This window comes from Pseudomonas sp. TWI923 (assembly GCF_039673365.1).
Classification (GTDB): domain Bacteria; phylum Pseudomonadota; class Gammaproteobacteria; order Pseudomonadales; family Pseudomonadaceae; genus Aquipseudomonas; species Aquipseudomonas sichuanensis.
This window is the reverse complement of sequence record NZ_JBDJLM010000014.1, coordinates 1-55,625: the sequence shown is the minus strand read 5'-3', so window position 1 is coordinate 55,625 and position 55,625 is coordinate 1. Positions and strand designations below refer to the sequence as shown.

Annotated in this window: 57 protein-coding genes (1 of these 57 running past the window's edge); 27 read left to right on the top strand and 30 right to left on the bottom strand. The window is 62.1% G+C overall.

Features of this window, described 5'->3' with window-relative positions; translation table 11 throughout:
- Positions 1-197, bottom strand: the 5' portion of a protein-coding gene (locus ABE459_RS08845; protein ID WP_323831253.1) for an SDR family oxidoreductase. The gene continues 868 nt to the left of window position 1, outside the view; the window shows 197 of its 1,065 coding nt (coding positions 1-197); the start codon lies at positions 195-197; the stop codon falls past the left edge of the window.
- Positions 198-270: 73 nt separating this feature from the next.
- Here ABE459_RS08845 and ABE459_RS08840 point away from each other — a divergent pair, with 73 nt between their 5' ends.
- Entirely contained in the window at positions 271-675 is a 405-nt protein-coding gene (locus ABE459_RS08840; RefSeq protein ID WP_125463605.1) for a MerR family transcriptional regulator, read from the top strand.
- Positions 676-803: 128 nt separating this feature from the next.
- Here ABE459_RS08840 and ABE459_RS08835 read toward each other — a convergent pair whose 3' ends face one another.
- The 4 genes from ABE459_RS08835 to ABE459_RS08820 form a co-directional block, all read right to left on the bottom strand.
- Positions 804-2,027: an amidohydrolase family protein gene (locus ABE459_RS08835; RefSeq protein ID WP_258706232.1), complete on the bottom strand. Its 1,224-nt coding sequence runs from the start codon at positions 2,025-2,027 to the stop codon at positions 804-806.
- Positions 2,028-2,074: 47 nt separating this feature from the next.
- The gene (locus tag ABE459_RS08830; RefSeq protein WP_125463603.1) at positions 2,075-2,332 is read right to left on the bottom strand and encodes a DUF2790 domain-containing protein; all 258 of its coding nucleotides are present in this window, start codon (positions 2,330-2,332) and stop codon (positions 2,075-2,077) included.
- A gap of 66 nt (positions 2,333-2,398) precedes the next feature.
- Positions 2,399-2,869, bottom strand: coding sequence for a cyanase (gene cynS / locus ABE459_RS08825; RefSeq protein WP_323831254.1), 471 nt, complete (start codon positions 2,867-2,869; stop codon positions 2,399-2,401).
- A gap of 26 nt (positions 2,870-2,895) precedes the next feature.
- Positions 2,896-3,555, bottom strand: a complete 660-nt coding sequence (locus tag ABE459_RS08820; protein ID WP_110993676.1) for a carbonic anhydrase — start codon at positions 3,553-3,555, stop codon at positions 2,896-2,898.
- A 112-nt stretch (positions 3,556-3,667) separates the two neighbouring features.
- Between ABE459_RS08820 and cynR the strand changes: the two genes are divergently transcribed.
- Positions 3,668-4,579, top strand: coding sequence for a transcriptional regulator CynR (gene cynR / locus ABE459_RS08815; RefSeq protein ID WP_323831255.1), 912 nt, complete (start codon positions 3,668-3,670; stop codon positions 4,577-4,579).
- A gap of 112 nt (positions 4,580-4,691) precedes the next feature.
- Here cynR and ABE459_RS08810 read toward each other — a convergent pair whose 3' ends face one another.
- Positions 4,692-5,051 (bottom strand): cupin domain-containing protein, encoded by a 360-nt coding sequence (locus ABE459_RS08810; protein WP_323831256.1) that lies wholly within the window; start codon positions 5,049-5,051, stop codon positions 4,692-4,694.
- Positions 5,041-5,640 (bottom strand): GNAT family N-acetyltransferase, encoded by a 600-nt coding sequence (locus ABE459_RS08805; protein WP_223277193.1) that lies wholly within the window; start codon positions 5,638-5,640, stop codon positions 5,041-5,043. The genes ABE459_RS08810 and ABE459_RS08805 overlap by 11 nt, the downstream gene beginning before the upstream one ends.
- 663 nt (positions 5,641-6,303) lie before the next feature.
- On the opposite strand from ABE459_RS08805, the gene ABE459_RS08800 reads away from it, so the two are divergent.
- Positions 6,304-6,711, top strand: a complete 408-nt coding sequence (locus ABE459_RS08800) for an ACT domain-containing protein (RefSeq protein WP_323831257.1) — start codon at positions 6,304-6,306, stop codon at positions 6,709-6,711.
- Between the two features lie 43 nt (positions 6,712-6,754).
- Here the strand turns inward: ABE459_RS08800 and ABE459_RS08795 are convergent, their stop codons facing one another.
- Genes ABE459_RS08795 through ABE459_RS08765 form a run of 7 tightly spaced genes read right to left on the bottom strand, consistent with a single transcriptional unit; the run spans position 6,755 to position 13,037 of the window.
- Positions 6,755-8,119: an ATP-binding protein gene (locus tag ABE459_RS08795; protein WP_323831258.1), complete on the bottom strand. Its 1,365-nt coding sequence runs from the start codon at positions 8,117-8,119 to the stop codon at positions 6,755-6,757.
- A complete protein-coding gene (locus ABE459_RS08790) occupies positions 8,116-8,778 on the bottom strand; it encodes a response regulator (protein ID WP_258706226.1) in 663 nt (220 codons plus the stop codon). Before ABE459_RS08790 ends, ABE459_RS08795 begins: the two co-directional genes overlap by 4 nt.
- A gap of 2 nt (positions 8,779-8,780) precedes the next feature.
- Positions 8,781-9,422 carry a hypothetical protein gene (locus tag ABE459_RS08785; protein WP_125463593.1) on the bottom strand — a complete coding sequence of 214 codons (642 nt, stop codon included), beginning with the start codon at positions 9,420-9,422 and terminating at the stop codon, positions 8,781-8,783.
- A complete protein-coding gene (locus ABE459_RS08780; protein ID WP_323831259.1) occupies positions 9,419-10,225 on the bottom strand; it encodes an SDR family oxidoreductase in 807 nt (268 codons plus the stop codon). Before ABE459_RS08780 ends, ABE459_RS08785 begins: the two co-directional genes overlap by 4 nt.
- Entirely contained in the window at positions 10,212-10,892 is a 681-nt protein-coding gene (locus tag ABE459_RS08775) for an iron-containing redox enzyme family protein (protein ID WP_125463591.1), read from the bottom strand. Before ABE459_RS08775 ends, ABE459_RS08780 begins: the two co-directional genes overlap by 14 nt.
- Before the next feature lie 8 nt (positions 10,893-10,900).
- Positions 10,901-12,370 (bottom strand): AMP-binding protein, encoded by a 1,470-nt coding sequence (locus ABE459_RS08770; protein ID WP_323831260.1) that lies wholly within the window; start codon positions 12,368-12,370, stop codon positions 10,901-10,903.
- Positions 12,360-13,037: a thermostable hemolysin gene (locus ABE459_RS08765; RefSeq protein ID WP_323831261.1), complete on the bottom strand. Its 678-nt coding sequence runs from the start codon at positions 13,035-13,037 to the stop codon at positions 12,360-12,362. Before ABE459_RS08765 ends, ABE459_RS08770 begins: the two co-directional genes overlap by 11 nt.
- A gap of 246 nt (positions 13,038-13,283) precedes the next feature.
- On the opposite strand from ABE459_RS08765, the gene ABE459_RS08760 reads away from it, so the two are divergent.
- On the top strand, positions 13,284-13,778 hold the full coding sequence (locus tag ABE459_RS08760; RefSeq protein WP_323831262.1) for a GNAT family N-acetyltransferase: 495 nt from the start codon (positions 13,284-13,286) through the stop codon (positions 13,776-13,778).
- A gap of 45 nt (positions 13,779-13,823) precedes the next feature.
- On the opposite strand, the gene hutH is transcribed toward ABE459_RS08760, so the two are convergent.
- From hutH to ABE459_RS08740, 4 genes are all read right to left on the bottom strand, one after another.
- A complete protein-coding gene (hutH, locus tag ABE459_RS08755; RefSeq protein ID WP_323831263.1) occupies positions 13,824-15,347 on the bottom strand; it encodes a histidine ammonia-lyase in 1,524 nt (507 codons plus the stop codon).
- 12 nt (positions 15,348-15,359) lie between these two features.
- On the bottom strand, positions 15,360-16,193 hold the full coding sequence (locus tag ABE459_RS08750) for a glycine betaine/L-proline ABC transporter ATP-binding protein (protein WP_125858216.1): 834 nt from the start codon (positions 16,191-16,193) through the stop codon (positions 15,360-15,362).
- A complete protein-coding gene (locus ABE459_RS08745; protein WP_125463585.1) occupies positions 16,190-17,041 on the bottom strand; it encodes a proline/glycine betaine ABC transporter permease in 852 nt (283 codons plus the stop codon). Before ABE459_RS08745 ends, ABE459_RS08750 begins: the two co-directional genes overlap by 4 nt.
- Before the next feature lie 75 nt (positions 17,042-17,116).
- A complete protein-coding gene (locus tag ABE459_RS08740; protein ID WP_258646096.1) occupies positions 17,117-18,085 on the bottom strand; it encodes an ABC transporter substrate-binding protein in 969 nt (322 codons plus the stop codon).
- 102 nt (positions 18,086-18,187) lie between these two features.
- Between ABE459_RS08740 and ABE459_RS08735 the strand changes: the two genes are divergently transcribed.
- The 3 genes from ABE459_RS08735 (at position 18,188) to ABE459_RS08725 (ending at position 21,140) form a co-directional block, all read left to right on the top strand.
- Complete coding sequence (locus ABE459_RS08735) at positions 18,188-19,102, top strand: LysR family transcriptional regulator (protein WP_323831264.1); 915 nt, start codon at positions 18,188-18,190, stop codon at positions 19,100-19,102.
- 465 nt (positions 19,103-19,567) lie between these two features.
- Positions 19,568-20,173 carry a hypothetical protein gene (locus tag ABE459_RS08730; protein ID WP_323831265.1) on the top strand — a complete coding sequence of 202 codons (606 nt, stop codon included), beginning with the start codon at positions 19,568-19,570 and terminating at the stop codon, positions 20,171-20,173.
- 304 nt (positions 20,174-20,477) lie between these two features.
- Positions 20,478-21,140: a hypothetical protein gene (locus tag ABE459_RS08725; RefSeq protein ID WP_125463581.1), complete on the top strand. Its 663-nt coding sequence runs from the start codon at positions 20,478-20,480 to the stop codon at positions 21,138-21,140.
- A 498-nt stretch (positions 21,141-21,638) separates the two neighbouring features.
- Here the strand turns inward: ABE459_RS08725 and ABE459_RS08720 are convergent, their stop codons facing one another.
- The 4 genes from ABE459_RS08720 to ABE459_RS08705 all read right to left on the bottom strand — a co-directional run bounded on the left by ABE459_RS08720 (position 21,639) and on the right by ABE459_RS08705 (position 26,616).
- Complete coding sequence (locus tag ABE459_RS08720; RefSeq protein WP_323831266.1) at positions 21,639-23,126, bottom strand: DUF1254 domain-containing protein; 1,488 nt, start codon at positions 23,124-23,126, stop codon at positions 21,639-21,641.
- A 71-nt stretch (positions 23,127-23,197) separates the two neighbouring features.
- Positions 23,198-24,502, bottom strand: coding sequence for a DUF1254 domain-containing protein (locus tag ABE459_RS08715; RefSeq protein WP_323831267.1), 1,305 nt, complete (start codon positions 24,500-24,502; stop codon positions 23,198-23,200).
- A 773-nt stretch (positions 24,503-25,275) separates the two neighbouring features.
- Positions 25,276-25,605 carry a DHCW motif cupin fold protein gene (locus ABE459_RS08710; RefSeq protein WP_323831268.1) on the bottom strand — a complete coding sequence of 110 codons (330 nt, stop codon included), beginning with the start codon at positions 25,603-25,605 and terminating at the stop codon, positions 25,276-25,278.
- 105 nt (positions 25,606-25,710) lie between these two features.
- A complete protein-coding gene (locus ABE459_RS08705; protein WP_125858208.1) occupies positions 25,711-26,616 on the bottom strand; it encodes a LysR substrate-binding domain-containing protein in 906 nt (301 codons plus the stop codon).
- A 437-nt stretch (positions 26,617-27,053) separates the two neighbouring features.
- On the opposite strand from ABE459_RS08705, the gene ABE459_RS08700 reads away from it, so the two are divergent.
- Together ABE459_RS08700 and ABE459_RS08695 are read left to right on the top strand one after the other, a co-directional pair.
- On the top strand, positions 27,054-28,334 hold the full coding sequence (locus tag ABE459_RS08700; RefSeq protein WP_323831269.1) for a dicarboxylate/amino acid:cation symporter: 1,281 nt from the start codon (positions 27,054-27,056) through the stop codon (positions 28,332-28,334).
- A gap of 44 nt (positions 28,335-28,378) precedes the next feature.
- The gene (locus ABE459_RS08695; RefSeq protein ID WP_323831270.1) at positions 28,379-29,851 is read left to right on the top strand and encodes an amino acid racemase; all 1,473 of its coding nucleotides are present in this window, start codon (positions 28,379-28,381) and stop codon (positions 29,849-29,851) included.
- Positions 29,852-29,940: 89 nt separating this feature from the next.
- On the opposite strand, the gene ABE459_RS08690 is transcribed toward ABE459_RS08695, so the two are convergent.
- On the bottom strand, positions 29,941-30,834 hold the full coding sequence (locus tag ABE459_RS08690; RefSeq protein WP_323831271.1) for a LysR substrate-binding domain-containing protein: 894 nt from the start codon (positions 30,832-30,834) through the stop codon (positions 29,941-29,943).
- 124 nt (positions 30,835-30,958) lie between these two features.
- On the opposite strand from ABE459_RS08690, the gene ABE459_RS08685 reads away from it, so the two are divergent.
- The 6 genes from ABE459_RS08685 (at position 30,959) to ABE459_RS08660 (ending at position 35,660) form a co-directional block, all read left to right on the top strand.
- A complete protein-coding gene (locus ABE459_RS08685) occupies positions 30,959-31,474 on the top strand; it encodes a glutathione S-transferase C-terminal domain-containing protein (RefSeq protein ID WP_346648014.1) in 516 nt (171 codons plus the stop codon).
- Between the two features lie 26 nt (positions 31,475-31,500).
- Positions 31,501-32,523, top strand: a complete 1,023-nt coding sequence (locus ABE459_RS08680) for an LLM class oxidoreductase (RefSeq protein ID WP_323831274.1) — start codon at positions 31,501-31,503, stop codon at positions 32,521-32,523.
- 72 nt (positions 32,524-32,595) lie between these two features.
- A complete protein-coding gene (locus tag ABE459_RS08675) occupies positions 32,596-33,243 on the top strand; it encodes a hypothetical protein (RefSeq protein ID WP_258706205.1) in 648 nt (215 codons plus the stop codon).
- A complete protein-coding gene (locus ABE459_RS08670; protein WP_125463572.1) occupies positions 33,240-33,719 on the top strand; it encodes a surface-adhesin E family protein in 480 nt (159 codons plus the stop codon). The genes ABE459_RS08675 and ABE459_RS08670 overlap by 4 nt, the downstream gene beginning before the upstream one ends.
- 102 nt (positions 33,720-33,821) lie before the next feature.
- Complete coding sequence (locus tag ABE459_RS08665; protein ID WP_323831277.1) at positions 33,822-35,093, top strand: diguanylate cyclase; 1,272 nt, start codon at positions 33,822-33,824, stop codon at positions 35,091-35,093.
- Between the two features lie 69 nt (positions 35,094-35,162).
- On the top strand, positions 35,163-35,660 hold the full coding sequence (locus ABE459_RS08660) for a GNAT family N-acetyltransferase (protein WP_323831279.1): 498 nt from the start codon (positions 35,163-35,165) through the stop codon (positions 35,658-35,660).
- A gap of 65 nt (positions 35,661-35,725) precedes the next feature.
- On the opposite strand, the gene ABE459_RS08655 is transcribed toward ABE459_RS08660, so the two are convergent.
- On the bottom strand, positions 35,726-35,884 hold the full coding sequence (locus tag ABE459_RS08655; protein WP_125858199.1) for a DUF2986 domain-containing protein: 159 nt from the start codon (positions 35,882-35,884) through the stop codon (positions 35,726-35,728).
- Positions 35,885-36,049: 165 nt separating this feature from the next.
- On the opposite strand from ABE459_RS08655, the gene ABE459_RS08650 reads away from it, so the two are divergent.
- Both ABE459_RS08650 and ABE459_RS08645 read left to right on the top strand, forming a co-directional pair.
- Positions 36,050-36,229, top strand: a complete 180-nt coding sequence (locus tag ABE459_RS08650; RefSeq protein ID WP_125463569.1) for a hypothetical protein — start codon at positions 36,050-36,052, stop codon at positions 36,227-36,229.
- A 210-nt stretch (positions 36,230-36,439) separates the two neighbouring features.
- Positions 36,440-37,147: a tellurite resistance TerB family protein gene (locus tag ABE459_RS08645; protein ID WP_125463568.1), complete on the top strand. Its 708-nt coding sequence runs from the start codon at positions 36,440-36,442 to the stop codon at positions 37,145-37,147.
- A 24-nt stretch (positions 37,148-37,171) separates the two neighbouring features.
- Here ABE459_RS08645 and ABE459_RS08640 read toward each other — a convergent pair whose 3' ends face one another.
- A complete protein-coding gene (locus ABE459_RS08640; protein WP_323831281.1) occupies positions 37,172-38,101 on the bottom strand; it encodes a malate dehydrogenase in 930 nt (309 codons plus the stop codon).
- Between the two features lie 286 nt (positions 38,102-38,387).
- Between ABE459_RS08640 and ABE459_RS08635 the strand changes: the two genes are divergently transcribed.
- From ABE459_RS08635 to ABE459_RS08620, 4 genes are read left to right on the top strand one after another with little or no spacing between them, the layout of a single operon-like run.
- Positions 38,388-39,371, top strand: a complete 984-nt coding sequence (locus ABE459_RS08635) for a DUF1852 domain-containing protein (RefSeq protein WP_323831339.1) — start codon at positions 38,388-38,390, stop codon at positions 39,369-39,371.
- A 26-nt stretch (positions 39,372-39,397) separates the two neighbouring features.
- A complete protein-coding gene (locus ABE459_RS08630) occupies positions 39,398-40,429 on the top strand; it encodes a methionine synthase (RefSeq protein ID WP_323831283.1) in 1,032 nt (343 codons plus the stop codon).
- 25 nt (positions 40,430-40,454) lie between these two features.
- Positions 40,455-40,964 carry a flavin reductase family protein gene (locus ABE459_RS08625; protein WP_323831285.1) on the top strand — a complete coding sequence of 170 codons (510 nt, stop codon included), beginning with the start codon at positions 40,455-40,457 and terminating at the stop codon, positions 40,962-40,964.
- A 17-nt stretch (positions 40,965-40,981) separates the two neighbouring features.
- A complete protein-coding gene (locus tag ABE459_RS08620) occupies positions 40,982-41,911 on the top strand; it encodes a LysR substrate-binding domain-containing protein (protein WP_323831287.1) in 930 nt (309 codons plus the stop codon).
- A gap of 20 nt (positions 41,912-41,931) precedes the next feature.
- Here ABE459_RS08620 and ABE459_RS08615 read toward each other — a convergent pair whose 3' ends face one another.
- The 4 genes from ABE459_RS08615 to ABE459_RS08600 form a co-directional block, all read right to left on the bottom strand.
- Positions 41,932-42,573: a LysE family translocator gene (locus ABE459_RS08615; protein WP_125463564.1), complete on the bottom strand. Its 642-nt coding sequence runs from the start codon at positions 42,571-42,573 to the stop codon at positions 41,932-41,934.
- 154 nt (positions 42,574-42,727) lie between these two features.
- The gene (locus tag ABE459_RS08610; protein WP_323831289.1) at positions 42,728-43,684 is read right to left on the bottom strand and encodes a helix-turn-helix domain-containing GNAT family N-acetyltransferase; all 957 of its coding nucleotides are present in this window, start codon (positions 43,682-43,684) and stop codon (positions 42,728-42,730) included.
- A 70-nt stretch (positions 43,685-43,754) separates the two neighbouring features.
- The gene (locus ABE459_RS08605; protein ID WP_322359179.1) at positions 43,755-45,254 is read right to left on the bottom strand and encodes a sensor domain-containing diguanylate cyclase; all 1,500 of its coding nucleotides are present in this window, start codon (positions 45,252-45,254) and stop codon (positions 43,755-43,757) included.
- A gap of 221 nt (positions 45,255-45,475) precedes the next feature.
- Entirely contained in the window at positions 45,476-46,705 is a 1,230-nt protein-coding gene (locus ABE459_RS08600) for a DUF1835 domain-containing protein (RefSeq protein WP_323831292.1), read from the bottom strand.
- A 225-nt stretch (positions 46,706-46,930) separates the two neighbouring features.
- On the opposite strand from ABE459_RS08600, the gene glsB reads away from it, so the two are divergent.
- On the top strand, positions 46,931-47,851 hold the full coding sequence (gene glsB / locus ABE459_RS08595) for a glutaminase B (protein WP_279847011.1): 921 nt from the start codon (positions 46,931-46,933) through the stop codon (positions 47,849-47,851).
- On the opposite strand, the gene ABE459_RS08590 is transcribed toward glsB, so the two are convergent.
- Positions 47,820-48,314 carry an NUDIX domain-containing protein gene (locus ABE459_RS08590; RefSeq protein ID WP_323831295.1) on the bottom strand — a complete coding sequence of 165 codons (495 nt, stop codon included), beginning with the start codon at positions 48,312-48,314 and terminating at the stop codon, positions 47,820-47,822. The genes glsB and ABE459_RS08590 overlap by 32 nt on opposite strands.
- 132 nt (positions 48,315-48,446) lie before the next feature.
- Here ABE459_RS08590 and ABE459_RS08585 point away from each other — a divergent pair, with 132 nt between their 5' ends.
- The 5 genes from ABE459_RS08585 to ABE459_RS08565 all read left to right on the top strand — a co-directional run bounded on the left by ABE459_RS08585 (position 48,447) and on the right by ABE459_RS08565 (position 55,505).
- The gene (locus tag ABE459_RS08585) at positions 48,447-48,908 is read left to right on the top strand and encodes a GNAT family N-acetyltransferase (RefSeq protein ID WP_125463557.1); all 462 of its coding nucleotides are present in this window, start codon (positions 48,447-48,449) and stop codon (positions 48,906-48,908) included.
- A gap of 204 nt (positions 48,909-49,112) precedes the next feature.
- Positions 49,113-51,077 (top strand): PAS domain-containing protein, encoded by a 1,965-nt coding sequence (locus ABE459_RS08580; protein ID WP_323831297.1) that lies wholly within the window; start codon positions 49,113-49,115, stop codon positions 51,075-51,077.
- A gap of 369 nt (positions 51,078-51,446) precedes the next feature.
- Entirely contained in the window at positions 51,447-51,902 is a 456-nt protein-coding gene (locus ABE459_RS08575) for a (2Fe-2S)-binding protein (protein WP_110993707.1), read from the top strand.
- Positions 51,902-54,148: a molybdopterin cofactor-binding domain-containing protein gene (locus ABE459_RS08570; protein ID WP_323831299.1), complete on the top strand. Its 2,247-nt coding sequence runs from the start codon at positions 51,902-51,904 to the stop codon at positions 54,146-54,148. The genes ABE459_RS08575 and ABE459_RS08570 overlap by 1 nt, the downstream gene beginning before the upstream one ends.
- Positions 54,149-54,164: 16 nt before the next feature.
- Entirely contained in the window at positions 54,165-55,505 is a 1,341-nt protein-coding gene (locus ABE459_RS08565) for a cytochrome c (RefSeq protein ID WP_323831301.1), read from the top strand.
- The last annotated feature ends 120 nt before the right edge of the window (positions 55,506-55,625 follow it).

Below are 55,625 nucleotides of genomic sequence, written 5' to 3'. Positions count from 1 at the left end.
TCTCTGCTGATATCGCCCTCAACGGCATGGATATACGCAGAATTACCGCCCAGTTGACCGACCTGTTTTCTGAGACGCTCAATGTTGCCCGGGGTACGCATAAGCACCCAGGTCTTGTACCCTTTCGCAGTAAGACGGGCCAGTAAGTGTTGGCCCACAAATCCACTGCCGCCGGTGACGAAGCATTCCACGCTCATGCCTGATTCCTGGTTTGGATAATGGGTGCAGGCTAAGGTGTAGAGTGCGCTCTACAGTCAAGGAGTTTTTAGTGTGAACGTTGGAGAGTTGGAGCGCCGCAGTGGCGTCGGCCGGCATGCATTGCGCTATTACGAACAGCTCGGGCTTATCGTGGCACAACGACAAGCCAACAATTACCGCAGTTACAGCGATCAAACGGTTGTTGACCTGGCCTTTATTCAGAGCGCCCAGAGCGGCGGTTTTTCCCTCGCTGAGATTGGAGAAATTCTTGCAGCCAAGCGAGGCAACAAGATCGATTGCGCGCAAGGCGCGGCCTTGGTCGCCAGCAAGATGGCCGAAATTCAAGCGAAGATCACCACGCTGCAAGCTGCTTATGTCCTGCTGAGCACGGAGCATGCGAAGCTTGAAGCCAGTGCCATTGCCAACGGCCTGATCACTCCCCACTTACCTGCCCATCTGCGTGCCTCGACACCATAGCCTCCCTGCAAGGCCCTTCGCGTGGCCGAGTTAACAGGGCCGAAGTCGAAGGGTTGGTTCGAGTAGCCCTCTCACGAGCGACCTTCCCGTAAACGGGCTTGCTTGATTACGAAATCTTCAAGATGGCCTCAAAACGCGACTGACCTACGATGCTCAGCCGTTGCCACCACCTTGCCGCGCTTGAGCACCATCAACCGTGTCGGCAGGTCGAGAATGACATCGGCCACGGCACGGCAATCGACCAGCACCAGGTCGGCATCATTGCCCACCGCCAAACCGTGGTGTTTCAACCCCAAGGCTTTGGCTGGGTTTGTCGTGAGCATCGACAACACGGTGGCCTGATCATCCGCGCCGCCCAGGTGGCACGCAGGAATGGCCAGTTGTGCAATGTGCAACAGGTCGCCAGTGCCATAGGGTGTGAATGCGTTTCGAATGTTGTTGGTGGCCAGGCAAACCGTGACACCGCCGTCGCGCAGCGCACGCACAGGTGTCAGGGTGCGTCTTACATTATGACTGTCACCCCGAGCCCCCAGGTGCAGGTCGGTGGCGGGCAGGCACATCACGCTGATGTCGGCCTCACGTAGCAACGCGATGACCTGTGCCTGCCGCGCTGGCGAGACGGCCGCCAGGCTGGTCAGGTGCCCAACGCAGACCCGCCCTTGGTAGCCTTCGGCAATGGTTCGACGTGCCACGTACTCGATGGTCATGTGCTCGGCGTCATCGGCGAAGTCCTGGTGCAAGTCGATGTCTTTGCCATAGCGCTTGGCCAAGTCAAAGACGAAATCAATGTGCTCCAACGGCGACACGTCGTTGTAGGGAATGCCGCCCACCACATCAGCCCCCATCTCCATTGCCTGGGCCATCATGGCCTGCATGCCAGGCAGCTTGAGAATGCCTTCTTGCGGAAAGGCCACGACCTGGATGTCGATCACCTCACGGAACTGCTCGCGCAACTCCAGCACCACTTCAAGCCCGGTGAAGCCTTGGGCGGGGTCGAACTCGGCATGGGCGCGCACATGCGTGGTACCGGCTTGTACCAATGCACGCAGCACCTGGATCGAACGTTCGCGGATATCCTCACGGGTCAGTGTGGGCTTCAGTTCGGCGGTGACGGCGATCGCTTCCTTCAAGGTGCCGGAACGATTGGCCTTGCGCTGCATGACGTTGGCTTTTTCCAGGTGCAGGTGGCCTTCGACAAACCCAGCGACAAGCACATTGCCGTCGCCTTGGATTTCGCGCCCTGCCGTGGTGGCGATGTGTGGCGCGATCTCGGCGATTTTGCCTGCTCGCACAGCCACATCTACCAGTGGCTGGGCATCGTCAATGCGTACATTTCGAAAGATAAGGTCCATCAACTTCAGTCCTCATAAAGAGTGCTGTAGCGCTGCGAAGGCCGGGCTCAGTTATTCGAGCAACCATTGCCCATCACGCGGTACTCAAGCACATGCTTATTGCCTTGGGAGTCTTCGTACGTCATGCGAGCGGGCACGACCTGACAGACATCGGGGACCTCGCTCATGGAAATGACGCGAGCAATATCGAGGCGCTGGGAGTAGCTGTACTGTTCAACCGGTGTCTGCTCGACCTGTTGCTCAACGTCAGCAGCCATCGCCACGTTGCACAGCGCGCCGAGTATCAATGCGAACAACGCTTTCAATTTTGATCACCTTCAGGTTGTGGCTGGGCCGCGAGGTTGCGGCCCAGCCCATGTGTTGCAGCCAAATCAGAACGGTTTGGTGGGCAGGTATTTGCCATCCAGGGTGATCACTGCGCGCGAGCCGCCCTCGGGGTCTTCGACTTTCTTGATGTCCAGCTTGAAATTGATGGCACTGATGATGCCGTCGCCGAACTTTTCATGAACCAGCGCCTTCAAGGTGGTGCCGTACACCTGCAACATCTCGTAAAAGCGGTAGATGGTCGGGTCGGTCGGGATACCATTTTGAATGCTGCCGCGCAGTGGCACGGTCTGCAGCAGTGCGATGCCGTCCGCGTCGAGGCCAAGCTTGTCACCCACCACCCGGGCGGCGCTCGCCGGCAACGGGTGCTGGCCCAACAGTGCCGCGGTGACGAAGGCTTCGGACAAGCCGGTGCCTTCGGTGATCTGGGAGAACGAGAGGTCTTTGCGGGCTTTGGCCAGAAGGATGACTTCGCTCAGGGCAAGGCGGGCGTTCTGGCTGATTTGCGATTGGATCATGGTGTTTCTCCTTGGTTGAAAGATGTTCAGGCAACGCGTTTGGGTTGATGGGAAACGGCGTGCACTTCGGGGTTGTCAGCGAGGGATACGAATGTGCCGGTGCTGCCATCGAAGGCTTCGATCAGCCCGCTTTCGATGTCGTAGATCCAGCCATGCAAGGTCACGCGGCCCTCTTCCAGGGCCAGGCGCACCGAGGGGTGGGTCTGGATGTTGGCAAGCTGGGCGATCACGTTTTCGCGCACCATGGCTTCGACCTTGGCCTGCGGGCCGAAATGGTTGCGGGCTTCGTTAACCACTCGGGCGGAATCGGCGTAGCGCAGCCAGCCGGCCACTGCGGGCATGTGGTCCAGGCATTTGCAGGTGGCGATGGCCGTCATGGCGCCGCAATCGGAGTGGCCGCAGATGACGATGTCGGAAACCTGCAAGGCCGCCACGGCGTATTCGACCGAGGCCGATACGCCTCCAGGCTCGGGCCCGTAGGACGGCACGATGTTGCCTGCATTGCGAATGACGAACAGGTCTCCGGGTTCGCGCTGGGTGACCAGCTCCGGCACCAGGCGGCTGTCGGAGCATGAGATGAACAGGGCACGTGGGCTCTGCTGGCTGGCCAGATCCTTGAACAGTTTGACGCGCTCGGGATAGGCGTCTTTCTGGAACTTCAGAAACCCGTCGATGATGTCTTTCATGGCTGACTCCTTGAGTGACGCGATGTGTTGAAGCAAAGGTTACGTAGCGCCTTCAATAAGGTAAAAGTCTGATTTATGATCAAGCGGATCAGATAATCTTATAGGTGCACCCATGCTTGCCCGGCACATCCAGTACTTCATCGCAGTGGCAAACCACCTCAGTTTCACGCGCGCCGCAGCGGCCTTGCATGTGTCTCAACCGGCCTTGTCGCAGCAGGTCCGCCAACTGGAAGAGAGTCTCGGTACTCCGTTGTTCGATCGTTCCGGCCGGACCACGCGATTGACCGATGCCGGCGAGGTGTACCTGCGCTATGCCAAGCGAGCCGCGCAGGAACTGCAGGAGGCAAAACGAGCCATTGATGACCTCGGCGATCTGAGCCGCGGATCACTTCGGGTGGGGGTAACACCGACATTCACCAGCTACCTCGTCGGCCCGCTGGTTGAGGCGTTCCATAGCCGCTACCCGAACATCACGCTGGTGCTGCGAGAGATCGCTCAAGAGGCGCTGGAAGAGCTGTTGTTGGGCGACGAGGTGGATGTGGGCATTGCGTTCGACAACGGCCATCATCTGGACCTTGAGGCCCAGGCGCTGCTGGTCGAAACCCTCGCGCTGGTGGTGGGCAAGCATCATCCTCTCGCCACCACGGGCAGTATTGGCCTGGAGGCGTTGAACTCAGAATCGTTGATACTCTTGAGCGCCGAATTCGCCACGCGGGAGCAAATCGACAGCTACTGCCGCCAACACAACATTCGCCCTCACGTTCAAGTGGAGGCCAATACCATCAGTGCGCTTATCGAGGTGGTCAGCAGGACCATGCTCGCGACCTTGTTGCCGGCCAACATCGCCCTGGCTCACGAGCAGTTGGTTGCTATCGAGTTGGATCAGCAGCGCTTGCAACGCACTGCTGTTCTGATGCAACGGAAAGGGGTTTACCAAACGGCTGCAGCGAGGGCCTTCGTCGAATTGGCGATGAAAGTGGCCAAGCAACTTGAGGAGCCAGGCTGCTCCGATCGACTGATTTAGAAGGGGGCCAAAATCATCAGGCCAGTTCAGTTGTGACCTGCCGAAGAACATTCGAGCGCCGCCAGCAGGCAAACTGTCCTTGCGCTGCGCTCGATGAAACGCGACCCAGCGCCTAGTTCACGGGCAAGAGGATCACAAAGTTCTTTTTCATGTCTTCCAGCACGGTCCATTTGCCCTTGGCGCCCGGTTCGATAATGAAGGTGTCGCCAGCGGCCAGTGTGATGGGGGCGCAACCCTCAAGTTCGATGACGCAGCATCCACTCAGGACATGGCAGAACTCCCAAACTTTGTAGTCGATGCGCCACGCTCCGGTGCTGGCTTGCCATTCTCCGGAAATGCGACCTTGCTGTTCATCGTGATAGTACTTGGACGTCAGCGTATGGGGGGTGCCTTGCAAGACCTCTTCAAAAAATGGAAGGTCGCGCACCGGTTGGATATCCAGTTCGCGGAACACGGTCAGTTTATTGTTCATGGCTTTTCTCGAGCACGTTGTGGGTAGGGCGATACATCAAATAGGCTTCACCGGTCACGCCCAGCATCGGGTGCGGAACGATCTGGCAGGCTTTAACAATTTGAAAACCGTGACGTTCGTAGAAGCGGCGTGCACCGTGGTTTTCTGCATAATCGATCAGGCATAGCCCATCCAGGCCAGAGTCCTCAGCGCGCTGCTGGGCGTGGCGAAGAAACTCGACACCCAGCCCCTGACTGCGCCAGGCCTCATCCAGGGCCAGGCTGGATATGTACAAGGTGTCGGGTATTTCCATGTCGGCGTAAGGCGCGAGGACCGGGTCTGTCTCGACAGGCCTGTCAGGGGCCTCGCGCAAGGCATAGCTATGCATCATGCCGATGACGCGCCCTTCGAAAGTGGCCATAAGGCAGTTCTTGTAGGAGAAGTCGCCCTGCTCCCTGGCATAGCGAGACGCACCGACACTCAGCAACGCTTCTCCAGGTGCGGCAAGCTTGCTCCATATGTAATCGGCCATGCCCTCCGATGTCAGTTGAAAGAAGCGCGCAATATCATGCGCGTCCGAGGCTTGGGCGGGTCTGAAGTCGATAGACATGAACAGTGTTCCCATGGGATCGGGTGGTTGGCTTTCAAGGATTACGCCCTTGGCATGGTGGCAGGGTAGGCAGGTTGAACGGTTCCCATCATGCTCTGGGCGAACACCGTCAGCACGGCGTGCGACGCGGCCCCATGCTCAAAGGCGCGTGGCCGTCCAATGGCTCAGGCCTGGGGAGTCGATCGTGCAACTGCCGGAGGTAGTGAGACGAGAAGCGGAGCGACCTGTACTTCCATGGCGAGATGGCCGGAATCAGAGCAGGGTTACCTGCGTAGGGAATCGTATTTCACGAAAGGCAGCTACCGCCCCATAGCTGAGAGTCATGCCAGAGGTGATCTCTGTGGGAGCGGGTTTATCGAGGCGTCGAACCGCCGCGAACACGGGCGAAGCCCGTGCCACCCTCCGCGTCGCCTGCTTCGCGGGTAAACCCGCTCCCACAAGGTTCGCGCCAGCCTCGAAAAATGAGCAAGAGCAGCACCATCGCAATGGCAGCTATGGGTCGAAAGCTGCCATTCGAGCCATTCAGACCTGGTCTAGCCTGGCTGGCGTAAGGTGAATTGGGCGGGGAATCGCATAAGCGACACTAATCGGTAATGAGCAGTATTGATTAAACTAATGCCCCACTGAAATGCACACTGCCGTCTTTCAAACGGGAGTAACCCTATGTCAGGTGAAAAATCGATCTCAGCTCTGCTCCGCGGCATGAGCCCAATCCTCAATGAAGGCGACTTTGTGTTCTGCACAGTGGCGCACGCTACCGCGCTCCAGGGTACCGATGTGCTGGGTACATTCCGCGAAAAAGAAGGCCTCACTGCAATCATTGAGCGCGAACGCGCTGATGCACTGGGCCTTGAGTACAGTTTTGTGGCAGCTTGGATCACACTCACAATCCACTCCGCTCTTGATGCAGTGGGTTTGACGGCCGCATTCGCGACCGCGCTCGGCAAGGCTGGCATCAGTTGCAACGTGATCGCAGCCTTCTACCATGACCACATTTTCGTAGCCAAGGATGATGCCGCTAAAGCAATGGATGTCCTTCGAACCTTATCTCGCTCAAGTGAATCCAGTTAGACGCCAGCTGTAAGGTTGCCAGCAAGTAGGCTGCGGGGCTTCATCAACCCACTGGGAACAACAAAGTGGCGGCTAGCCCGCCGCCTGCTCGATTACGCAAACGCACCTGCCCACCCATCCGGTCAACGATGGTCGCCACGATTGAAAGCCCAAGGCCTGCACCATTGGGACTGTTACGGCTGTAGAAACGCTCGAATACGCGCGACAGACTCGCCTCATCGATACCCGGCCCCTCGTCTTCGACGACCAGTTCGAAGTGATTGTCCAGGCGCCTGAGTGACACCGTGATGCGGCCAGCGCGCGGTGAGTGCTCCACCGCGTTGGACACCAGGTTCTGCAGCGCGATGCCCAGGGCGCCGGCATCGATTGCCAGGTGGTGGTCGCCTTCGCCGATGTCCAACGAGGGCTCCAGGCCGCGGTCCAGTATCCACGGGGTCAGGTCAGCCAAGGTCTCGGTGACCACTTCGGCCAGGTCGATCCGAGTGCTGGCTCGCTGCCCCAGCCTTGGCTCGACACGGGCCAGGGTGAGTAACTGGTTGACAACCCGGGTGAGTCGATCGACCCCACCCATCAGAAAGCCCAGCGCTTTGTGCCGCTCGGCCTCGTTGCTGGCCTCCAGCGCGTTCTGCGCGTGCAGGCGGAGAACGGCCAAGGGGGTGCGCATTTCGTGGGCGGCATCGGCAATGAACCGATGCTCACGCCGCAGCAGGTCCTCGATCTGCGCCAACAGGCGGTTGATGGCGGCCTGCATGGGCTCCAGCTCCAAGGGCAGCGGCACCAACTGCAGCGGCTCCAGCGAATCGGCGTGACGCCCACGGATGATGTTGGCCATGTTCTGCAACGGCCGCAGTCCCCAGCCGATAGCGGCCCAAACCAACAGTGCCAACACCAGGCTGCCGAGCAGGAACGGGAACAGGGTGTGGCGAACGATGCGGTCGATCAAGTCGTAGCGCACATCGTCACGCTCGCCCACCCAGATCACCCAGTGTCGTTCCGGCACCGACAGCACGAAACCGCGCCATTGCTCGCCACCACTGGAAAAGTCGTAGAAACCGGGGACCGTCGGTGGCGGGTCGATGGTCGGCGCACTGGGTGTGTGCACCAGCAGGCCGGCGCCGTCCTGCCAGACCTGGAATGCCAGCTTGCTCTCGTAGGGGTGGCCTACCCGATGGTGACCCGCCTGGGCCAATGCCTCGTTGAATGCCTGGTACATCGCTTCACGCGAGCCACTTTGCACCGGCAGGCTCATGACGCCCTGCAGCAAGCGAGCGTTCTGGGCCAGGTGCGCGTCGTACACCTCGTTAATCTCATGGCGGCTGTCGTGATAGTTATAGAGCGCCAGCAGGCCGGTCCCCAGCAACAGCAACAACATCACCCGCCACAGGGTGCGTTGGCGCAACGAACTCATGCCTTGGCCTCGACCAGATAGCCAATGCCGCGCACCGTACGGATCAGCCCGTTGAACAGCTTCTTGCGAAGGTGGTAGATGTTCACCTCCAGCGTATTGCTCTCCGGCTCCTCATCCCAGCCATACAGCAACTGGGTCAGGCGTTCGCGGGTGAAGACCTTGCCTGGCTGGGCCAGCAACTCGTGCAGCAGCATGTACTCCTTGGGGGTCAGCACCACTTCGACGCCGTTGTAATGAACTTGCTGGGTAGCGGGGTCGAGGCTGACTCCGGCATGCTCGATCATGACCTTGGCGCGTCCGGCGCTGCGCCTGAGCAACGCGCGCAAGCGTGCCTTCAGTTCGTTGAGGTCGAACGGCTTGATCAGGTAATCGTCGGCGCCGGCATCGAGGCCGGTGATGCGATCATCGAGGGCATCCCGTGCGGTAAGGATCAGCACCGGCAGGCTGTCGCCGCCGGCACGTACCCGCCGCAGGAGTTCAATGCCATCCAGGCGGGGCAATCCAAGGTCCAGGATCACCAGGTCGAAGGTCTCGTGCTGCAACGCATGCAAGCCACTGACACCGTCACGCAACCAGTCGAGGGTGTAGCCCTCCTGGCGCAAACCGTCGCAGATCCCCTCTCCCAGCGCGATGTCGTCCTCAACCAGCAAAAGCCGCATGTTCAGTCCTGTTTGTCCTTGATCGCCTTGAGTAAAGCATCGATATCCGCGCGACGGCCCTGATCAGCTAGCTCACGCCCCGGCCGGGGCGGTGCCTGCAAGGCTTTGTGCAGGGCTGCGGTGGCCTCCGGGTAGCGCTTTTGCCGATACAGATGGTCAGCCCAGAAATAGTTGCTGTCGATACCGCCGGGGTTGATCTGCAGGGCTTTGCGCAGCATCTTGTCGGCCATCTCGGCATCACCGAAACCAATCGGCCATCCGGGCACTTGATCGTACAGCGTGCCCAGGCTGGTATAGGCCGAGCCCTGCAGGGCGTTGGGGTCCAGTTTCATGGCCTGTTCAAGGCTAGCTTTCGCCGCCTTGACCTTGCCTAGTGCGCCAAGGCCACCGATGGCCCCCGCCCAGCTGCTGTTGATGATGCCCTCCCAGATCAATGGCTCTGGTGTACCGGGGTACTGATGAACGAAGGCCGTCGCGTCACCCGCCAGCTTTTCGAAGGCGTCAGCACGTTTGTCTTTGGGTAACTGGTACTGGATCTGTGCCCAGCGCTGCTGCAGGTCACTCAGGTGCTGTGTACCTGTCTGATCCAGTGCCCAGATGGAGGGTGCGAATGCCAGCAAGCTGGCGATGAACAGTCGCTTCATTTGATCGACTCCTTGGAGTGGCTACCGAGGTAGCGGCGAATGACAGGCAATTGCTTGCGTAACGCGCGGTCGACTATTCCCGGCAACATGCCGTTAATGCGCACGAAGAGCTTTTCCGGCCAGCCCAGGTAAAGCTCGCTGCGTTCAGACTGCACCGCCTCAAGCACTGCACGGGCGACATCCGCCGGGTCATCCATGCCGACTTTCAACGCCTGATTGAGCGCTGTCGCAGCACTGCTGTTCATCGCCGTGCGGGTCGCGCGGGGCGCGGCATAGAGCACATTCACCGTGGTGTCGGCCAACTCGCGCCGCAGCGCTTGCGAAAAGCCACGCAGGGCGAATTTGCTGGCGCAGTAGGTGGCATAGCCGGGATAGCCAATCGAACCATAGGTTGACCCGACATTGACCACCAAGGCCTTGGGCTGAGCTCGCAGAAATGGCAGGCAGCCACGTGTCAGTTGCAACGGGGCATTCAGATTGATGTCCAGCAGCTCATCGAGCTCGTGCTCGTCCAACTGATCGAGCAAGGCGAAGCGGTTCACCCCGGCAGCGTTGATCAGAACGTTGACATTGCCCATCTTGCGGGCTCGGTCGACCACTTGTTCGCGCCCTGCGTGGCTGCGTAGGTCAGCTTCTTGCCAACGCAAGCGGTCCGGGTACCGATTCATCAGGCCAGCCAGCTTGCCCATGTGCCGGCTGACCGCCAGCACCTGGGCACCGGCAGCGCACAGCTGCTCGGCCAGCTCCAGGCCGATACCCCCACTGGCGCCGGTGAGGACCACCACGGATTCAGACAAGCGCATGACGCACCTCGTGCTGCCCGGCGCGCGGCAAACCCTGGAACATCTCGGTATACAAGCGGTAGACGACCGTTGCAGCGTGGGTCACAGCCTGCTGATCGCCCTCGTCATCGAGGCGGTCCATCAATTGCTTGTAGGTCACCATGTGGTCCTGGTCGAGCGCACCATGAGAGCTGAGATAGCTGAACGCCTGGCCAGGCAAACCCAACGTGCTCTGGATGGTGCCCGCCGCCTGCGTGGCCAGGGCGATGCTGGTGCCTTCGAGCACATTGACCATGCCGAACAGCCCGACAGGGTTGCCGCGTGCAATCAGGTCGTAGAGGTAGGCGACCATCAGCTCGATTGGCAGCGCTGGCCGACCATCACGCACGGCCTCCCAGTCGCCACCGCAGGCTTTGATGTCGTTGAGGATCCACTGTTCGTGGCCGTACTCCTCTTCGATGTATTCGCACACCGCACCGCGCAGCCATTCCAGGCGAGACGGCAAACGCGCGCCACAAGCCATCATCAGTGGCACCGTATGGCGGACATGGTGGTAGGCCTGGGTCAAGAAGGCGACGTAACTGTCCAGGCTGACCTGCCCGGCCAACGCGTCCCGGATTACCGGCACTGCGAACAACACCTGACGCTCCTCGGCAGTTTGTGTTTGCAAAGTATCGAAAAAAGACATGGTTAACCTCACAACGAGATGTCGGGTAACAGGGCGTGGTAACGCTGCAAGATCGCCTCGCGCCGTGGGCGGCCGTTGGCAGTCAGGGTTTCATCAATGGGGCTTAGCGGGGCCGGCAAACGGCGCCAGGCATGCACCTGGGCGTAATCGGGCAGTTGCGCGTTGCAGTGCCGTACGGCCTGCTCGATAGCCTCGTCGCTGGCGGCGGGGTCCAGCGGCCAGAGCAGCGCCAGGTTGTGCGGCAAGGCTTCGCCATGCACGAATGCCTGTGCAATCACGCCGCCCTGAGTCAGCTCCGACTCCACCCACTCCGGGTTGACGTTACGACCGAAGCTGGTGATGAACTGGTGCTTTCTGCGCCCGTCAAGGTACAGGTAGCCCTCTTCGTCGAGGTGGCCGAGGTCGCCCGTCGCCCACCACTCGCCGGTGACCGGCGTCTCTTCCAGGTAGCCCAGCAAGGTCGAGCCAGCCACCAGCACCTCACCATCCTCAGCAATGCGCACCTGAACATGGGGCAAGGGCTTACCGACGCTGCCAGGGCGAACGGCCCCCGGTCGGTTCAGCGCTACCACCGAGGCACATTCGGACAAGCCATAGCCTTCGAACACCGGCAAGCCGACCGCATCGGCCCGAGCCAACAGCTTCGCTGATACCCGGGCGCCGCCCACTGCCACGAAGCGCAGTGGGCCAACGCGCATGAGCCCGCGCTCGATGGCGGTGACCAGCCCCATCAGCAGTTGCGGCACGAGGATCAGGCTGTGTGCACCGCTCAGGGCAATCGCAGCGAGCAAGCGCTTGAAATCCACCTGGCTTGCGCCGCCCATGCCCAACTGCTGCTGTGGGTAGAGTTGGACACAGGCGCCTGCCATGAGCGCGGCATATACGCCGAGGTTCTCCAGCAATACACCCAGTGGCAGTACCGCCAAGTATCGCTGCGGCTCGGTTGGTCGGCTTGCAGCCTCCAGCTCCCGCGCAACACGCAGCATGGCTTCGGCGCCCAGGCATACGCCCTTGGGCCTCCCGGTACTGCCGGAGGTATAGGTGATCTTTGCGGTGCCCGTCGGCAATTCAGGCGCGACAACGCCGCCACGCGCCAGGAAACCTTCTGCCGGCTGCTGGGTAAAACCTTGCTCAAGGAGTTGGGCGGTCCACTGCGTCTCGCACAGCACGCTCGTGGCACCGCTCTGCCGCAGACAGTGTCGCAACTGAGCCGCGCTGAAGAACGGCGGTACGATCACACAAGTGCGCTCGGCGAAAAGAGCCGCCAGGTCCCAGAAAAGCAATTCGGGCCCGTTATCCAGCACCATGACGAACGTGCCCGCTGGTTGGCTCAGCAAGCGGGCTACGCGCAATTCGACCTCGTCGAGCAATTGCCGGTAGGTGAAACGCCGGACCGGGCCCTGAACAGCTACAGCATCAGATTTTTGCTGGGCATGCTGGCGCAACAACGCCTGAAAGAGCTGCAGTTCATGCGGCATGACCGGTCTCCTGGGCCAGCTTGGGAAATCCAAGGCGCTGGAACACCCCCGCCCGGCTCAGGGCATCGAAGCCATAGCCGATGTTGCCGGCGAACACCTGTGGCCGTTGGTCGTAATACGTCCCCCAATGATTCGCCAGCCCCTGCAAGCGCCCAGGATCGGCGGCAGCCAAAACGGTAGGCATCAGGCCCAGCCGTTGAAAACTGTTGATCAGCGTCGCCGCGCCGGTGAATGCCACCCACTCCAGGCCACGCGAGGCCAACAACCAGGTCACGGCAATGATCATGATTCGGCCGCTGCCAGCGCTGAGTGAAGCCAGGTTGCCCACTTCGACCAGGCAGGTACGGTCAAGGTCAATGCCAGCAACTTGGGAAACGGCGGCCTCCAATGGCGCGTCCAGATATCGCTCGAGAAACAGAGGTCCGTCGCTGGCTGGTCGCATGCCGGCCGCTGCGATCAACCGTCCATGGCTGTCATGCAATGCCAGCAGCTCTGGCAGGTAATGCTGCACATCCGCCTGGTGCACGGTGGCAAAGCACTGGTGGATGAAGTGCTCCAGATCCCCGCGTGAAGCGTCGCCTGCCAGATGAAGCGACAGCCGCGCGTGATGGTCGGCATGACTGCCTATAGGAAGCGGGAGCAGACTGCTCCATTGAGATTCGTTCATGAAACTCCCCCGATTGGGTTCGGCTCAGGGAATTATCAGGGTCGAATCTGAATGGAATCTGAAGTCAAACAGCACAAAGCGTCCGAGCGCATGCCAAGTCGCAGGAGCTCGAGCACTCGGCCACAGCAAGGTCAGCGCCCTCGCCCTCTCATGTTTCCCACCTTCCCCGCCGTGCCATTGCATACACGCCGGGAGATGCCATAGGCTGCCACTTCATCAATCAATGCCACTGACACTGGATAAACGATGATCGAACTACAAGGATGTACAGCGTTTTCCGGTCTGGAGTGCCGGCCCGTCGGCCCCTCTGACGCAGAAATGATCTGCGCCCATCGCCAGGACATGTTCCTTGAGGCAGGCGGGGATCCTGAACAACTACGGATCATGACCCAGCACTTTCGCCCCTGGCTGGAAGAGCGGCTCGGTGACGGTCGGTATTACGGGTTCAAACTCCTGGATGGCGAGCAGCCGGTCGCAGCCATTGGCCTGATGAGCATCGATTGGCCGCCGCATCCCTCCCACCCAACCCTGGATAAGCGTGGCTACGTGCTGAATGTGTACGTCCAGCCGGCCTACCGCCGCCGAGGCCTGGCTTTGGCCTTGATGCAAGCTGCCGACGCCGAGTTCGCTCGCCGAGGCATCAGCTTCGCAGTCCTGCACGCCACCGCGACGGGCAAACCGGTCTATGAGCAGATCGGTTGGGCTGGCACGTCGGAAATGGCCAAAGCCATTACTGGGTAGTGATTGCCCTCGACCCAATCCCGCCCTTGGCGGCACCTGCACCTGTCACAACAGCTCGGGGAAGGCAGCGCCAAGCAGGCCGGGGTCCTTCAGGATCGATGCACTGCTGGCGATATCCGGGGCCAGCCAACGGTCCTGGGCATAGGCCGGGACCCGTTCGCGCAGCAACCGCCAGGCAACCTGGGTACCTGCGCCAAAGCGCTGCTCCTTGAGGAACTCGAATGCCTGGGCCGCCAACAGGTATTCGATGGCAAGGATCTGCGTACAGTTCTCCAGGGCGCGGTGCAGCTTCAACCCGGCATTGGTGCCCATGCTCAGATGATCCTCCTGCAGGCCGGAGGTGACGTAGTTGTCGATGACGGCCGGTTGGGCCAACTGACGGTTTTCGGCACAAAGTGAAGCGGCCACGTACTGGACAATCATCATGCCCGAGTTCACACCCGGTTGGCTGACCAGGAAGGCCGGCAAGCCGCTGACCAACGGGTTGATCAGGCGATCGAGACGGCGCTCGGCAATCGCCCCGATCTCGGCCACCGCGATGGCCAGCAAGTCGGCCGCCATGGCCACGGACTGGCCGTGGGGATTGGCCTGGGAAACCACCCGATAGGACTCGGGTGTACCCAGCAACATCGGGTTGTCGGTCGTTGAGTTGAGTTCGGTTTCGATCTGCCTTGCGGCGTGTTCCAACTGATCGCGCGCGGCGCCATGAACCTGCGGGATCGAGCGAATGCTCAAGGCGTCCTGGGTGCGAATGCCATGGCTGCTGGCAATGATTTCGCTACCCTCGAGCAGGCGCCGCAAATTGCGGCCCACGCGCTGCATCCCGGGGTGGGGTTTGAGCGCGATGATTTCAGGGTCGAAGGCATCGAGTTGGCCGCGCAGGGCTTCGAAACTCATGGCGCCGATAACGTCCGCCCATTGGCTCAAGCGCGTGGCGTCATCCAGAGACAGGCAGCTCAGGCCGGTCATGCACGGGGTACCGTTGACCAGGCACAGACCATCCTTGGCCCCCAGTTTGACCGGTGCCAGGCCGACCTCGGCCAAGGCCTGCTGCGCCGGCACGATCTGGCCGCGATAGCTGACCTGGCCGACGCCCAGCAAGCTGATGCTGATATGGGCCATGTGGGTCAGGTACCCCACCGACCCCTGCTTCGGCACCTGCGGGGTGATGTGCTGGTTGAGCAAGGTCAGCAGCGCCTCGACCACCTTGCGCTGCAGGCCGGAACGGCCCTGGCAGAAGTTGATGATCGCCGCGCACATGATCGCCCGGGTCTGTTCGTCCGACAGCGCGCTACCCACGCCACAGGCATGGCTGAGCAAGGTGTTGTGCGACAGCTGGCTGAGTTGTTCGTCCTGCAACGAGACATTGCACAGGGCGCCAAGCCCGGTGTTGACGCCATAGGCGCGGTCACCGCTGGAAACGATGCGCTGGACAATCGCCTGGGCGTTGTCGATCCGCGCCCAGGCCGATGGGGCCAGCTCAAGCTGCGCTCCATGCCGGGCCACAGCCACCACGTCCTGCCAGCAAACGGGCGCCTCGGCGATGATGATTTTTTTGGCAAACGACATACACGCGGTTCCTTAAAGCGAAGCTACGCGACGCTGCACGAAACGATCTACGTATTCGTCCGCAGGCTGGTAGAGGATTTCCTTCGGCGTGCCGACCTGGATCAGGCGACCGTCCTTGAGAATGGCAATTCGGTTGCCGATGCGCACCGCTTCGTCCAGGTCATGGGTGATGAAGACGATGGTCTTGTGCAGGGTCTTTTGCAGCTCCAGCAACTGATCCTGCATTTCGGCGCGAATCAGCGGGTCGAGCGCACTGAAGGCTTCGTCCATCAGGATGATGTCGGTGTCGGCAGCCAACGCACGGGCCAGGCCCACGCGCTGGCGCATGCCGCCCGACAACTGGTGCGGGTACGAGCGTTCGTAACCCTTGAGACCCACGGTGTTGATCCAGTGCAGGGCACGCTCTGTGCACAGGGCTTTGCTCTCGCCACGGACCTTCAGGCCGTAGGCGACGTTGTCCAGCACGGTGCGGTGCGGCAACAGGCCGAAGCTCTGGAACACCATGCTGATCTTGCGCCGGCGGAATTCGCGCAGGGCCTGCATGTCGTACTGCAGAATGTCCTCGCCATCGACCAGGATCTGGCCGCTGGTGGGGTCGATCAGGCGGTTGAAGTGACGCACCAGGGTCGACTTGCCCGAGCCCGACAGCCCCATGATCACGAAGATCTCACCGCTGCCGATGGACAAAGACAGATCGTTGACCCCGACCACGCAACCGGTATCGGCCAGCACCTGTTCTTTGCTCTTGTTCTGGCGGATCAGTTTCAGCGCATCTTCGGCACGCGCACCGAAGATCTTGAAGACCTGTTTGACTTCGATCTTGTTCATCGTCTGCTTGGCGCTCATTTGCCCACCCCATGCCGTGGCCGGCCATAGGCCTGAGTAATGCGGTCGATCACAACCGCCAGGATCACAATGGCCAGGCCCGCTTCGAGGCCGCGGCCCACATTGAGGGTCTGGATGCCGACAAGCACGTCTTCACCCAAGCCACGGGCACCGATCATCGAGGCGATGACCACCATCGACAGGGCCATCATGGTGGTCTGGTTGATACCGGCCATGATGCTCGGCAACGCCAGTGGCAACTGCACGCCGAACAGTTGTTGCAGGCGATTGGCACCGAAAGCGTTGATTGCCTCCATGACCTCGCCATCCACCTGGCGAATGCCCAGGTCGGTCAGGCGAATCAGCGGCGGGGCGGCATAGATGACGGTGGCAAAGATCGCCGGCACCTTGCCCAGGCCGAACAGCATCAATACCGGGATCAGGTACACGAAGCTGGGCATGGTTTGCATGATGTCGAGCAGCGGCATCAACACCGCCCGCAAGCGATCGTTGCGCGCCGACAGGATACCCAGCGGAATGCCGACCAGGACCGAGATCAGCGTTGCCACCAGCATCAGCGCCAGGGTCTGCATCAGCTTGTCCCAGAGGCCGACCGCACCGACCAGGAACAGCAAGCCGACGATCACCGCCGTGGGCACGATTCTACGGGTGGCGTGCCAGGCAATAGCGCCGACGATGGCCAGCATCAGCCACCAGGGTGTTGCGCGCAGCAGGCCTTCGAGGTTGACGATGGCCCACAGCAGGGTGTCGGAAATGTGCCGGAACACGTCACCGTAATTGGTGACCAGCGCATCGACCCAGCCATTGACCCAATCGGCAATGGAAAACGTGAAGTTTTTGGGAAACATGGATTTATCTCGAGCAAGTGCTTGAAGCGGACTGCTATGTGGCATGCCCGGCAGGCGCCGGACCCGCCCACACCCTCAGAGTGCCGCGTCTACCTTTTTGGCTGCGTCTTCGCTGACCCAGCTGTGCCAAACTTCGGGGTGCTCCTTGAGGAACGACTTGGCCAATTCCGCCGACTCGATACGGTCTCTGGTCATGCGCGCCAGGTTCTGGTTCAGCAGATCGATCGGCAGATTGACCTTTTCCAGCACAGCCACCAGTTCCGGCGCCTGTTCGTGGAAGGTCTTCGACACCCCCACCTTGATGGTCACGGATTTATCCACGCCTGGCTTCTCGTCCAGCTTGACCAGGTCGGCCTGGCCCATCAGTGGGGTGGGCGACCAGTAGTAGAAGAGGATCGGCTCGCCACGCTTGTAGCTCGACAGCACGGCGGCATCCAGTGCCGGGCCGGTGCCAGGGCGGAAGTTGGTGTAGGTGTTTTCCAGGCCGTAGCTCTTGAGCATTTGGCTGTTGTCCAGCTCGCAGGTCCAGCCGGCCGGGCAGTTGTAGAAGCGCCCCTTGTCCGGTTCTTCCGGATCCTTGAACACCTGGGCGTATTGCCCCAGATCGGCAATGCTCTTGAGGTTCGGTGCCTTGGCTTCGAGTTTGCGCTTGGCATCGCCTTCGATCACATAACGCGGCACATACCAGCCTTCGACCGCGCCAACCACCGGCGAGCCGACGCCGACGACCTTGCCGGCGGCCGCAGCCTTGTTCCAGACCTCGCTGCGCCCTACCCACTCCTCGGCGAACACCTGGATATCGTTGCTGCTCAGGGCGTTCTCCATGGAGATGGAGTTGCCCGGCAGGCTGTCGGTGTCACAGCCATAGCCATTTTTCAGCACGAACTGCATCACCTCAGTGAGCAACATCCCGCTTTCCCAGTTCAGACCGGCGAACTTGACCGGCTTGCCGGACTCGCACCAACCGGCCGCCTGGCTGGCGCCAGCGCACGCCAGGAGCCCTAAAGAAAGTGTCGTGGTCAGCAGAGCCTTTGTAATTGTCATTGTGACGCTCCCAAACAAGATGATCACTGCGCAGGAGAAATATTTCACAACCTCAAAAAAGGATAAAATAATAAGTCCTGATGCATCACCAAGGAAAAACCTATGAGGTTCACACTCAGGCAGCTTCGCTACGCGCTCGCAGCGGCCAAGCACGGAAACCTCACCACTGCCGCCATGGAGCTTCATGTTTCACAACCTTCCATCTCGGCGGCCATCACCGAACTGGAGGAGGTGCTGGGTCAAGCAATCTTCATACGCCAACGTGGCCTCGGGATATCGCTGACCCCATTCGGGCGTACCGTCATGGTCCAGGCCCGTCGCGTGCTGGCAGAAGCCCAGACCTTTGCCGAAATCCATGCCAATGCCGGCGAGTGTGTCGGCGAACTGGTGGTCGGCTGTTTCGAAGATCTGGCGCCCTATTGCCTGCCACAAATCGTGCGACGGATGCAGGAGTCCTGCCCAAGGGTCACGGTCGATATGCGCGATGGCAGCTTCGACTATGTGGGCAAGCGGCTCAGTGAGGGCGCGATAGAACTGGCCATCACCTATGACTTGGGTTTACCGCCGAACACGCATTGCACGCAGTTGTGCCAGCTGACCGCCCAGGTGCTGCTGTCGGCCGATCATCCGTTGGCCAAGCAGTCACGCGTCAGCCTCAAAGCGCTAGCCGAATACACCCTGGTAGTCACCGATCAGGTTCACAGTTGGCAGCATGTGTTGGATCTGTTCAGCTTTTACGACCTCTCCCCCGCCGTTGTGCACCGTGTGCGCACCTTCGAGTTGCAGCGCAGCCTGGTCGCCAATGGCTTTGGCGTGGCGCTGATCTATACCCGACCATTCGGTGACCGTAGTTATGATGGCCAAGCGCTGGTCTGTCGGCCGACTCAGGAGAAACTGCCAACCCATAGCATCGTGCTGGCGCATGATCAGCGCTATCCACTGACGCCTTCGGCCGAGGCGTTCAAGGCGCTGGCGGTGGCATGGTTCGCGGAGCGACCGTCGTTTGCATCCGAATGAACAACGGGTGGGGCGAATGTCACATGACGACTGCTGGCGGGTAGATGAGACGCCCGGCGAGCTCGGTCTACCGGCCACGCAAGTGCTCGCTTAGGCTCTGTACGAAACGTTTTGTGGGAGCGGCGGTACGCCGTTCCCACAACGATGGATGACCATACGTTTCTTAAGGTACCCAGCTGTCGAGACATTCAAACGACGAGTTTTAGCAGCCTCTCCAACAACTCTTTAAACTCAGCGCGAACTGTATAATTTTTCCGTGCGCAGACCGGTGGAGGACTTGCTCAGCCGTCATCAGCGGCCGGAGTTTGCAGATGACATCGTCCGCGTTCTTGTGTCAAATCCCAATTTCGACGACGGCTATTTTCTCCTGCCCTTACGATTGCTTGACTCGTAGAATATTGAAGGAAGACACGTGCAGAAAATATTCGTCATTTACCGATACCTTCCAGCAGCAAAGGACGCTTGATGAGAACCCCGCTACTCGCCCTGACCCTCGCATCTCTATTGAGCGCCTGTGCCATCCCTTACGAGACCCCCGAAGCCCGCGCCAATATTGAACGCGATCTAAAGCTCAATGCAGACGAAATCGTCACAGTCACCGAAACCAACTGGTGCATATTTCCCTATGGTGACTTGCAAGTGTGCAGACCCAAGCAAGGCCTGGGTGTGCTGACCAAGAGCAAGCTAGTGCTGGCCCTTTATCAGGGCGGTGCCTACCAGCAAGCTGAAGTCATCAAAGCAAGCGATGTGCAATGTGCCCACCTGCAAAGTGGCAGAGCCGCAGCCGATACCTTCTACTTATTCAGTGAACGTTGGGCCGCCATGCTGGCGCCCATTACCGTGGGCGGTGCCTTGGCCCTCGACAAGAAAGCCCAGTTCCTGAGCGTGCTAGTGCCGCCAAATACTGAGAGTTTCACGGCTGCGCAAGGAAATTTTATTCAGGTCACCGATCGTAAGAATTACTCGGCTGTTGCGGTTCCAGGCACCCAAGCCTATGTAGGAACCAGCGAGAGTATTCGCCAGATTTTTAATCCGTGTACGCAGGGAAAGAATCGCTCAGCCGCCTCCTAAGCCCCGGCTCTTCGAATGAAACAGTCCCAGCTGCAATTGAAGCGCAAGTAGTTCAATGCAAGCTCGATGCGCCGGGCCTGTCGAGAGCCGCAGGTCGCGAAGGGCGGCTCTCGATCTAGAGTGCGCAGGCACTGAGATTTCGCGGTTCGCCTGTGGCGAGACTGACAGATTGCCTGCGGCGTCACCGAATGGGCTGCCGAATCTGCCCCCTGTCCACTAGCAAGTGACATGCCGGTATTGAGCGGTGCATACCTGACTGATAGCATCTAGCCATCAACCTCAATGCTCTTTCGGGAAGGGATCCATGTCAAAGAAAGCACTTGCTGCAGCGCTGGGCGTTATGGGGATGTTGGCCGGCATGCAGAATGCGGTGGCTGAAGACAACCTGTTCAAAAAATATGCTTATGACACGCCGATTGCCAAATATACCGAGGCAGCAGGCTACTACGACTGTTCAACTGATATAGGCGCTACTGCACGATGCCTGGACGATGTGGATTTTCTGGATCAGAAGTTCACAGCCGCCCTGATTTTCAGTGGTGACAAACTGATTATGGTTTCGCTGCTTGCACCCTACGATCGTGACCTGTTCGGTCGCGCCATTGGCGCTCTTGCAAAAACATTTACTCTGGTGTCGCTCGCCGACGGGAAATCCGTGCTGGATATCATTGAGTTCGCGGGTAAAGCAAAAAACAAGGATGAATACACAGCCAAGCTCACGAACTACGAGAATGTTGCGTTGGCCGCCAATGAGTTGACCTACTCCTTTGTTGAAGGGATCACCCCCGACAAGCGGGCCGCCAACGTCCATAGTTTGATGAAATCAGCACCTGCCAATATTAGGGGCGCTGATTTGATCGTCTCTGGCGAGGGTGACGAGTCCAGCATCATCATTAAGTTTTCTTTTCCGAAACTGGACGAAAACAAGCTTGTTCAACAAGCCAAGAAGCCAGTCGAGTCGTTCTGACCGCGTGCTTCCATTTGTGTTGAGCCCCGCGATAGCGGGGCTTTGGGTTTTTGGAGGACTGTATCCAGACACCAGCATCTCGAGTGACCAAGGCAGCTGAATCCCCTAGATTTTGATAACGGCGAATGACCGCTATTGGCCGTTAGCCGCACTTAACGAACAGCAGCCATGGGGCGTGGGCAGCCATCTGCGACTGACCGCTAACGACCCGTAGCTGCCATTGCGATGGTGCTGCTCTTGCTCATTTTTCGAGGCTGGCGCGAACCTTGTGGGAGCGGGTTTACCCGCGAAGCAGGCGACGCGGAGGGTGGTACGGGCTTCGCCCGTGTTCGCGGCGGTTCGACGCCTCGATAAACCCGCTCCCACAGAGATCACCTCTGGCATGACTCTCAGCTATGGGTCGAAAGCGCTCGTCCGCGACCAGCTGCCATCGACCTATTGCTGTCATTGGATTGGTTCGCTGGCGCACAGCTCAAACCGCCAGCCTGGCCAGAGGCGTTACTTGATCTTCACCACGTCATCCGGTTTCCAGGTCTGGTCGTAGAAGGCGTCTTCGGTGCCGTACAAGCGCAGTGCTACCAGGAAGTTGCGGCCAGGGATTGTCTGGATGAACGCTGCATCGGCAACATCCGCCGGTTTCTCGGGGCCGAACCAGATCTCGATAGAGCCATCCTGCTGTTTGGGGATGTCGTAGTAGCCATTGGTGGATGGCAACAGCTGTTTCGTCTCGGGCATGGTGCCGTCTGTGATGTTGTAAGCGGTCACCGCCCAGAACAGCGCAGCGGGTGGATTCGGCGGCAGGCGCAGCTTGTAGGTACCCCCGCCCTCGAGAAACTTGCCATCCTTGTCACGCCCTGTGAACGGGTACTTCGAGCCAGCCCCCGTGGTGTGCATCACCATCGCCGGTGCCGAGGAATAGGCGAACTGGAAGAAGTTGGCGCGCTGGTTTACGTCCAGGTAGCTTTCTTGCATCCAGTCATTGGTGCCACCGGCCCAGGTGTTCTCGTACTGACGGTCCTGATAGTAGAGATTGCGTTTGTCTTCGCGCCCCAACTGGCGGTTGGCGAGGATCATTTTCGGTGCGGTTTCCACCGCCTTTTTCAGTAGTTCTTGCTGCTTGTCCGTAGGCTTGAACGGCGCGCCCTTGATGATGCCGATGGACGCCAGCACGCCGCGCAGTTCGGGATCAATGGCTTCGACCGGTTCATAGTCGACGAAGGCCTTGAGCTTGGCCCAGTAGTTGTTGTCCACCGGGTACATCATGTTCAGCGCCTTGCCACTGGCGTCGGGGAACTCCATGGGCTTCACGTCTTTCTCCACCGTGAACAGCGGATAGACGCGGGTCAGTTCGGCGTTCTTGACCGCCGGTGCGGGGTCCGGCTTGCCTTCGCCTTTGGCCATCACAGTGCGGAAGAACAGGAAAACGTTGTAGGTCCGCGACTTGACCGCGAAGTAGCCACCAGGCACCGGCCCGTTGTAGTCCGGAGGCAACAGCAGGTAAAGACCGCCACGCGCACGGTCTGGCCCCACTGCCCCCACGTCGGTGAGTGTTCTCTGGAAGAAATCGGTAAACATGCCGATGACATTCGCCGGCGCCTTCACCACCAACGGCCCCGTCTGCTTGAGATCCAGATAGCTCATGGAATAGATCACGTCGGCGTTGGGCGTGGGCACCATGGTCCGTGCGTCCATGCGTTGCTTCCAGATCGGCAGCACGTTGTAGCCGGCGCCGAATGCTTGCTCCGAGCCATCCTTCATGCCGATGGTGTTGAGCGCCGGCAGCATCGTCATGTAGGCGAAGACCGCACGCTGGTAATACAGCTCATCGCGAAGGCTCTCGGCTTCCTTGGGATCAAGCCAATTGCCGTTGTTGATCTGCTTGATCAGCGGCGAAGCCGGCGCCTGATCGGCCGCCTGCACCATTGGCATGGCCGTCAGCGAAGCAACCAGCGCAGACAGTGCGAACATACGTTGCATCGAACTCATGAAAGAAACCTCCAGTACAAGGCGGCACCTCATACGTTGCCACCGACGGTCCTATTTATCGGCTCAGTGGCTTACTTGATCTTCTTGATCACCGGCGGTTGCCAGCTGCCATCGAGGATCGGTTCCTTGCCCCAGTAAGCGCGGATGTACAAAGAGACCGGCTCCTTCGGCGAAGGCAGCCAGTTGCTCTCCTTGCCCTTACCGGGTGAGGTGGGAGCGATATAAAGCGTGAGCGAACCGTCGGCGTTGCGCTTAAGGTCCTTGTTCTTGGTGCCCAGGGAATAGCGGTTGAGCTGGTTACTGCTGAACAGGTGTTTTTCGTTGTACAGCGTCAGCGACCAGAAACCGTTCACCGGCGGCTCCTGGCCGGCGGCAAAGTTCACTTCATAGCTGTGCGCGCCGTTGAGCGGGGCGCCGGCATTATCGAAGTCGGTATAGAAGTACTGGGTTTCGTTCGGGCGGTTGTCGAACATGTTCGACTTGGCGGTGCCGGTACGGTTGAAGTAGTCGATGCCGAACTGGGCGTTGTTGGTGGAGCGGTTCCACCCGTTACCCGCCGGGCGCCCGTTGTGCTTCCACTCGAAGAACGGCTTGATGATGTCCTTCTCACTTTCCACTGCGGTCTGCACCAGCAGTTTCTTGAGCGCCGGATCCTTGGCTGTACTCTCCATGAGCAAGCGGAACTGACCGTAGAGCGCCTCCTCACCCGGCAGCGGCGGCACCATGTCCAGCACTTTGGGCAGTTGGTCGAAGAACTTCTCGGGAATCACCCATCTGGTTTCCCCGCCGCTGGCTTTGGCAGCGTTCGGATTGGGAATGTCCGGGGTGTTCTTCCAGTCGATGCTCTTCATCTTCCCGTCGAAATCCTTCAGCGGGTAGAAGGCAACCTGGTTGAGTTTCTCCTGGATCGCGGCCCGATCTGCGGCAGTGTCATCCAGGAAGATGCGCGGAATGGCGTTAGCCAACGCAGTGGGGCTGCGGATGATCACTTCCACCCCTTCGGGTTTTTCGCCTTTCCAGTTCGGCCCCACCAACAGGTAGAAGCCCGGTTTGCTGCCATAAGGCTTGCCTAATTCGCCCACCTGGTCGGTGCGTTGGTCATAGATCGAATAGACCCAGAAGCGCTCCCCGAAGTCCGGTACCTGGGCAATCACCGGTTGGTCATCAAGGGAGAAGAAGCCCAGCCCATACACCACGTCCTGGTTCGGGCAGGTGACGAAGGTTTCGGCCGGGGTGATGTAGTCATGCAGCATGCCCAGCTGGCCTTGCGGCGCCACTGGCAGGATGCCGCCCAGCAGGCCAGGATGCGGAGCCCTGGTGATGGTGTCGTTGCGATTGAGCATGTTCACCATCGGCCATCCCCAGATGTAAGCCATACGCGCTATCGCCTTTGCGTACTCTGGGTGTATCAGTACCCCAGTGGCTGGTTGGGTGATTGGCGATGCAGGGGTGGGCGCCTGCTCGGCAGCGTGAAGCACTGGCGCGCTCTGGGAAATGAACAAGACAGCGGCGCAAAGCAATTTCATCGAATAGGGCATCGTCGACATCCTTGCGTTTTTAATTCGCGAAGGAGGCGAACTTGCGAACTACGGTGGGCAGTCGTTAAACGCACACGCTCAACATTCCGGCTCCGTGACCTTGGCAGTCTAGATCGCATTGGCGGCTACGCAACGAGGCGCGCTCGATAGCCAGTGGCGATAGCTGGCGGGCCTGACGAGCGGCTAACCCTCTGTGCCTCTATCGTGGATCAAGCTGCGTGGGCCATGGCTGAGACAGGCCCTATGAGCGTCAGCTTTGGGTCGATAGAGCTCATCCACTACGGTCAGCTTTCGACCCAAAGCTGCCATTGCGATGGTGCTGCTCTTGCTCATTTTTCGAGGCTGGCGCGAACCTTGTGGGAGCGGGTTTACCCGCGAAGCAGGCGACGCGGAGAGTGGCACGGGCTTCGCCCGTGTTCGCGGCGATTCGACGCCTCGATAAACCCGCTCCCACAGAGATCACCTCTGGCATGACTGTCAGCTACGGGTCGATATCTGCCGTTCCCAACATCACGCCATCAACCCGTTGAAGCCGTTCACAGCAATCCAGGTTTCCCTGAATCTGGCATTCCGGAGTCAATGATTTTGGCGCACTAACTGGCGGCAACCCTTCAATCCACGATGAACAACTTGGCCCCGATCAAGGTGGATGAGCGATGCGCCTCGGCGTTGTCGCCGACTTGATAGCTCATACCGGCCTTCAGCGTGAAGCGCCGGCCATCGTCCAGTTCGGTGTCCAGCTGGCCCTCCAGGCACAGCAGGATATGGCCCTTGCTGCACCAATGGTCAGCGACGTAGCCGGCGCTGTACTCCACCTGTCGCACACGGATGCTGCCGAACTGGCAGGTGCGCCAGTACGCGGTGCCCACCTCGCCGGGGTGCGCGACAGGCTCGATCTGCGACCAGTCGGTAGTGCCGAAGGGAATGGCGGTCAGTTGCATGTTCGACTCCTGTGAATGAGGGCCTCGAACTTACCGCTGCGCAGCACTCATCGATAGATACAGACCGGCTGCATTTGTTTCATACAGCACCCCATGCGCGTGCCTTCAACGCGTGTCCTTCTCCAGCGACTTCCACAGGTCCAGCATCGTCTGGTTGGTATTGCCGATGGAGCGAAACGACCAGATCTCCAGCTGCGCAGACCATTCAGGCCCGCCTGCGCGCACCAGTTTGCCCGCAGCAATCTCCTCCTCCACCGCCGATTCGGGGACCCAGGTGATGCCGTAGCCTTCACGCGCCATGCGCAACAGGTGCATGGCCATGTCGGCTTCGTAAAAACGGTTGAGTTCGGGCTGGCGTTGTTCAGCCTGGATAATCACGTCGACCACCCGCCCGAGGAACGACGTTGCGGTGTATGCCAGGTAGGGAATGGGCTGCTCGGGGATCCCTGGCAGTTCGAACAACGGCCGGCCTTCGGCGTCGGGGGCCGAGACCGGAAAGAACGCATCAAGGCCCAGGCGCAAGCCGATGAATTTGTCCGGGTCGAGCACGATCGGCGCGCGTGGGTGGCTGTAGCCGATCATCAGGTCGCAGCCCCCCTCCGCCAGGGCAATCACCGCTTCCTGCACATTGGCCGCCAGCACCCGGGCATTGAAATAGCCATAGCGGCGCTGAAAGCCAGCAAACCATTTCGGCACGAAGGTCATCGACAGGGTATGGCCGGCGATCACCTGGATCGACCGCCCGGGCATGCGCTCGCCGCGGCGCAAGGACGAGCGTAGGTCCATGAAGGCCGACAGTGCTTCACGCCCTTCGCTGCAGAAGATCTGGCCGGCCTTGGTCAATTGCACAGGATAAGTACCGCGATCGACGAGATCGACGCCCACCCACTCCTCGAGCGATTTGATCCGCCGTGACAACGCGGACTGGGTGATGCAGCGGATCTCGGCGGCACGGGAGAAGTTCTTGGTTTCGGCGACCGCTAGCAGGTCATCTATCCACTTGGTTTGCATGGCAGGCTCGGGCAAATGTTCAGCGCTGACTCGATCGGCAACGGCATGTCCCTGAAAGTTTTGCACTGTTCAAGGCGCCACTCCAGGCCAGCGTTAAATAGCGAGCCAGAATCAAGCCTGGAGATAAACAATCTTAACTGCCTGATGCAATGATTTAGACGACATTGGCCGCACTTGAACAACTATGAAATTAACGCATCAAACTATCGCGCTTCCTCATCAACTCATCAAAGCACAGGGCGTAATCTGAGCGTGTTGGCTGGAACGAAGCAGCCATGAACACCCTTCGCAGCCCTTTGGATTGTCGGTTTCAGTATCCGCTGGCCGCCGCCAAAGCCTGTCCGATCGCCAATCGCTGACTGACCCGACACCTGGCCCGCCGCTGTAGCTACAGCGCCGGACGAGCTTCGACGCGCCCCAAAAACAATGAGGTCGAGATGAACAACAAGAAACTACCCAAATACATCGCCGTGGCAATCCTGCTTGGCATCGTCGTCGGTTGGGGTTGCAACACATTTGCGCCCACCCCTGATTCGGCAAAGGAGATTGCCGGCTACTTCAGCCTGGTCACCGACATCTTCCTGCGCATGATCAAGATGATCATCGCCCCCTTGGTGTTCGCCACCCTGGTGGCCGGCATCAGCAGCCTGGGTAATTCCGGCTCGGTAGGCCGCATTGGTCTGCGCTCGATGATCTGGTTCGTCAGTGCCTCGCTATTCTCGCTGGCCCTGGGCATGTTGCTGGTCAATGTCTTCCAGCCTGGGGCTGACCTCAACCTGAGTATCCAGCAGGCCCAGGCGGGCAGCGCGTTGACCGTCAACGCCGGTGATTTCAGCCTCAAGACGTTCATCAGCCATGTCTTCCCGCGCAGCATTGCAGAAGCCATGGCCAACAACGAGATCCTGCAGATCGTGGTGTTCTCGCTGTTCTTCGGCCTGGCACTGGCCTACGTGAAAAAACAGGGCAACGAGAAAATCGGCGACCTGGTCGACGACCTGGCCAAGGTGATGTTCCGTATTACCGACTACGTGATGATGTTTGCCCCCGTCGGTGTGTTTGCCGCCCTCGCCGCTGCGGTCACCACCCAAGGCATCGGCCTGCTGTTCGATTACGGCAAGCTGATCGGCCAGTTCTACATCGGCATCCTGCTGCTCTGGGTGGTGCTGTTCGCGGTCGGCTACGGCTTCCTCGGCCGCCCGGTGTTCACGCTCGGCAAGCTGATCCGTGAACCGGTACTGCTGGCGTTTTCCACTGCCAGCAGTGAGTCGGCCTACCCCAAGACCATCGATGCGCTGGAGAAATTCGGTGCTCCCAAGCGCGTATCCAGCTTCGTCCTGCCCCTAGGGTATTCCTTCAACCTGGACGGCTCGATGATGTATCAGGCCTTCGCGATCATGTTCATCGCCCAGGCCTACAACGTCGATCTGTCGTTTACCCAGCAACTGCTCATCCTGCTGACCCTGATGATCACCAGCAAAGGCATGGCCGGCGTTGCCCGTGCTTCGGTGGTGGTGGTCGCAGCTACCCTGCCCATGTTCCATCTGCCGGAAGCGGGCCTGCTGTTGATCCTGGCGATCGATCAGTTCCTGGACATGGGCCGCACCGCCACCAACGTAGTGGGTAACAGCATTGCCACGGCAGTGATTGCCAACCTGGAGAGCAAGCACGGCGACACCCCTCAAGCGCACAGCGCCGGCAGCCGCCCACAGAACGCCTGATCCACCACCCCGCCCACTCCCCTTACCGCCTGGATGAACCGAACATGAAACCGTCGAGAAAAAATCACTCTACCCGCACGCTTGGCATCATCGGCGGCCTGGGTTCGCTGGCGGGCGGGGACTTGTTCCTGAAGTTGCTCAAGAGTGAGCCGGTGCTGGCGGACCAGGGGCGCTACCACCTGCTGTTCGAGCAACATCCTTTCAAGGACCTGTCGCTGCCACTGAGCACCGACGCCAGCATGACCTCCCGCAAGCTGTATGTTTTTCAGGTCTGCCAGGGCTATACCGACAGCGAGGTGGATGCCGTACTGATTCCGTGCTTCGCCAGCCAGACGTTCATGGATGAGCTGAAAGCGGAACTGGACATCCCGATTGTCGACCTGATGGCTGCGCTGAAGCAGCACCTGGCCCAGGTAGCCGAACCAGGTGCACGCCTCGGTGTGCTGGCCTCGGACTACGTCCGCGCTGCCGGTCTGTTCGAGCAGCACTTCGGCGCCGACTTTGCGCTGGTGTATCCGTCGCCTGCCAATCAGGCGGCGCTGATGGAGGCTGTCTACGGTCCTGCGGGCATCAAGGCCGGCCACCTCGACGGGGTTGCGCTGGAGCGGCTTCACCAGGCCTGCCTGGACCTCAACAGCCAAGGGGCACAGTTGCTGCTGCCGGGCATGACGGAGATTTCCCTGGTTGCAGCCGATCTGCAACGACGCGGCATCCGCTGCATCGATGTGAACCAGGTGTATGCCGACTACGCCGCATCCAGTGAATCCATGCGAACCGCCGCGCCGTTCAAACTGGGCATTGTTGGCGGGGTCGGCCCGGCGGCGACCGTCGACTTCATGGGCAAGGTGGTCAAGAACACGCCAGCCGGCAGGGACCAGGACCACATCAGGATGGTGGTCGAGCACAACCCGCAGATTCCCGACCGAACGGCCAATCTGCTGCGCCAGGAGATGGATCCGACAGTGGCCATGTACGCGACCTGCAAGCGCCTGGAATGCGAAGGCGCCAAGGCCATCGCCATTCCCTGCAACACCGCGCATGCCTATGTCGAGCGCATCCAGGGGCATCTGCACATCCCGATCATCAACATGCTGACGCAAACCATCGAGTTCATTGGGCAGGCGTATGGCAACACCTGCAAGGTCGGCTTGCTGGCAACCTCCGGCACCCTGCAAAGCCGGGTTTACCACGCGGCTGCAGAACGGGTCGGCTTGAACCTGATGGTGCCTGATGAGGCCGCGCAGGCGCTGGTCATGCGCGCCATCTACGGTGAGCAAGGCGTCAAGGCGGGACACACAACTGGCCAGTGCAAGGACGACCTGCTCACGGCGGCAGCACAGCTGGTGGAGCAAGGTGCGACCGTTTTGATCCTTGGCTGTACCGAGCTGCCGCTGATCCTGCCAATGGCCGATGATTTTCCCATCGGCACGGCCCGGGTAGCCCTGGTCGACCCCACGAATGTGCTCGCGCAACGCTGCGTCGCACTGGCCCAGGGGGACCTCACCAGCCTGGCCTGACCGCCTGGCCTTTGCGGCCAGTCACTTGCATTGGGGCTTGCGGTTGATGCGCAACTGACAGCCGGGCTTCCCGGCCGTTCTTGCCACTTTCAGCTTGCCCCGGTTGCAAGCTGGCCCTCGATCCAGTCTATGAAAGCCCGCACCTGCGGGCGTTTCAGGGTCTCCTTGCGCGCGACCAGATAGTAGGCAAAGCGTGATGGCCAGGGCCGCTCCACGGCCACCGCCAGCCTGCCGCTGCGCAGGTCATCTTCGGCGAGCTGCGCCTGCACCAGGGCGATACCCTGGCCGCTGGCGGCGGCGCGCAGCAACAGCAGGTCCTCGTCATAGCTCGGCCCGCGGCGGCTGCGGTGGTCGGGCTCGATGCCGTGGGCCTGCAACCACAGCGCCCAGTCTGCGCGCTCGGCATCCTGCAACAACGGGTACTGCAGGCAATCTTCAGGGGCGTGCAGTGCCGGCCCGCTGGCGAGCAAAGCGGGGCTGGCAACTGGCAGTAACGCGGGCGATAGCAGTGTTTTCGACACAAGCCCTGGGTAATCGCCCAAACCATGGCGCAATGCGATGTCGATGCGTTCGCGCTGCAGGTCGACCAGCCGCGCCGTCGCCTCCACGCGCACCTCGATGCCGGGGTGCTGCGCGCTGAAACTGGCCAGGCGTGGCACCAGCCAACTGGCGGCGAACGAGGGCTGCGTGCTGATGGTCAGGGTGTTGGCGTTGGCCTGGATCTCGAGATCGAGCAGCGCACGCTCGATCTGGCCGAAACCGCGTGAAAGGCCGGGGTACAGGCTCGCCCCGGCTTCGGTGAGCTGCAGGCCATGGCGGCTGCGGGTCAGCAGGGTGACGCCGAGGCGGTCCTCCAGCTGGCGGATTTGCTGGCTGATGGCCCCGGGGGTGACGCCCATGTGCTCGGCGGCAGCTTTCAGGCTGCCCAAGCGGGTGGCTTCGGTGAAGGCGCGCAAGGCGAGCAGTGGCAGAACGGCTCCCATGGGATCCCTCTATTTAGAAAATCTAATGCTAGGTGCTAAAGCTATCGTTTCTGTATTCACGCCAGCATGCATAGGATAGCGCTCAGGCCAAACAACTTACGTTAGTTTTCCTGAGGCATCCAGCATGCACGACCCCACCCTTGTTCTCTACACCGACAGCTCGCCCAACGGTTTCAAGATAACCATCGCCCTCGAAGAAATGGGCCTGCCCGAGTCTGCCGCCATTCTGCTGTACCTGGCGCAGCTCAGTGGCCAGCTGCTCGCCCCACAGCCGCAGCCACGCTGGGCGGCGATCACCTGGCTGATGTACCACAGCGCCAGCATGGGGCCTCTGCTTGGCCAGCGCGTGCACTTCGAATGCTTCGAGGCCACGCCCTGCCCTGCGGCAATCCAGCGCTATCGCCACCTTACCGAGAGCACCTTCGCCACGCTCGACCAGCACCTTGCCACCCGACCGTGGCTGGCTGGCGAAGCCTATTCGATCGCCGACATCGCCACCTTCGCCTGGCTGCATATCGCAGCGTTGGTGGGCTTCGATTTCAGCAGCCACTCGCACCTCAACCGCTGGTACCGGCAAGTCGACCAGCACCCCGCCGTGCAGCGCGGCCTGCGCCTGCCCGCCCCGGCCACCGGCCCATGAAACCCCTCATCAACCAAGGAACGGTCATGCACACCACCCCCTGCGGCGCCAATGCCGCCGCCTTCGCCCATCACCCCGGCTACCGGCGCATGTTCGCCCCCGACCAGTTGACCCTGGGCATCTTCCTGCCGCTGCGCTTCTATGACGGCGACATGGCGGTACTCCAAGGGCAGGCGCAACTGGTCAGCGAGATCGACCGGCTGGGCTTCGCGGCAGCCTGGGTGCACGACGTGCCGTTGTTCGACCCAGCTTTCGGCGACGCCGGGCAGGTGTTCGACCCCTTCACCTACCTGGCCTACCTGGCCGCCCACACCCGGCGCATCGCCCTGGTGACCGGCAGCGCGATCTTCGCCTTGCGCCACCCCATCGACCTGGCCAAGGCCGCCGCCACCCTCGACTGCCTTTCAGGCGGGCGCCTGGTGCTGGGCATCGCCTCGGGTGACCGACCGGTAGAGTTCCCCGCGTACGGGATTGACCATCACAGCCGTGGCGAGCGCTTCGCGCAGAGCGTGGACTACTTCCGCCGGCTGCTGGCCGAACACCCCGGGCCGATCGACTCACCGCTGGGGCAACTCAGCGCTGCCCGGCTGCTGCCCAGGCCCGTCAGCGGGCGCATCCCACTGGTGGTAACCGGCTCGTCGCGCCAGAGCCTGCAATGGCTGGGCGAGCATGCCGACGGCTGGCTCACCTACCCCGACGCCACCCACAACAGCCTCGGCCCACGCCGCCTGGCCGAAAAGATCCGCGCCTGGCGCGCGGCGATCCCCGGCGGCGGCTTCCGCCCGCACATGACCAATGAGTGGATCGACCTGGACGACGACCCGCACTACCCGCGTACGCCTCAGCAAGGCGGCTATGTGCTGCGCACCGGGCGCCACGGGTTGATCGATTTGCTGAGGGAATGGCGCGAGGCCGGGGTCAACCATGCGGCACTGGGCGTGCAGATGGCCCGGCGCCCGGCGCAGGAGGTGATTCAGGAGTTGGCCGAAGAGGTGCTGCCGCTGTTTCCGGCATTGGCGGGGCCAGGGCCGCATGCGCAAGGCTGGTAGCTTCTGAGTTTGTAACAGCGTCCTGACGCTATTAAAATCGCGCCCTTTCACTCCACCAGGAATCTCCAAGCAATGGACATGCGTCGCCTTTTATCCTTCTCCTGCAGCAAAGCGGCCCTGCCCCTTTTCCTCGCAATGTGTTCCGGTAATGCACTGGCCAGCGGCCTCAGCGAAAGCCTGGTCTCGTGTGAGCCGTCATTCTTCAAGCACCTGTATTCTCAGCGCGCCGACCTGGGCAAGACCGTCAAGCTGGCCCGCGACGATCAGCGCGGCCTGGCCTGGCTGCCGGTGGCGGACCGCCGCGACTTCGACACCGCGTTCCAGCACTTCACCCCCGCTGTCGACGACCAGGGGCTGCGCCTGACCAGCTACTACGACCGGGTCATGGACCTGGGCAAGCAAGGCACTTACTACTTCTGGGGCTTCGAAATCGATGCCAGCCGCGAGCAAGTCATGGCCAAGTTGCCGCAGGCCAACTGGCAGGAGGCCGGTGAGTACTTCATTTCCAGGCCACGGATCAAGCTGAACGCCAATTCCGCCTGGCAGGACAATACCTCCGCTGCCGAGGGCATCGCTCCGGCGGCGGGCTCTGCGGAAAAGCTGCTGATGCTCAGCGTCGAGGACGGCAAGACCCGCTTGCTCTGTTCGTTGCAGGGCAGCGTCGATGAGCGTCTGTTGCAGCAGGAACGCCCGGATGTGGCGCAAGGAACCACACGATGAAGCGCCTGCCATGCCTGGCCGCTGTAGTGCTGCTGGGCGGATGCGCCCACGGCACTGTGCCGCACAAAGCCGTGACCGAAGCACCGGCCACGGCCCCAAAAGGCATGTTCAAACTGCTGGAGGACGCCGAACTGGCAACCTACTTCGACGCCGACTCGGTCGCCCTGTACCAGGGCAATCGGAATTTGCGCCAGTTCTACCTGATCAACAATTACCTCGGGCCCGCCGCCCCCGGCGATAAACCTCCAGCGATCCGCAGTTCGCGGGCGACCCGGGTGATCAATTGCGAGCGGGACGAAATGGCGCAGTTCGGCCGGGTGTATTTCTCCCAGCCCTTTGCCCTGGGGGATGAAGTGGCACGCAAGAGCGACATTGCGCAATGGGGACCGTTGGAGCGCCAGTCGCTGATCGGGAAGTTGCGCGATGTGATGTGCAACATCGATGCGGCGCATCTTCAGGCGGGTAATCCGGGTTAGCTGGTTCTGTGAAACAGGGTTGATAACCTTTGCCGGCGAACTGCCATCATTAGTTGGGCATAATGCAGCTATTTTTCAGCCTCTTGGATCAGTCGCTGCCCGATGATTACCCTGTTCGTCATCCTGCTCGCCACCCTGCCCAGCCTGGCGCTGCTATGGCTGCTGCATCGCCAGCGCCAGCAGCACCGCACCCTGCTGGCAGGGTTGGACGTGGGCATGGTGCAGCTGGCCCGTGATGGCCGGGTGTGCTGGCACAACCCGGCTGCGGCCGAACTGCTTGGCTGTGCCAACACGCCGCTGCTGGGCCTGCGCCTGCAAGAACGCCTACCGCAGTTGGCCACGCCAGCCGGCTCGGTGCAGGTCACAGGTGACGATGGCCAACCGCGCGCGCTTTACATCAGCCAGCAAGGCACGGCCAATGCCAGGCAATGGCTGCTGATCCGTCCGATCCTGGCCGAGGCCGAACGCTTCCAGCGCAGCCAGTATTTCGCCCGTATCGGCACCTGGGACTGGGACATCGACACCAACCATCTGTACTGGTCCGACGCCATCTACGGCATGTTCGGCTATGCGGTCGACGAAGTGACACCGAGCTACGAACTGTTCTGCAACGCGGTTCACCCGGACGATCGCGCCCATGTGCGCGCCGGCGAATTGCGCTGCATCGAAACCGGCGAGAACCACGACGAGGAATACCGGGTGGTCTGGCCGGACGGTACGCTGCACTGGCTGCGCGAGACCGGCAACGTGGTCAAGGACGAACGTGGCACGCCGATCAAGATGATGGGCGTGGTGCGTGATATCACCGAGGAGAAAGCCTGGGCCAACCAGTTGCACCGCCTGGCACACCATGACCCGCTGACCGGCCTGCCCAACCGCCTGGTGTTCGAGGAGCGCCTGGAGGGTGCCCTGGCCTTGGCCCGGCGCAGCCACAGCCGTGTTGCACTGGTATTTATTGACCTCAACGGCTTCAAGGCGATTAACGACAGCCTTGGCCACGCAGCGGGCGATCAGGTGCTGCAGGCCACCGCGGCCCGCCTGCACGAGGCACTGCGCAACTCGGACAGCGTGGCGCGCCTGGGTGGCGACGAGTTCGTCACCGTGCTGGAAGGCCTATCGGCCGAGCGCGCCCCCGAGGAAGAGGCTCGGGTGATCGCGCAGCGGTTGCTGTTGCCGCTGGAGGCCCCCATCCGCCTGGGCGAAAGGTTGCAACGGGTCGGCGTCAGCCTGGGCATCGCGCTGTTCCCCGATCACGGGCAGACCCGCGACCAACTGATCCATGTTGCCGATCTGGCGATGTACGAAGCCAAGCGCAGCGGCGACAACCAGTACCGCCTGGGCCAGGCGCAGGCGCTGCGCGCCCGTAATGGCTGAAAAACAATGCAGCACCCTTGCGCTGCATTTTCTATCATGGCGGCCTCTGACTCTTTACCCGAGACCGCCATGCCCCTCCCCGCCTTCCGCACCGCCACCCCTGCCGACGTCGACCGTTGTTTCGAAATCGAAATCAGCGCCTATGAAGGCGACGAAGCCGCCACCCGCGAGAAGATCGCCACCCGCATCGCCCAGTACCCGCAAGGCTTCCTGATCATGGAACTGGCGGGGCAAGTGATCGGCTTCATCAACTGTGGCTGCGCCCACAAGGTAGTGATGTCCGACGAGGCATTCAAGGAGCTGGTGGGCCATGACAGCGCGGCGCCCAACGCCGTGATCATGTCGGTGGTGATCGACCCGGCCCACCAGGGCAAAGGCTACGCCAGCCTGATGATGCGCACCTTCGTCGAGCGCATGCAGGCAATGGGCAAGCGCACCCTTCACCTGATGTGCAAGGAGCGCCATGTCGAGCTGTATGCGCGCATGGGCTACCGCTACGTCAAGCCTTCGGCTTCCGACCATGGCGGCATGGCCTGGCACGAGATGGTGATGGTGCTGCCGGGCTGAGGCCCATCAGCGGGCCTGCGTCAGCCGGATGATTTGCCGCGCAATGAGTGCGCGCAGGGGCAGGTTCAGCTTTCGGCGCTGGTATCTGCCAGGGCGCCGGCTTCGGCCGCCAGCTTCGCCCGGTCGGCCTTGCAGATGTATTTGGGCTTGCGCGGCGCCAACTTGGCACTGGCCTTTTTCGCGTGGGCTTTAAGGAGCTGCTTGATCTTTTTCTGGCGGTTCATTGGGTTGTCCGGGTAGGTCGGGCTTGATGCACAGGCGCCATCATACCGGCCAGCAGCACCGTCGGCGACGGCAAGCGCTGCACGGCATTGCTGCTTGTTGGTCGGCAACGCGATACCCTCGCCCACCACACAGAAGTCTTGAAGACTCGATGCCAGGAGCATGGGATGCAAAAGCTGTTGTTACCGATCGCCATTTTCGTGAGCGTGATTGCCGTGGGCAAAGTGTGCGAACACTACGCCATGGACCCGACGCTGAAAGTCGGCCTGCTGTGCCTGGTGGCAGCAGCAATACAGATCGGCTTTAACCGATATCAACGTTCGCGTCAGCGCAACACCAACACTTGATCCACGCGCCAGGCGACTTGCCCGGTGGCCTGATTGCCACTACCACTCCCTGCCACCCCCCTGCCACCCCCCTGCCCGATCCGGCAGCATCCAGCGCAAGTCCAACAGAGCATCACCCCGTGTTTCCCATCGGTCAGGCGGTCATGGCAGATCGCCTTGAGAGGGCTATCGTTGCTGTCTGGGCAACCACTACCAACCGAGGGCGGCGCCATGAACACCAGTGATCTGCTCGAGCAGTTACTCCGGGCCGGGCAAAGCTCGCAAGCGCAACAAGGGAACGGCGGCACTTCATCGCCAGACAGCCTGGGCGGTTTGGGTGGCTTGCTTGGCGGCCTGCTTGGCGGCGGCGGCAGTTCGGCTGGCGGCGGCCTTGGTGGTTTGCTGGGCGGCCTGTTGGGTGGCGGCGGCAGCGCTGGCCAGGGGCGCTCCGCGGGTGGCCCCAATTACGCGGCCCTGGCGTCGCTGGGCATGATGGCGTTCCAGGCCTATCAAAGCTGGCAGCGCAGCCAGGCGGCAGCCCCGCAACAGGCCCTGCGTACTGTCGATCAATTGTCCGGCCCCGAGGCCGAGGACCACAGCCATGCCATCCTGCGCGCGCTGATTGCGGCCGCCAAGGCGGACGGCCGCATCGACGAACAGGAAGAGCAGCTGATCTACGCCGAAATCAAACGTCAGACCAGCGACCCGCAACTTCAGCAATGGCTGGATGAAGAAGTCAGCAGGCCGCTCGATGCCGTGCAGGTGGCTCAGTCCGCCCGGGACCCGGCCATGGCCGCAGAGATGTACCTGGCCAGCGTGATGCTGGTGGATGACCAGCAGGACGCAGAGCGGGCCTACCTTGACGAACTGGCCAGCGCACTGCAAATCGATCCGACCTTGCAGTTGCACCTGGAACAGCAGGCCAAGGGAGGCGCCTGAGCGGGCTGCGACACGCTCACCTGCTTACATCGCTTTCATTTCTGCGATGTCACGCATCACCTGGTCGGCAGAATGATCGAACATCGCCTGCTCCTGCGCATCCAGGGGCAGCTCGATCACGCGCTTGATCCCTGCTTCTGCCAGCACACAAGGCACACCCATCGCGATATCCTTACGCCCGTACTCGCCGTCGAGGATCGCCACCGTCGGCAAAATGCGGTTGCGCCCATTGGCGATGGCATCGACCATCTGCGCGATGGCCACACCGGGTGCATCGCAGGCGCTTCCCAGCTTCTTCAAGCCCAGAATCTCGCCGCCACCCTGGCGGGTACGCTGCACGATCCGCTCGATCTGCTCGGTTGACAGGAACTGGGACAAAGGCACCGAACCGACCGCGCAGTAGCGCATCAACGGCACCATGCTGTCGCCATGGCCGCCGAGTACCAGCGCCGTGATGTCGCGGGCGGAAAACCCGGTTTCCTCGGCAATGAAACACTTCATGCGCGCGGTATCCAGCACCCCCGCCTGGCCGAATACCTTGTTGCGCACCAGCCCACTGCGGGACCAGGCCCGATAGGTCAGCACGTCGACCGGGTTCGACACCACCAGCAGCGTCGCCGCCGGCGCATGGCGCATGATATCCAGCAGGATGCTGTCGAGAATAGGCAGGTTGATGCTCAACACATCCTGACGCGATTGCCCTGGTTTGCGCGGCACACCCGCGGTAATCACCACCAGGTCGGAGCCTTCCAGCATCTTGGCATCGGACCCGCCAAGCACCCGGGTATCGGACCCCGACTCGATGGCCGCCTGCCACACATCCAGCGCCTTGCCCTGCGCCAACTCGCCCTGCACATCGATCAACATCAACTCGCGGCACAGCTCTTCCCGGGCGATGACCTGGGCCGCCGCCTCGCCCACCATGCCGGCACCTACAATCGATAACTTGTTCATCTACCACCTCCCGCAGTGCGCGAAACCCGCAGCGCGCACGCCTGTACAGAGAAGTATCGACCCCTGGCGCCAGAAGGCCACTGGAAGCTGCGTTCTCGACCCAAAGCCGACTTTCATTGCATCGCCCCATGCTGTTCTGCCTGGCTGGTCGTATTGAGCAGCGCAGCAGTCATGAGCGCGACTAAAGGGCTTGTGAAATCAATTCAGTTCCACTCGCTCAGTACCGCCACATAAAATACATGCCAATTGCAGTGTTTATGAATATTTGAGTGGGACCCCGATCATGGTGAAAACGGATTTTGAATTTTCCATCAAGCGCATTCGCTTCGACGAAAATTATCAGCCCTCCGAAAATACCCGTCTCACGACCAATTTCGCCAACTTGGCGAGGGGTGCGAGTCGTCAGCAAAACTTGCGCAATACCTTGCGGATGATTGACAACCGCTTCAATGCCTTGGCGCACTGGGACAATCCAAATGGGGATCGTTACAGCGTCGAGCTTGAAATCATTTCCGTCGAAATGAATATCGATGCCGAAAGCGCCGATAACGGCCTGCCGCTGATCGAACTGTTGAAAACACAGATAGTCGATCGAAAAACCGGCGAGCGCACGGCCGGCATGGTGGGGAACAACTTTTCGTCTTACGTGCGCGATTACGACTTTAGCGTGCTGCTTCTGTGGCACAATAAAAACCAGCCTGCGTTCAGCACGCCAGAGCATTTTGGAGAACTGCACGGAAAGTTATTCAAGCACTTCGTCAGTTCAACAACCTATAAAGAGCACTTTGCCAAGCAGCCTGTCATCTGCCTGAGCGTTTCCAGCAGCAAGACTTACCATCGCACTGAAAACCAGCACCCGGTACTGGGTTATGAATATCAGCAAGATGAACACTCGTTGACCGATGACTACTTCGCCAAAATGGGCATGAAGGTGCGTTATTTCATGCCGCCGAACAGTGTGGCGCCATTGGCCTTCTATTTTTCCGGCGACCTGCTCGGTGACTACAGCAACCTTGAACTGATCAGCACCATCAGCACCATGGATACCTTCCAGAAGATCTACCGCCCCGAAATCTACAATGCGAACTCTGCGGCAGGGAAATCCTACCAGCCCAGCCTGAAGCATGAAGATTATTCGCTGACGCGCATTGTCTACGACCGAGAGGAACGTAGCCGGCTGGCTATCGAGCAGGGGCGCTTTGTCGAGGAACACTTCATCAAACCTTATCACTCGATACTTGAGCAGTGGTCCGCCAACTACGCTGCCTGACTCTTCAGAAATACAAGGCCATCTTCATGAAAAAGCTGTTACCCACCTCGACGGCAGGTAGTTTGCCCAAGCCCTCCTGGCTGGCACAACCCGAGACACTCTGGTCACCCTGGAAACTGCAAGATCAGGCATTGATCGAAGGTAAACAGGATGCCTTGCGCCTGTCATTGCAGGAGCAGCAACACGCCGGCATCGATATCGTCAGTGACGGCGAGCAAACCCGCCAGCACTTTGTAACCACCTTCATCGAGCACCTGAGCGGCGTTGATTTCGAGAAGCGTGAAACCGTGCGCATCCGTGATCGCTATGACGCCAGCGTACCGACAGTGGTGGGTGCTGTAGCGCGGCAAAAGCCAGTGTTTGTCGAAGATGCCAAGTTCCTGCGTCAGCAAACCGGGCAACCGATCAAATGGGCGCTGCCAGGCCCCATGACCATGATCGATACGCTGTATGACAACCACTATAAAAGCCGCGAAAAACTGGCCTGGGAATTCGCCAGGATTCTCAACCAGGAAGCCAGGGAGCTGGAAGCTGCCGGCGTTGACATCATCCAGTTCGATGAGCCGGCATTCAATGTGTTCTTCGACGAGGTCAATGACTGGGGGGTTGCCACCCTGGAAAGGGCCATTGAAGGCCTCAAGTGTCAAACCGCCGTCCATATTTGCTACGGCTACGGCATCAAGGCCAACACCGACTGGAAAAAGACCCTGGGGTCGGAGTGGCGGCAATATGAAGAGGCCTTCCCCAAGCTGCAAGAATCCAGCATCGATATCATCTCGCTGGAATGCCACAACTCCCACGTCCCCATGGACCTGATCGAGCTTATCCGCGGCAAGAAAGTGATGGTCGGCGCCATTGACGTGGCGAACCACGCCATTGAAACGCCCGAGGAAGTGGCCAATACCCTGCGCAAGGCACTTCAGTTCGTCGATGCCGACAAGCTTTACCCTTGCACCAACTGTGGCATGGCCCCCCTGCCCCGTCAGGTCGCCCGCGGCAAGCTGAGTGCCTTGAGCGCAGGCGCAGAAATCGTCCGCAGAGAACTCCTGGCCAATTAAGGGCAGGTCAACGTCAGGTCCCACCATGTCACTTTCCACCACTGCCATCGAGCCCTCGCGCTTTCGCGAAGCGCTCGGGCACTACGCCTCCGGCATCACGGTCATCACCTCGCTCATCGATGGCGAGCCGCTCGGCTTCACCTGCCAGTCGTTCTATAGCGTGTCGATGAGCCCGCCACTGGTGTCATTCAGCGTGATGGCCAGCTCGGCCAGCTATCCCGGCATGCGCCAGGCGGGTCGCTTTGCGGTGAATATCCTGTCGGGTGAGCAGGTCGGGATTTCCAACCAGTTCGCCCGCAAAGGCACGGACAAGTGGCATGGCGTCCAATGGCAGGCATCGCCTTTGGGCAACCCGGTCATCGCCGGCAGCCTGCACTGGCTCGATTGCCAGATTCACGCCGAACACGCGGCCGGCGATCACCTGATCGTCATCGGTGAAGTGAAAGCGTTGAAGCTGCATGAAGCCTCGGCTACGCAACCCCTGCTGTATTTCAAAGGAAACTATTGCAACCTCGCCGCGCCTGGCGCGGCTTGAGGCTTTGCCTTCTGCTCATGATCGACTTGAGACACCTTCGTACACTGCATGCCTTGCGCGAAACGGACAGCCTGCCCGACGCCGCCGAGCGCCTGCACCTCACGCAGTCGGCGCTGTCGCACCAATTCCGCGAGCTGGAAAACCGCCTCGGCATGCCCGTGTTCGTGCGCAAGTCCAAGCCGGTGCGCTTCACCACCGCCGGCCTCAAGCTGCTGCAACTGGCCGACCAGGTACTGCCCCTGATCCGCACGACGGAACGCAACCTGGGCAAACTGGCTGGCGGCACGGCCGACCGGCTGCACATCGCGATCGAATGCCACAGCTGCTACCAATGGCTGATGCCCTCGCTGGACGAATTCCGCAGCGCCTGGCCAGACGTCGAACTGGACCTGGCATCGGGGCTGTCGTTCGCGCCACTGCCGGCCCTGGAGCGGGGGGACCTCGACCTCGTGGTGACCTCCGACCCCATACCCCTGCCCGGCATCACCTACGTGCCGCTGTTCGGCTACGAGGCCATGCTGGCCATCGACAAACATCATGCCCTGCGTGAAAAACCCTATGTGGAACCTGCCGACATCGCCAGCCAGACCCTGATCACCTACCCGATCGAGCGTAACCGCCTGGACATCTTCACCCGCTTCATCGAACCGGCCGAGATCGAGCCGGCCCAGGTGCGCACCGCAGAAATGACGATCATGATGATGCAGTTGGTTGCCAGCGGCCGTGGGGTTTGCTGCCTGCCGAACTGGGCAGTGCATGAATACACTTTGCGCGGTTATGTGCTTGCCAAGCGCCTGGGCGAGCAAGGTCTGCACGCCACGCTTTACGCAGCGGTTCGCAGCGACATGCTCGAGGTGCCCTACATGAGTGATTTCCTGCTCACGGCCAAGGACATTTCCTTTGCCACGCTGGAGGGCGTCAACACGGTGTCGACGCCCGTGGCCTGAGCGCTACACCGACGCCTGCCTCACACCCCTTGCCGGCGCATGGTCAAAATCGCCGCGCCAAAACCAATGAAGGTGGTCCCCACCACTCGGCTCACCCAGCGCGACAGCGCCGGCCGGGTCAGCACGCCCTTGGCCCGGGTGGCGAGCGCGGCATACAGGCTCAGCGACGCCAGCGACAACGCCATGAAGATGCTGGTGAGGATCAGGAACTGCGGCAGCAACGCGGCGCCCTGGTCGATGAACTGCGGGAACAGCGCAGTGAAGAACATGGTCGCCTTGGGGTTGGTCACCGCCGTGAGGAACGCCGACTTGTACAGTTTGCTGGGCGTGGGGCTGGCCTTCTTCGCGCCGTCCTCGAGGCCGTCCACCAGCATCGGGCTTTTCTTCAGCAACTGCTTGGCGCCCAGGTAGAACAGGTAGCCGGCACCGAGGATCTTCACCGCGTTGAACAGCCATTCGGAGCTGGCCAGCAATGCACCGAGGCCCAGCATCGCCGCCGCCGACAGGCAGAACAGCCCACTGGCGTTGCCCAGCGACGACCACACCGCGCTGCGTTGCCCGTGAGCCAGGCTGTTATTGATCGCCATCAGCGTTGCGGGGCCAGGGCTGGCAATGGCGATCGCGGCGACCAGGGTGAAGGCAAGAATCGAGTGGGCATCCATTTTCAAGGACTCTGCGGGAGTGGAGCCAGCAGCTTACAGAAGCTTGCTGATAAACGCTCGCCCCCGTACTAGAGCGGGCCAGTGCACCGTGCGCATGCGCTTGAGCACAGGCTTGCGGACGCGGATGCTCAGGGCAAGTGAGCGCAATGGCAGGCTACCGCGGCCCCACCCGCCGCACGAACTGCTGCTCGATGACCTTCGCGCCCCACTGATTACCGGGCGCCTCGTGGGTAAGCTCGAAGCCGAACGACTCATACAGGCGCCGCGCCGCGTCCAGCCCCTTGAATGTCCAGAGCTCGATGGCCGAGAACCCCTGCCGGTCGCAGAACGTCATGGCCTCGTGAAGCAAGCGGCGGCCCGCGCCAGCACCTCGGCAGCCGTCGTCCAGAATGAACCAGCGCAGATGGGCGGTGCTGTCGCCATGGCCCTGCCCATCAATGGCCACCGAGCCAACGATGCGCTCCCCTTGGCTGGCCACCCAGATAGCATTGCGCGGATCGTCCAGGCGCCCGATGAACTCGGCCACGCCAGTGGCGACCTTGCGCTCGAAGTACGACCCGAAGCCTGAGTGCCGGGCGTAGTACACCCCATGCATTTCGGCAATACGGCCGATCAGACCGGGGCGGTAACCGGAACTGATCTGGATCGCGCTGGCTGGCTTTGTCTCGGTGCCCAGGCGATGAGCCTGCAGCGCCTGGGCATAGGCTTGCAGCCCTTGCGCCACGCCCTGCTGTTGCGCGGTATCAAGTACGGCAAGCGCGCTGCTGACCTGGGCCTGGCCAAAGGCATGGATCGCCTCGACCGTGCGCTGGCCCTTGGCGGTCAGGGTGAGGCGTTTGGTACGGCCGTCTGCTTCGCCAGCGGCTTCTTCGACCTCTTCGGCATCGATCAACCTGGCGACCATGCGGCTGACGCTGGACTTCTCCAGGCCCAGCAGCTGCACCAACTGCGCCGCCGTCAACGCGCCACAGTTGCCCAGTTCCAGCAACGCATGCACCGCCGAGGGCGAATGGGCAGTGCCCGCCAGGGTGTTGCCCATGAAGCCCAGCTCGCGAACCATGATGCGTGAAGCGCTACGGATCTGCTCCACCAGGGAAGGATCGATGTTCATCTGTCAGCCTCGCCAGCAATTAGTTGCAACATACAACCATATACCGAAAATGCTGTCCAGCTCGCCTGCGTCAGGCACAGGCCTGCTGGTTGCGCCCGGCGCCCTTGGCGCCATAAAGCGCCTGGTCAGCCCCGTCGATCAAGGCCTGGCCGCTGTGCAGTTGCGCCCCCGGCACCGAGGCAATGCCGACGCTCACGGTAACCTGCCCAAAGGGGCTGGTGCGATGCTCGATGTTTCGCTGGCTCAGCCGCTCGAGCACATGCCGTGCCACCGCCTCTGCCCCATCGCGCTCGGTGTTGGGCAGGATGACGCCAATTTCCTCGCCGCCATAGCGCGCCACCAGGTCACCGGCGCGCCGGACACAGGCCTGCAGCACGTGGCTGACTTCGCGTAGGCAGGCGTCGCCGGCAACATGCCCGTAGGTGTCGTTGTACAACTTGAAGTAATCGATATCGATCATCAGCAACGCCAGGCTCGTGCCCTGGCGCTGGGCGCGCTGTACTTCCAGCGCCAGGGTTTCATCGAAACAGCGGCGGTTGGCAAGGCCCGTCAGGGCATCGTTCATCGCCAGGCGTTCGAGCTGCTGGTTGGAGTCCAGCAACTGTTGCTGGGTGACCCGCAGTTCACCCTCCACGGCGGTCCTGCGGCGGATATCGCGGATCAGCATCCAGCCGATGACGCCCGTCAGGCCCAGCAGGCCGGCCACCACCAACAGCGACACCAGCGCTTCGAGCTTCCATGCCGCCAGCACTTCGTGCTTGCCCACCGCGACCGTGGTCACCAGCCCCAGCCGGTCGTTCTTGCGAAAGGCATACAACCGCTCGACGCCATCAAGGCTTGAGGTGAACGACGCAGTCCCCACGGATTGCTCCACCAGGTACTTGGCATAGATCGGCGACTTGGCGAAGTTGCGCCCCATGTCCTGCTCACGGAAGGGATAGCGCACCAGCATCGAGCCGTCGGTATAGGACAGGCCGATCGCGCCCTCCTGCCCGACATCGATCTGGCCGAACAGGCTCAGGAAGTTCTGCACCCCCAGCGTCACGGCCACCACCCCGGCAAACGCGCCATCGGCGTCATTAAAACGGCGGCTGATGGTGATCACCCACTCCTGGTTGGAGCGGCTGCGGATCGGCAGGCCGATGAAGGGCTCGCGCGAAGGATCGTCGCGGTGATGGATGAAATAGGCCCGGTCACTGCTGTTGGCACCTGACGGGATCGGCCGGTTGGACGACATCAGCCAGCGGCCTTGGTTGTCGTAGATGGTGACACCGCTGAGCTGCGGCATCAGCGGCTGCTGACGGCTCACCAGGGTTCTGAGCCGCTCGATCTGCGCCGGACCGCTGCCTTCGGTCTCCAGGCGCTCGACCAGGCCAAGCAGCAGCAACGAGCTCTGGCGCACGATGCCTTCGGAATAGGTCGACAGGGCCTGGGTCAGGTTCAGCCCATGGACGTTCACCTCCTCCAGCGCACGCTCCCGGGAAGCCATGACTTTCCACAGAGTCAGCGATGCCAGCGAACAACCAATAACCAGTAGCAAGAGCACAACGAGGTGGATGTCACGCTTCACGTCAGTACCTGATGGAGATTCCGAATTCTCAAGCTGGCTGCCATTACCTGCAGGCAACGGCACAAGGCGCATTCCTGGCCATGGGCAAGGATACAAGGAGTCGCGTAGCAGCGCAGTAACCACAACTGCTGCAAGGGGAAAACGTTTGCTATGCGCGACGCATTTTGCCGCGGTGTCGACGCTTGAAAAGCGACGACGCGCGGCGCTGCGAACTCAGGTGTTCATCGCCGCCACACCTGCCCTGCCTCATTCACTACCCAGGGCGCCTGGCCAGCAGCGATCCGCACCCCGCCCACCCAACGCTCGGCCGGCTGTTGGTCAAGCCAGTTGGCCTGCCTGCCCAGCACCTGCTCACCCAGCGCCGTAAGGCGTAACGGACGTTGTTGCCAGCTGTCGCCCTCGCCTTCGAGCAGCAATGGCCGTGGGCTGTCGATCAACGGGCGCAGCAGCACGCCGAACATCATGTCCCCCAGGTAAGGCAGTGGCTCCTCGTGCGCCATCAGTTCGGCGAACACCCGCGCCGCCGGCTGCTCGCCCAGGCGCGCGAGAATGCGCAGGGTCAAACGCTCGGTCAGGCTCAGGCCATCCTCGGCGCCGGGCAGTTCCTGCAGCTGACGCGCCAGCGCACCCTGCAGCAGCGGCAGGGCCGCATGCGGGCGGCTGGCAAGCTGCGCCCAGGCGCGCGGGTCTGGTGCGGTGTAGGCGGCCCAGGCCTGCCGCGCCAGGGCCAAGGCGTCCTCGCCGAGGACGCGCCGTTGTGGCCACAGCCAAGCCAGTACATCAGGGGCCAGTTGGCCGATACCGACAAAGTGCTGCACGCCGGGAACCTGGCAGGTTTCGATCAGTTCCAGGCGACGCGGCAGGCACGGCAAGCTGGCCAGTACGCGAATCAGGAACAGCTGGTCGTAGGCGTCCGCCTCGCACCAGAGGACCATTTCGCTGTCGCTGTTCAACTGCGCCAATGCTGCGCGCTGCCTGGCCTGGCGCTGTTCGATATCCTGCGCCGGGAGCTTGAACGCCCGCAGTACATACTCGGTACGTACCTGCCAGTAAGCCGCCTCTGGCAACGCCGGCACCGGCCCCATGACCATGGGGTCGTCGAACATGTGGAAGGCACCGGTAAACCCGGCGATGCGCAGGCTGTGCTCGATATCGTTGCCGCAGCGCCAATGCTGCACCTGCGCTTCGCCGTCGGCGGCAAAACCAGGGTGGCGGGCAGCGAAATCGACTGCATCGGCATGGGCCTTGAGCTTTGGCCAGCTGGGGAAACCGGCTTCGCGGGCGACCAGCCACTGGGTGTCGGCCAGCCGGTACTCGGGCCCGAGCAAGCCAAGGGCGCGTAGTTGGGCGCAGGTTTCGTCATCCAGGGTTTTCAGCAGGCGCTTGGCGCGCTTGCGCAAGGCGGGCAGGTCAATCAGGCCGTGATGGCGGGATGCATGAATGGCGGGCATGCCAACTCCTTGTGGGGCTCGGTCCGCCGACAAGCCGGGAGCTGGAATGTAAAGAAATCGTGCTGTGCCTGGGCAACCCCTTCGCGCGGACCGCGGGCGCAGCGAACGCCTGGGGCGAGACTCTAGCGGCTGGCGGCGCTTGATGCAATCGATGTGCTCCGAAGCCGCTGGCCTGCGTCTATCAGGACTTCCCGCAAGCGCTGCCCTTTCGCCCCAGGTCCCCCGATGCAAGCACTTCTGCAAGAGATCCTCGACCACGTCCGCCCCCTGCTCGAACAAGGCCAGGTGGCGCAATACATCCCCGCCCTCGCCCAGGTCGAACCGCGCCAGCTGGGCATCGCCGTGCAGGGCCTGGACGGCCAGTTGCACTGCGCGGGTGACGCGCACACGCCGTTCTCGATCCAGAGCATCTCCAAGGTGTTCAGCCTGGTCCAGGCGATCAACCACAGCGGCGAAGGCATCTGGTCGCGGCTGGGCTACGAGCCGTCGGGGCAGGCGTTCAACTCGCTGGTGCAGCTGGAGGTGGAAAAAGGCCGCCCGCGCAACCCGTTCATCAACGCCGGCGCCCTGGTGATCTGCGACATCAACCAGTCACGCTACGCCACCCCGACCCTGTCGATGCGCGACTTCGTCCGCCGCCTGGCGGCCAACCCGAAGATCGTCAGCGACAGCGTGGTGGCCGAGTCGGAATACCAGCACCGCGCGCGCAACGCGGCCATGGCCTACCTGATGCAGGCCTTCGGCAACTTCCACAACGATGTCGACGCGGTGCTGCGCAGTTACTTCCACCATTGCGCGCTGTCGATGAGCTGCGTCGACGTGGCGCGTGGGTTCGCCTTCCTGGCCAACAACGGCTATTGCCCCAACAGCGGCGAGCAGGTGCTGAGCGCGCGCCAGGCGCAGCAGGTGAACGCGATCATGGCCACCAGCGGGCTGTATGACGAGGCCGGCAATTTTGCCTACCGGGTGGGTTTGCCCGGCAAGAGCGGCGTGGGCGGCGGCATCGTCGCGGTGGTGCCGGGGCGCTACAGCATCTGCGTGTGGTCACCGGCGCTCAATGCCGCGGGCAATTCGCTGGCGGGGCTGCGGGCACTGGAGCTGTTGAGCGAGCGGATTACCGGGTCGGTATTTGCGGCGCTGTCGTAAGATCCGGCGCCCAAGCAAATACGCCCTCTTCCTCCAGTTTGCCAACCAACCATTGCGGCCATACGGTGTCGGTGGTCGCCCGCAGTTCCTCGGCCGACCACCAGCGATGGTCGGCAATCACCGCGCATTCGTTTGCAGTCCACTCGGCGTTGGACAGCGCGCCTTGCACCACCTGCACGATGAAATAGCGCTCCACCGACAGCACCTCTTCGCCGCTCGGCAGCACCAGCGGGAAGCGGCGTTCGGCGATGGACTCACCCACCGCATCGATGACGATGCCGGTCTCTTCACGCAACTCGCGAATGGCCGCTGCCTCGAAGCTCTCGCCCGCCTCCAGCCCGCCGCCCGGCGTAGCCCAGTAATCGTCACCGGCCAACGCGCCTTGCGTGTGCACGAACCTGAACAACAGCACCCGTCGCTGCGGGTTGATGACCAGCAGCCGTGCCGATTTGCGCTCGCGCATATAGGTGTCCTTACTCGCGTGGGGTAACAGGCCTGGCATTGGCGCACGTGCCAAAAAGTGCGCCATCATACGCGAGCGCCCCGGCGCCGGTACCCCTGGCCTGCAACAAGGCCTCACTTGAAAGGAATGCCCATGCTCCGCCTGGATTGGCTCGAAAACCACATGCAGCACAGCGACACCCTGGCGCTATGGCTGCACCAGCAGTTCCACTACGAATTCGCCGACCTGCCCCTGCCCGACTGGCAAAAGGCATTCTCCGATGGCCAATACAATGGCCAGTGGCGCTGCCTGATCGCCCTCGACGGCGACCATCTGCTGGGCAGCGCCGCGCTGGCCACTGACGACCTGCCCGAGCGCCCCGACCTCGGCCCTTGGCTGGCCTGCGTGTTCGTCACCCCGCAGGCGCGTGGCCAGGGCCTGGCCGAGCAACTGATCGACGGCATCTGCGAACAGGCGCGCACAACCGGCATCACGACCCTTTACCTGCATACCCACGATCAGCAGGCGTATTACCAAAAGCGCGGTTGGCGCCTGCTGGAGCGCTTCGAGGCCTGGGGCGAGGAACATTGGTTGATGTCACGCGAGCTGGGCTGAAACGCCAAGGCGCTGGCCCGCGTGATCCCACAGGGAATTTTTTGCCACATCAGGGGATCGGATGTCGCAGACACTTTTTTGCAGGTGCAGGTGTTGCGCTGATCCCGGCAAGGTCAGGGCGCAGCGGCTAATCTGAACATTCGATCATCAGGCGCGCGCACCTGAGGAGCCCGCCAGGCGCACGAGACTTCAGGACCATTACACATGCCCAACAGCCGACCAGAACCCCCGGCAGTCCCCACATTGGGCCGCGCGCTGCTGGACAGCGAGCTGCGCTTGCGCTTGCTGGCGACCGCGAGCAGCACCGCGATCTATCGCATGAGCCCTGACTGGCAGGCCATGCATCAACTCAGCGGCGAGGGGTTTCTGCAAGACGCCACACAACCCGACCCGCAGTGGATCGAAACCTACATCCCCCCGCAAGACCGGCCCAAAGTGCTCGCCGCCATCGCCAAGGCGATAGCCGAGCGGGCCATCTTCGAACTGGAACACCGCGTATGGCTGCCAGACGGCCGCTTCGGCTGGACCCTGTCGCGGGCCGTGCCGATCTTTGACGACCACGGCGAGATCATCGAATGGTTCGGCGCTGCGGTGGACGTGACCCAGCAGCACGAAATGATGGCCCGCCTGCGCGAGAGCGAATCGGCATTCAAGACCATCGCCGACACCGTGCCGCAATTGGTCTGGGTGGCCGACCAGAACGGGCGCTTCGAATTCTTCAACCAGCGCTGGCACGACTATTTCGGCGAAACCGGCCAGCAAGAGGCTTTCCACTGGTATGCCGAAACCTGCGTGCACCCCGACGACATCGCCGCCGCCGAGCAAGGTTTTGCCCAGGCCCGCGCCAGCGGCCAGGTGTTCGAGAGCGAACACCGCCTGCGCCACCACGATGGCAGCTACCGCTGGTTCATGGTGCGCGCCCAGCCCTACCGCGACCCTGAGAGCGGCGCCCTGCTGCGCTGGTACGGCACCGCGGTGGACGTGCACGACCGCCATGACGCCGAGCAGCAACTGCGCACCTTCAACCAAGCACTGGAAGTCCAGGTGCAAACCGGCTCTCGCGACCTGCAGGCGGCCGAAGCGCAGATGCGCCAGATGCAGAAGCTCGAAGCCATCGGCCTGCTCACCGGCGGGGTGGCCCACGACTTCAACAACCTGCTGACGGTGATCCGCAACGCCGCTGAGCTGATGCGCCGCAAGCCGTTGCCCGCAGAGCGCCAGCAGCGTTACCTGGACGCCATCCTCGACACCACCGACCGCGCCGCCAAGCTCACCAGCCAACTGCTGGCCTTCGCCCGCCGCCAGGCACTGCGCCCGGAAGTGTTCGCGGTGCTGCATCAGGTCGAACAGATCGCCGAAATGCTGCGCAGCATCGTCGGCGCGCACATGCAGGTCCTGGTGCAGGGCCCCGCGCAGCCCTGCTACATCGAGGCGGACCTGAACCAGTTCGAAACCGCCCTGGTCAACCTGGTGGTCAATGCCCGCGATGCCATGCAGGGGCAAGGCACCATCACCCTCACCATCCAAGTCACCGATGGCCAGGTCACCATCGCCGTGACCGACGACGGCCATGGCATCGCCGCCGCCGACCTGGAGCGGATCTTCGACCCGTTCTACACCACCAAGGAAGTCGGCAAGGGCACCGGGCTGGGGCTGTCCCAAGTGTACGGATTCGTCCATCAATCCGGTGGTGCGATCAGCGTGCAGAGCACTCCCGGCCAGGGCACCACCTTCACCGTGTCGTTGCCCGCGGTGGCCGCCCCCGCCCCCGACCTGGCAGCGACGCCCGAGGCCACCCTGGCCAGGCCCAAGGGCCGCATCCTGGTGGTCGAGGACAACCTGCAGGTACGTGAATTCACCGCCAACCTGCTGACCGACTTGGGTTATGCCACCAGCCTGGCCCACGACAGCATCAGCGCCCTGGCGCTGCTGGAAGCCGGCCAGCCGCGCATCGACCTGGTGCTGTCGGATGTGGTCATGCCCGGGGTCAGCGGCATGGAACTGGCCCGCACCATCAAGCGCCGCTGGCCCGACATCGCGCTGGTGCTGACCAGCGGCTACAGCCAGGTGCTGGCCGACGATGCGCAGCCCGGCGTGGAGGTGTTGAACAAGCCGTACTCGGCCGAGCAGTTGTTGCGTGCGTTCGAGGCTGCGACCAAGCGGTCCTGAACGGGTGGCCGGGCTCACACATCCCCTGTAGGCGCGGCCTTGCGCCGCGAAAGGGCTGCGCAGCAGCCCCGGCGATTCTTGTTGCGTAGCTAAATCTGGGGCCGCTTCGCGACCCTTTCGCGGCACAAGGCCGCTCCTACAGTGGACGTGCAAGCCCGTTCAGTGGCCGCACTAGCGCAATCCGCTGGAATGCTTGCCTGATCCTCTGAACCTGCGGGCCCATGGATGGGAAACCCGGCGCCCCAGGACTAAAGTTCGCTCAGGTTTGACAACTGTTGCCAACAGAGGCGGCGCCTCGCTGCGCCACCCTGCCCATAACGATCCGACATCAACCGATGATCAGCACGATGAGCCATGGAGCCCACCATCATGGAACTACGAATCAACCAGAAGACCTACCAGGTTGACGCCGAAGCCGACACCCCGCTGCTGTGGGTGATCCGTGACGATCTCGGCCTGACCGGCACCAAGTACGGCTGCGGCCTGGCCCAGTGCGGCGCCTGTTCGGTGCTGGTGGACGGCAACGTGGTGCGCGCCTGCGTGACGCCGGTGGCCGGGGTGGTGGGCCGCGAGGTGACCACCATCGAGGCGATCGAGGCCGACGCCATCGGCAAGCGGGTGGTCGCGGCCTGGGTCGAGCACCAGGTGGCGCAGTGCGGTTATTGCCAGTCCGGCCAGGTGATGGCGGCCACCGCGCTGCTCAAGCACACCGCCAAACCCAGCGATGCGCAGATCGACGCGGCGATGGTCAACCTGTGCCGCTGCGGCACCTACAACGCCATCCATGCTGCCGTGCATGCGCTGGCCCAAGGGGAGAACGCCTGATGAGTACGCGCATCGACACCCCTGAAGACTTGCTCAAGCTGCCCGTGGGCGAAACCGTCAATCTGTCGCGCCGCCGCTTCCTCGCCGGCACCGCCGTGGGTGCCCTGGTGCTCGGCTTCGGCCTGCCACTGGGCGCGCCACGGGTACAGGCTGCGGCGGCAACTACCGAGCGCGGCACCCAGGTGCCGGCGTTCCTGGAAATCCGCCCGGACGGCAGCATTCGCCTGCTCAGCCCGTTCATGGAAGGCGGCCAGGGCACCTTCACCGCCATGGCGCAGATCGTCGGCGAAGAGCTGGACGCCGACCCCGCCAACTTCGTGGTCGACAGCGCACCGCCCGGCGAGGCCTATGTGGTGATGGAAAACGGCATGCGCATTACCGGCGGCAGCATGTCGGTGCGCATGAGCTACCCGACCATGCGCCGCCTCGGTGCGCTGGCCCGGGCCATGTTGATGCAGGCTGCCGCCGAGCAGTGGGGGGTGCCGGTGAGCGAACTCGGCACCGAGCCGGGCAAGGTGATCCATGCCGCCTCGGGCCGCTCGCTGGGCTACGGCGAACTGGCCAGCCGCGCCATGGACCTGCCGGTGCCGGACCCGGCCGGCATCACCCTGCGCGACCCCAGCCAGTTCCGCTGGATCGGCAAGCCGGTGCGGCGCCTGGATGCCTACGACAAGTCCACCGGCAAGGCCGTCTACAGCATCGACGTCAAACTCGACGGCATGCTCCACGCCGCCGTGCAACATGCGCCGCGCCTGGGCATGACGGTGGGTAGCCTGCGCAATGAAGACCAGGTCAAGGCCATGAAGGGCGTGCACTCGGTGCATCAGTTGCCCGGTGCGGTGGCGGTGGTCGCCGAACGCTGGTGGCATGCCAAACGGGCGGTCGAAGCCTTGCAGGTGGACTGGCAGGCGCCCGGCGCCGACAGCAAGGTGCGGCCGATGCCGGCGGACTTTTCCAGCGCCGCCTGGCTTGAACACCTGGCCAGACAGCCCGGCACGCCCCGCGATGACGAGCATGAAGGCGATGTGGCCGCCGCCCTGGCCAGCGCCAAGACCACGGTCGAGGCCAGTTACCACAACCAGTACCTTAACCACGCCCAGCTCGAGCCACCGTCCGCCACCGCGCGGTTCAACCCCGACGGCACCCTGGAGGTGTGGCTGCCCAACCAGGCGCCGGACATGTTCCGCGACGATATCGCCAAACGTACCGGCCTCGACGCTGCGCAGATCACCCTGCATTCGCCGTTGCTGGGCGGTTTCTTCGGCCGGCACTTCCTCTACGACTCGGCCAACCCCTACCCCCAGGCCATCGCCCTGGCCAAGGCGGTCGGGCGCCCGGTGAAACTGATCTGGACCCGTGAGGAAGAGTTCCTGCGCGACGTGCTGCGTCCGGTGGCTGCGGTCAAGTTCCGCGCCGGGCTGGACGCCGAAGGCTTCCCGGTGGCCATCGAGGCCGTCAGCGCCACCGAAGGCCCCACCGAAGCCCTGGCCGGCCAGCAGGGCGAAAAACTCGACCCCACCGCCCTCGAAGGCTTGTCGGGCAAGGCCTACGCCATCGCCAACAAGCGCATTGCCCAGGTGTATGTGAAAGGCCCGGCCATGCTCGGTTACTGGCGCTCGGTGGGCAATTCGTTGAACGACTTCTTCTATGAAGCCTTCCTTGACGAACTGGCCGACAAGGGCGGCCACGACCCGTTCGAGCTGCGCCTGCACCTGCTGCGCGACAATTCGCGCCTGACCCATCTGCTGCAAGCGGTGGGCGAACTGTCCGGCGGCTGGAAGCGCGGGCCGTTCACCGCCGAAGACGGCAGCAAGCGCGCCCGGGGCGTGGCCATGGCCTCGCCGTTCGGCTCGGAGGCAGCGGTGATCGCCGAGGTGTCGATCGACGGCGGCCAGGTGAAGGTGCACGACATCTGGCAGGCCATCGACCCGGGCAGCATCGTCAACCCGGCGATCATCGAGGCCCAGGTCAATGGCGCGGTAGCCCTGGGGCTGTCGCAGGCACTGGTGGAGGAAGCGGTGTGGCTCGACGGCATGCCGAGGGCGCGCAACTACGACCTGTACCCGATCCTGCCGCCTTCGCGCATGGCCCGGGTGCATGTGCGCATCGTCGAGAGCGGCGCGAAGATGGGCGGCATAGGCGAACCGCCACTGCCGGCGGTAGCGCCTGCGGTGGCCAACGCGGTGGCGCGGTTGACTGGCCAGCGCATCCGCAGCCTGCCCCTTAGCCGCTACAGCTTCAGCTGACCCGACAGGACCGCCCATGAACAACCGTCGCTTCGCAACAACTGCGGGCTGGCTGGCCCTGCCGTGCCTGGTCGCGGCAGGCCTGCTGGCCTGGTACGTCACCCGCGAGCCTACCTCGCCCTTCACAACCGATACGCCAGTGGACGCGGCGCTGGTCAGCCGTGGCGAGTACGTCGCCCGGCTCAGCGATTGCGTGGCCTGCCACAGCCTGCCCGGCCAGGCGCCGTTCGCCGGCGGGCTGGAGATGGCAACGCCCTTGGGGGCGATCCATGCCACCAACATCACCCCCGATCGCCAGCACGGCATCGGCGGCTACAGCCTGGCCGACTTCGACCGCGCCGTGCGCCACGGTGTCGCACCGGGCGGGCGCCGGCTGTACCCGGCCATGCCCTACCCGTCCTACGCCAAGCTCAGTGACGACGACGTGCGCGCGCTGTACGCCTTCTTCATGCAGGGCGTGCAACCGGCCAGCCAGGCCAACATCGCCAGTAGCATCCCCTGGCCGCTCAACCTGCGTTGGCCGATCGCCCTGTGGAACGGCCTGTTCGCGCCGAACACGCCCTATGCACAGAAACCCGGGCAGGATGCGCTGTGGAACCGTGGCGCCTATATCGTCCAGGGCCCCGGCCACTGCGGCAGTTGCCACACCCCGCGCGGCCTGGCGTTCAACGAGAAGGCGCTGGACGAGGCCGGTATGCCCTTCCTCGCCGGCGCCCTGCTCGACGGCTGGTACGCGCCGAGCCTGCGCCAGGACCCCAACACCGGGCTGGGCCGCTGGAGCGAGGCGCAGATCGTGCAGTTCCTCAAGACCGGGCGCAACCAGCATGCCGTGGTGTACGGCTCGATGACCGAGGCATTCAACAACTCCACGCAGTTCATGGCCGACGATGACCTGGCCGCCATCGCCCGCTACCTGAAATCGTTGCCGGGCGACCCGCAGCGCGACGGCGCGCCCTGGCAGTACCAGGCCGTGTCCGCCGCCAGCCGCCTGGAGGCGCCCGGCGCGCACACCTACGTGACCCGCTGCGCCAGCTGCCATGGCCTGGATGGCCAGGGCCAGGCCGAGTGGATGCCGCCGCTGGCGGGCGCCACCTCGATGCTGGCCAGCGAAAACGCCTCGGCGATCAACATCACCCTCAACGGCTCGCAGCGCATCGTCGCCGCCGGGGTGCCGGATGCCTACCGCATGCCGGCGTTTCGCGAGCAGCTCAATGACCGAGAGATTGCCGAGGTGCTGAGTTTTGCCCGCGCCACCTGGGGCAACCAGGGCGGCGCCGTGGACGCCAAGGCGGTCGGCAAGTTGCGTGAACATACCGACCCGGCCAGCAGCAGCCCGATCATTTTGCATATGCGTTAACCCAACGCTGCCCTGTAGGAGCGGCCTTGTGCCGCGAAAGGGCTGCGAAGCGGCCCCAGATTTCTGCGCCGAGATGAAGATTGCCGGGGGCTGCTTCGCAGCCCTTTCGCGGCACAAGGC

Coding starts and splice junctions, on each gene's coding strand:
- ABE459_RS08835 (WP_258706232.1), bottom strand. CDS start 2,027: ATGGACCTTATCTTTCGAAATGTACGCATTGACGATGCCCAGCCACTG.
- cynS (WP_323831254.1), bottom strand. CDS start 2,869: ATGATCCAATCGCAAATCAGCCAGAACGCCCGCCTTGCCCTGAGCGAA.
- ABE459_RS08820 (WP_110993676.1), bottom strand. CDS start 3,555: ATGAAAGACATCATCGACGGGTTTCTGAAGTTCCAGAAAGACGCCTAT.
- cynR (WP_323831255.1), top strand. CDS start 3,668: ATGCTTGCCCGGCACATCCAGTACTTCATCGCAGTGGCAAACCACCTC.
- ABE459_RS08810 (WP_323831256.1), bottom strand. CDS start 5,051: ATGAACAATAAACTGACCGTGTTCCGCGAACTGGATATCCAACCGGTG.
- ABE459_RS08805 (WP_223277193.1), bottom strand. CDS start 5,640: ATGTCTATCGACTTCAGACCCGCCCAAGCCTCGGACGCGCATGATATT.
- ABE459_RS08800 (WP_323831257.1), top strand. CDS start 6,304: ATGTCAGGTGAAAAATCGATCTCAGCTCTGCTCCGCGGCATGAGCCCA.
- ABE459_RS08795 (WP_323831258.1), bottom strand. CDS start 8,119: ATGAGTTCGTTGCGCCAACGCACCCTGTGGCGGGTGATGTTGTTGCTG.
- ABE459_RS08790 (WP_258706226.1), bottom strand. CDS start 8,778: ATGCGGCTTTTGCTGGTTGAGGACGACATCGCGCTGGGAGAGGGGATC.
- ABE459_RS08785 (WP_125463593.1), bottom strand. CDS start 9,422: ATGAAGCGACTGTTCATCGCCAGCTTGCTGGCATTCGCACCCTCCATC.
- ABE459_RS08780 (WP_323831259.1), bottom strand. CDS start 10,225: ATGCGCTTGTCTGAATCCGTGGTGGTCCTCACCGGCGCCAGTGGGGGT.
- ABE459_RS08775 (WP_125463591.1), bottom strand. CDS start 10,892: ATGTCTTTTTTCGATACTTTGCAAACACAAACTGCCGAGGAGCGTCAG.
- ABE459_RS08770 (WP_323831260.1), bottom strand. CDS start 12,370: ATGCCGCATGAACTGCAGCTCTTTCAGGCGTTGTTGCGCCAGCATGCC.
- ABE459_RS08765 (WP_323831261.1), bottom strand. CDS start 13,037: ATGAACGAATCTCAATGGAGCAGTCTGCTCCCGCTTCCTATAGGCAGT.
- ABE459_RS08760 (WP_323831262.1), top strand. CDS start 13,284: ATGATCGAACTACAAGGATGTACAGCGTTTTCCGGTCTGGAGTGCCGG.
- hutH (WP_323831263.1), bottom strand. CDS start 15,347: ATGTCGTTTGCCAAAAAAATCATCATCGCCGAGGCGCCCGTTTGCTGG.
- ABE459_RS08750 (WP_125858216.1), bottom strand. CDS start 16,193: ATGAGCGCCAAGCAGACGATGAACAAGATCGAAGTCAAACAGGTCTTC.
- ABE459_RS08745 (WP_125463585.1), bottom strand. CDS start 17,041: ATGTTTCCCAAAAACTTCACGTTTTCCATTGCCGATTGGGTCAATGGC.
- ABE459_RS08740 (WP_258646096.1), bottom strand. CDS start 18,085: ATGACAATTACAAAGGCTCTGCTGACCACGACACTTTCTTTAGGGCTC.
- ABE459_RS08735 (WP_323831264.1), top strand. CDS start 18,188: ATGAGGTTCACACTCAGGCAGCTTCGCTACGCGCTCGCAGCGGCCAAG.
- ABE459_RS08730 (WP_323831265.1), top strand. CDS start 19,568: ATGAGAACCCCGCTACTCGCCCTGACCCTCGCATCTCTATTGAGCGCC.
- ABE459_RS08725 (WP_125463581.1), top strand. CDS start 20,478: ATGTCAAAGAAAGCACTTGCTGCAGCGCTGGGCGTTATGGGGATGTTG.
- ABE459_RS08720 (WP_323831266.1), bottom strand. CDS start 23,126: ATGAGTTCGATGCAACGTATGTTCGCACTGTCTGCGCTGGTTGCTTCG.
- ABE459_RS08715 (WP_323831267.1), bottom strand. CDS start 24,502: ATGGCTTACATCTGGGGATGGCCGATGGTGAACATGCTCAATCGCAAC.
- ABE459_RS08710 (WP_323831268.1), bottom strand. CDS start 25,605: ATGCAACTGACCGCCATTCCCTTCGGCACTACCGACTGGTCGCAGATC.
- ABE459_RS08705 (WP_125858208.1), bottom strand. CDS start 26,616: ATGCAAACCAAGTGGATAGATGACCTGCTAGCGGTCGCCGAAACCAAG.
- ABE459_RS08700 (WP_323831269.1), top strand. CDS start 27,054: ATGAACAACAAGAAACTACCCAAATACATCGCCGTGGCAATCCTGCTT.
- ABE459_RS08695 (WP_323831270.1), top strand. CDS start 28,379: ATGAAACCGTCGAGAAAAAATCACTCTACCCGCACGCTTGGCATCATC.
- ABE459_RS08690 (WP_323831271.1), bottom strand. CDS start 30,834: ATGGGAGCCGTTCTGCCACTGCTCGCCTTGCGCGCCTTCACCGAAGCC.
- ABE459_RS08685 (WP_346648014.1), top strand. CDS start 30,959: ATGCACGACCCCACCCTTGTTCTCTACACCGACAGCTCGCCCAACGGT.
- ABE459_RS08680 (WP_323831274.1), top strand. CDS start 31,501: ATGCACACCACCCCCTGCGGCGCCAATGCCGCCGCCTTCGCCCATCAC.
- ABE459_RS08675 (WP_258706205.1), top strand. CDS start 32,596: ATGGACATGCGTCGCCTTTTATCCTTCTCCTGCAGCAAAGCGGCCCTG.
- ABE459_RS08670 (WP_125463572.1), top strand. CDS start 33,240: ATGAAGCGCCTGCCATGCCTGGCCGCTGTAGTGCTGCTGGGCGGATGC.
- ABE459_RS08665 (WP_323831277.1), top strand. CDS start 33,822: ATGATTACCCTGTTCGTCATCCTGCTCGCCACCCTGCCCAGCCTGGCG.
- ABE459_RS08660 (WP_323831279.1), top strand. CDS start 35,163: ATGCCCCTCCCCGCCTTCCGCACCGCCACCCCTGCCGACGTCGACCGT.
- ABE459_RS08655 (WP_125858199.1), bottom strand. CDS start 35,884: ATGAACCGCCAGAAAAAGATCAAGCAGCTCCTTAAAGCCCACGCGAAA.
- ABE459_RS08650 (WP_125463569.1), top strand. CDS start 36,050: ATGCAAAAGCTGTTGTTACCGATCGCCATTTTCGTGAGCGTGATTGCC.
- ABE459_RS08645 (WP_125463568.1), top strand. CDS start 36,440: ATGAACACCAGTGATCTGCTCGAGCAGTTACTCCGGGCCGGGCAAAGC.
- ABE459_RS08640 (WP_323831281.1), bottom strand. CDS start 38,101: ATGAACAAGTTATCGATTGTAGGTGCCGGCATGGTGGGCGAGGCGGCG.
- ABE459_RS08630 (WP_323831283.1), top strand. CDS start 39,398: ATGAAAAAGCTGTTACCCACCTCGACGGCAGGTAGTTTGCCCAAGCCC.
- ABE459_RS08625 (WP_323831285.1), top strand. CDS start 40,455: ATGTCACTTTCCACCACTGCCATCGAGCCCTCGCGCTTTCGCGAAGCG.
- ABE459_RS08620 (WP_323831287.1), top strand. CDS start 40,982: ATGATCGACTTGAGACACCTTCGTACACTGCATGCCTTGCGCGAAACG.
- ABE459_RS08615 (WP_125463564.1), bottom strand. CDS start 42,573: ATGGATGCCCACTCGATTCTTGCCTTCACCCTGGTCGCCGCGATCGCC.
- ABE459_RS08610 (WP_323831289.1), bottom strand. CDS start 43,684: ATGAACATCGATCCTTCCCTGGTGGAGCAGATCCGTAGCGCTTCACGC.
- ABE459_RS08600 (WP_323831292.1), bottom strand. CDS start 46,705: ATGCCCGCCATTCATGCATCCCGCCATCACGGCCTGATTGACCTGCCC.
- glsB (WP_279847011.1), top strand. CDS start 46,931: ATGCAAGCACTTCTGCAAGAGATCCTCGACCACGTCCGCCCCCTGCTC.
- ABE459_RS08590 (WP_323831295.1), bottom strand. CDS start 48,314: ATGCGCGAGCGCAAATCGGCACGGCTGCTGGTCATCAACCCGCAGCGA.
- ABE459_RS08585 (WP_125463557.1), top strand. CDS start 48,447: ATGCTCCGCCTGGATTGGCTCGAAAACCACATGCAGCACAGCGACACC.
- ABE459_RS08580 (WP_323831297.1), top strand. CDS start 49,113: ATGCCCAACAGCCGACCAGAACCCCCGGCAGTCCCCACATTGGGCCGC.
- ABE459_RS08575 (WP_110993707.1), top strand. CDS start 51,447: ATGGAACTACGAATCAACCAGAAGACCTACCAGGTTGACGCCGAAGCC.
- ABE459_RS08570 (WP_323831299.1), top strand. CDS start 51,902: ATGAGTACGCGCATCGACACCCCTGAAGACTTGCTCAAGCTGCCCGTG.
- ABE459_RS08565 (WP_323831301.1), top strand. CDS start 54,165: ATGAACAACCGTCGCTTCGCAACAACTGCGGGCTGGCTGGCCCTGCCG.